The sequence below is a fragment of the Bacteroides sp. AM07-18 genome, from assembly GCF_003602695.1.
Lineage (GTDB): Bacteria > Bacteroidota > Bacteroidia > Bacteroidales > Bacteroidaceae > Bacteroides > Bacteroides uniformis.
Map to the genome: position 1 here is coordinate 228,625 of NZ_QTLM01000002.1, position 57,671 is coordinate 286,295.

Sequence of the window (57,671 nt, forward strand, 5' to 3'; positions counted from 1 at the left end):
CCGGAGGTACGGGGCTCTCCTGCGATGGTATATCCCGCTGTACGTAGCCGTTCTGTCTGTCGGAGGACAGCTTCCTGGCTGTCGAAGGCAAAGGCAAAGTGGGTCAGTCCCAGTCTGTTTTCCTCAATAGGGGTATTCTGTATGTCCGTACGGCTCATCAGTTCCAAATCCGTTCCTTCATCGAAGTGAAGGAAATAAGATTCGAATCCTTTTTTGGGGTTGATGTACTTTTCATTGCTGCTCCCGTTGAAGTAACGTGTGTAGAACTCTTTCATCTCTTCCAGTTGGAAGGTCCAGATGGCGATGTGATGTATCTTCATAAGTTTGCTAAATTATAATCTGTGTTCAATCTGAGTAATCTGTGGTGGGGTTGGTAATTGCAGGTGCAGAATAGGGAAAGGCTTTCCCGTCGGGTCGGTTTCGTCCCGGCCGGCCACTTGGAATCCCATATGTTGGTAAAATCGGCAAGCTTGTCCGTTCTGCTCGTTTACATCCACTTTGTGGATGTGTTTTTGGTGGACGGCGTACTCCATGAGCCGTTTTCCGTATCCCTTACCTTGTTGGTCGGGACGGACAAACAACATCTCGATGAGTTCATCGCTCAGTCCCATAAAGGCGGCAATTTCTTCTTTTTCGTTGCGGATGATGTAAAGCTCTACGGCAAGAAAGTACTGCTCTCTTATCAGCGGTTTGTAAAACTGTATATCCTTTTCTGCCAGGAAGTGGTGTGTGCTGCGGACAGAGGCTTCCCAGACGGTCAACAGTTCGTCATAATCTTGTGGGGTAGGTCGGAGTATCATCATTTATTGCATTACTTTGCTGGTTATTAATCAGTAGACAGTCAGAATTCGGCTTCTTTGGTAATCCTTACGGTTTCTCCCGTTATAGGGTGGGTAAATTCTAAGTATTCGGCATGCAGATAAAGCCGGTCTGCTTTCTCCCCGTAAAGTTCATCACCGATGATGGGGCAGTGCAAGCCAAGCGGGTGTGCTGCATGTATACGTAGCTGATGGGTTCTTCCCGTGCGCGGATAGAAAGCGATACGGGTCCGTTTCCCGTCCAGACGTTCCAGAACTTGATAATCGGTGATGGCGGGCTTCCCGTGTTCGGTGTGTACCATTTGCCGTGGGCGGTCAAGTGGATTCAGGCAAAGCGGGAGGTCGACCGTACCTTTGTCCTTTGGGACAACACCCTCGAGCAATGCGACATAACGTTTCCTGACCAGGCGGTTCTTGAACTGGGCCTGCAGGTTCTGGTGTACACGCTTGGTCTTGGCAATGAGCATTAAACCGGAAGTGGCCATGTCGAGACGATGCACCGTCAGGGGACCGTCAGCTTCGGGATATTGCTCACGCATCAGGCTATAGACGGAGACTGCATCTTCCTTGCCGGGAACAGACAGCATTCCTGCTGGTTTGTTGATGACCGAAAGCCATGGGTCCTCATAAACAATCTCCAGATTCTTGGAGGGTACCTGCATTCTTTTCAACATGGGGTTTTCCTCTACTTGTAGACCTTGCAGCATGTGTTGCAGTATAGGTTCGCACTTTCCTTTGCAAGCCGGATAATAGTGGCCGTGATGGCGTATCTCTGTCTTGGGGGAATCACCCCACCAGAACTCGGCCATGGCAATAGGTTTCCATCCGTGCAGATAAGCTTGTTGCAGCAGTTTGGGGGCCGCACATTCACCTGCGCCGGCAGGAGGTGTCTTGTGCACGGTCTGCCCGAATATCTCACAGAGATTCTTGACTTCTCCCCGGTAATTCAGCATCCCGAACTGTTCGAATAGCTTTTGCTGCAATGCTGCAGAGCGGGTTTTACGTTCAGACTTCAATGCTGAAATCCGTCTTTCCCAGTCTTCTGTCTGCGTTTGCAGTGTGGTAATCCTTGCTTTCCATGAACGTTCCAGACGTTTATATTCCGCCTTTTGGAACTGGCTTTCCCGTATCAGTTCGGCTTCTTCCTGCGCATTGAGTTCTTTTTCTTTTCTGCGCTGTTCTCTGGCTGTTTTGGCTTCTTTCAACTGTGCTTTGGCTGTTGCCAGTATGTCTTCTGCTGACTGAATGGTCCGGGCAAGCTCTGCTGATAAGGCGGCATATGCTTTGTCATTTTCCAGTTGCCGGATGTTGCGGTTGATGGAAGAGATGTTCTCTTCTTCTATCTTGAAAAAGCCTTGTGGCTGTAGCAAGTCATATACGGGAGGAACAAAAAAGGGATGTAGGTTCTTTCCGGCCAATATGCCTGAGAATGCAGCTAAATATCCGGTTTCTCCATGCTCGGTTTGTACAATCAGTACCCCGAACATTTTGCCTTGGCGCAGTTCGTCCTTCCATGCAGTTTGTCGGGTAAGATAGCTTTGTACTTCTTTGGCTGCCAATATACATAATGGGTGCGGAGTATAGCAGAAAGGATAGGTGAACCTTTCCGGAAGCGGAATGTCGGTTATGGAAGTAGTAAAACGGTGCAACATGATGTTGCAAAGATACTATATTTCTCTCATAACAGACCGTTTGTACTGCAAATCTTTATTTCGTTGTATATAGGTTGTAGCGCTTATGAAGAGAAAAACATCTTTGGGAAAGTTTTACTTATTCTCCGTTTATACAAATATGTATATATGTGTGAATTAACTTTGTTTTTGATAAATTGGCAACTCTGTTATCCTTAAAAAATGACTATTAATCTGTTTCGGATATTTTCTTCTTCCATAGACTGCTTTTTGTATACTTTAGATGTTATGCCGTCGTATGAATACGGATGAAGAGCTTTTGTCTTAGTGATACTTGTAAAATAAATTAAGTTATTGCCTTTTTTGTTTTATTGGAGAATGGTTGTTTTTTAAACTTCCTGGATATATAAAAGAAACTTATTTCTCTTTAAAAAGTTGTATATTAGCGCCTTAAAGCTTTTCAAAAGATTATATGGGCAAAAACAAAGAGAACTTAAACATATTCTTGCTTCATTTTTTAGAACGGTTGAATAGCAATGAACCCAATAAAAGGAAAGTTATTGAATCGTTGACCGATTTCTGCAACTACTATGACTTTACGAAAGGGTTTATCTATCAGACTGACGGATTCCGTTATTTCTTATTGAAAGAAACGATTGGAAATGAAGGTGGGACTATGAAATCCCGTTTCGATATGGGAGAGTTGAAAAAGGAGCATGTCGATGCCATGAAAGCTCGGGATAAACCTTTCTATGGAAACAGAAATGCGGATGCTTCATGGGACGATATTGACATTCTTGATTTCTACGGTGAGGATTCTTTGTTAATCAGGCATTTTGAAGATACTGAGGGTAAAATCATCGGATTCATAGGTTTTGCAGGCAGGGAGGAAGAGACCTATCTCACGGAAGAGGAGTTGCAAATCATTCATCTCTTGCTGGGCTCGTTCTCTAAGGAAATTGCGGTCAGGGAATATAAGGAAAGGGAAGTGAGGGCCAGCAATACATTAGGCAGTATCATGAATAATATGGGCGTTGATATTTACGTCAACTCTTTCGATTCCCACGATATGTTGTATGCCAATAGGTCTATGGTGGAACCATATGGCGGTATCGAGCATTTCTGGGGGAAAAAATGCTGGGAGGCCCTCTACTCGGACAAGACGGGGGAGTGTGAGTTCTGCCCAAAGAGGCATTTGATAGATGAAAACGGACACCCCACCAAAGTCTATTCGTGGGATTATCAACGGCCATTTGACAAGTGTTGGTTTCGCGTGTTCAGTGCAGCCTTTGCTTGGGTGGACGGGCAGATGGCGCATGTCATTACCAGTGTGGATATCGACCATCAGAAAAAGATAGAGGAGGAATTGCGGGTCGCCAAGGATAAGGCAGAACATCTGGACCGCTTGAAGTCTGCTTTCCTGGCCAATATGAGTCATGAAATCCGTACTCCGCTCAATTCCATTGTCGGTTTTGCAAGCATCATTGCCGAACTGGACGATAGGGAAGAACGCCAGGAATACCTTGCCATCATGCAGGAGAATACGGAACTGCTCTTGCAACTGATATCCGACATTCTGGATTTGGCAAAGATAGAAGCGGGAACACTTGATTATAATATGGGGTATGTGGATGTCAGTGACTTCTGTAAGGACGTGATGCGCAACTATGATATAAAGGAAGACAAGGCTGTACCGGTTCTGTTGGCTCCCGACTTGCCCGATTACCGTATCTATACCGACAAGAAACGTCTGATGCAGGTGGTCACCAATTTTATAAACAACGCTTTGAAGTTCACCAGTGAAGGGCAGATCCTTTTGGAATATCATCCGGTGGAAGGTACCGGTCAGATAGAGTTTTCTGTGACGGACACCGGTATGGGTATTGCTCCGGATGCCGTGGCTACTGTGTTCGACCGCTTTGTAAAGCTTAATACCTTTGCGAAGGGCACGGGTTTAGGCTTGTCCATCTGTAAAAGTATCATTGAGCATCTTGGCGGGACTATCGGTGCTGAGTCGGAATTGGGAGTCGGCAGCCGTTTTTGGTTCAGACATCCGTGTGCCGAATGATTTTATTTGCCTATATTTGTGCGAACTTCAATATTTATGGATAAAAACTCTGTACCGATGAAAAACAAGACATGGACGTGCCTGGTTGTTGTGTCAGCAGCATTGCTGATGGCGGGTTGCGGCAGCAGGACAAAGAAACAAACAAATGAAGATGTAAGTATGGATAGTGTCGGTGTAACATGCAGTGGCGTAAAGACCTTGCAACTGGAGGGAGTGCAGGCCACTTGGATTCAGGATAATGCTGGTGAGCATTTGATGCCGAGAACGATTTTCCCGGATGCAAGCGATGAATTGATGGAAAGTTTGTCGCTTCAAGGCGGTATTCCTTCTTCCATGAGCACCTTCCTGGTAGATACGAATGGTATCCGTATCCTTTTTGATACGGGAATGGGAGCTCCCGGCAGTCGTCTGTTGCCCGGATTACAATCTTTGGGTATCTCTCCGGCAGATATTGGATATCTGTATCTTACCCATTTCCATGGCGACCATATCGGTGGAATGATGAAGGGAGACAGTGTAGTCTTCCCGAATGCCGAAGTGTACGCATCAAAAGTGGAATATGATGCCTGGATGGCAATGCCTGCCGAAAGGAAGGCGCAGGTCGTAAAGACGATGGATGCCTATAAGGAACGGCTGCATCTGTTTGAGTTTGGCGATACCTTGCCGGGCAATGTGGTTGCCATGGAGGCAGTCGGTCATACTCCCGGTCATACGGTTTTCCAGAGTGGCAAGTTACTGGTGATTGGTGACCTCATCCATGGTGCGGCCCTTCAGTTGGAGCATCCGGAATACTGCGCTTCCTATGATATGGATAAGGAAGCTGCCGTGAAAGCACGCAAGTATTTCCTCCAATATGCCAAGGACAACCAATTGACGATGGCAGGTATGCATCTTCCTGCTCCGGCCTTCAAATAGAATAGGAGAGTGTCAAAAGTATATGAGTACTTTCATTATGCTATATTTAGGCGCGGATAGTTCTGAGCCCCTCGTTATTCCTTTTTACTTTTAGAAGCGGCAGTCTTGTTCGATGTATGTCATATATTCGTCGTAACTGATGTGCCTGCCTCCCATTGTTTTGAGGTGAGGGGTTTCGAACTGGCAATCTATCATGACGCCTCCATGTTCCCTGAAGAATTGGGCCAGATGGATGAGGGCCAGCTTCGAGGCGCTGGGAACGAGTGAGAACATGCTCTCTCCAAAGAAACAACGTCCCAGGGTCACTCCGTACAGCCCACCTACCAATTGCTCTTCTTCCCATACTTCCACGCTGGCGGCGAATCCTTGTTCGTGCAGGTGCGTATAGGCTTCCATCATCTTCGTTCCGAGCCAGGCGCCTTCTTGTTCTATCCGCAATTCTCCGCAGGTTTGTATGATGTCTTGGAAAGCTTCGTTGAAGGTGATTTCGTACTTTCCTTTGTTGATGAGCGTACGCATGGAGTGGGAGATATGGATTTCGTCCGGAAAGATGACGAAACGGTCCATCGGGCACCACCATTGTATCAGTTCTTCCCGAAATGCGTACCAGGGGAATATACCGTTGGAGTACGCCAGGATGAGGCGGTCAATGGATAGGTCACCGCCCACAGCGAGCAACCCGTCGGGGTCGCCGTAGTGAGGGTCGGGGAAAGCAAGTTTATCCGTCAGTTGAAAGACCATATCGTTATTCGGTTGCGGGTTGTAGTTTCAATGCTCCGTTTTCCACTTGCACGCGGACTTTTCCTCCTGCCTTCAATGTACCGAACAGAATTTCGCGCATCAGCAAGGGTTTCAAGTGGGCGGCTATCACGCGGTCCATCTCCCGGGCGCCGTATTCGGGGATAAAACCCCGTTGGAGCAGCCATTCGTGTGCTTCCTGGCTCAATACCATTTCCACCTGGCGGGAAGACAGCTTGCTGCCTAGTTCTCCGAGTTTCTTGTCGAGGATAAGTGATGCCATCGGGCGGTCCATGTCATGGAAGACCACCGTGGCAGAGAGGCGGTTGATGAATTCGGGCTTAAAGGTTTTCTTGACTTGTTTCAGCATGGCTTCTCCGGCGGTGACCTGACTGTTGAAGCCGATGGACGCTTGGCGGGCATATTGTGCTCCGGCATTGGAGGTCATGATGAGGACCACGTGTCGGCAGTCGGCTTTCCGTCCTTTGTTGTCAGTCAGTACGGCGTAATCCATTACTTGCAGCAGGATGTTGAATACGTCGGGATGGGCTTTCTCTATCTCGTCGAGCAGTAGCACGCAGTTTGGGGTCTTGCGTATGGCGTCGGTCAGCAGGCCGCCGTCCTCGTAACCCACGTAGCCGGCAGGCGAGCCAATCAGTTTGGCTACGGTATGCTTTTCGGTATATTCGCTCATGTCGAAACGTTGCAGGGCGATGCCCAGCTCGGCGGCGAGCACTTTGGCAACTTCGGTCTTTCCTACTCCGGTGGGGCCTACAAAGAGCAGGCTTGCCAGCGGTTTGTTTTCGTCCAGCAGTCCGGCTTTGGACATTTGCACAGCTTCCACCACCTGACGGACGGCTTCTTCCTGCCCGTAGATGCGGGAGCTGATGCGTTCGTGCAGGCTTTCCAAGGCGGTGGTGTCGTCCTCTTTCATGGCGAGGGCATTGACTTTGCAGGTACGTGCCAGTATGTCGGTTATCAGTGCCTTGTCCACGGTCTGTTCCTCGGAGTCTGTGGGGTATATTTCCCGGTAAGCTCCTGCTTCGTCCACCAGGTCGATGGCTTTGTCGGGCAGGAAACGGTCGCTGATGTAGCGGGCGCTTGCCTTTACGGCATAGGGGATGACGTCGGGCTCGTAGGTGACGCCGTGGTAGGTTTCGTATTTCTCTTTCAGGCCTTCTACGATATGTATGGCTTCTTCAATGTTCGGTTCCAGTATGTCTATCTGCTGGAAGCGGCGTACCAGTCCCTTGCTGCGTGCGAAGTAGCGGTTGTACTCGTCGTAGGTGGTAGAGCCGATGAAACGTATTGCCCCGGTTTCCAGATAGGGTTTCAGCATGTTGGAGGCATCCATAGAGCCTTCGCCCGTGCGTCCGGCGCCTATCAGGTTGTGTATCTCGTCGATGTAGACGATGGCGTTTCCCTCACGACCGATGCCTTCCATGATACTTTTCAGCCGCTTCTCGAAATCGCCGCGATATTGTGTGCCTGCCAGTAGACTGCCCAAGTCCAGCTCATAAATGCGGAAGCCGGCAAGCCGTTCGGGGACGTTGCCCGCTTCGATACGGGCGGCAAGCCCATAGGCAAGGGCTGTTTTGCCTACACCGGGTTCGCCCACATGCAACGGGTTGTTCTTTTCTTTGCGGCAGAGCACTTGTATGGTTCGCTCCAACTCCATCTCCCTGCCGATAAGCGGGTTGTGGCCTGCCAGATGGTCGTTGAGGCAGGTCACGTAGTTACGCCACGGTTCTGTTTTCTCTTGTTCATCGGGAGATGGCGTACCGCCTGCTTCTTCTGCCAGCTCCGCTTCTTCGTAGTGGGTGATGAGCAGGCTGAGGAATTCGGGCAGGTCGCCGCCGACTGCTTCCTTCAGGAAATGGCATGCCCAGGAATCTTCCAGTTGCAGCAAGCCTTGTATCAGATGAGGAACATCCAGCTCTTCGGCGCTGGAATACTCTGTCACCGTATAGGCATGTTGCAGGAGTGAGCTGAGCTGGACGGAAAGTCCCAACTCGTATTCCACATTGTCGGGGACAGTGTCCACTTCTTCCGTCAGATAGTTTTCCAGCGAGATGCTGAGCTCCACATAATTGTAGAAGGTATCTTGCAGGGTGTGGATAAAGGGTTCCTGCTCTATAATGGCGCTCAGCAGATGTTCGGGCATGATGAACTCGTGCCGGTAAGACTCGGCCTTTCTTTGTGCGGAAGCGAATGCTTGGTTTACGAATATCGTATTTTTTATATCCATATTGTTTCTTTCTTCTTATTCTTCTTCCTCCGGGGTGACGGTGAGCCGGAGGGGGAAACCTTCATTGCGTGCCATGCGGGTGGCTTTCTGTACTTTGGAGTGGGCGATGTCGTATGAGTAGATGCCCACTACCGCGGAGTTGCTCTTGTGCACCTGCAGCATCAGTGTTTCCGCTTCTACCGATGATTTGTAAAAGACGGTGGTGAGTACCTTTACCACAAACTCCATGGTGGTGAAGTCATCATTGTAGATGGTGACTTTAAAGCGTCGGGGTTCCCGTAATTCTATGCGTTCTTTTTCTTTGAAAGAAGATTGCTGTTGTTCCATTTCTTTTTAAAAACTACTGTTAAGACATTGTTCTACCGTTGTGTGGGCAACGAAAACTCCTGCCAGTCATATTCGTCTCCGTACTCGTCGGCTATGGCTATGCGTATGGTGACGTTACCCGTCTTTATCCGTTCTCCGGCACTGATGTTGGCGGTGTATTTCACACCGTTGCGCGGAGTTATTTGCTCTATCATGACCGACGGCGATATGTAAATACGCTTCATGCCCGTGGTTTCCACCACCACCGGCACTACGTTGTAGGCTGTTTTGTTTCCTTCGTTCATGATTTCAAAAATCACTTTACAGTTTTCGCCCGAATTGATGACGTGGTTGCGGCTGTCGTCAATGAAACGTATATTCCGTATCCTCAAGTGGTCGATGGCCGATGCTTGCGGCTGTCTTCCGGATTGTGGGGGATAGGGCTGTGTCCTTTCTATCCGGTAGCTGTACTCCTCCTGCTTCTTGGGGGCTGTGGCTGCATTGGCAATGGCAGCTCCCGCAATGGTTCCTATGATGGTGCCGATGGCGGAACCCCGGTATCCTCCTCGCCAGCCTCCGTTACTGTCACCTATCAGCCCGCCGATGGCACCGCCTACATTACTTCCGATGGCAGCTCCTGCGAGCACTGCGTTAGGGTCGCCTGCAGCCATCTGGCTTGTGCCGCATCCGCTGAGGATGATGGTTGCTGCCAGGATTCCTATAAAAGACTTTTTCATGTTCATATCCTATAATTATTATGTTGGGCAGATTGTTTTATAAAAGGGCTATTCCCAGTAAATCATCTTTTTGGTCATGCCTCCGTCAATGGTGATGTTTTCGCCATTGATGAAGTCGTTTTCGTCTTGGCATAGGAATACGCACATACGGGCAATATCTTCCGGTTTGCCAACCCGTCCGGAGGGGTGTTGCGAATGGTCTTCTGCCCGTAATTGTTCATAATCGTGTGTCTGAATCCAGCCCGGAGAGATGGAGTTGACCGTGATGTGCCACTCTGCAAGCGATAAAGCCAACGCATGCGTCAACGAATAGATGCCTCCTTTGGAAGCTGCATATCCTTCACTCCCCGGTTCACTCATCAGATAGCGCGTAGAACAGAGATTAATGATTCTTCCGTAGGTATTCGTGTTGTTTTGACTTTTGCGGTGTACTGCCAACGCATGTGAAGTAATGAACACCGGACGTAAATTCACAGACAATATTTTATCGAAAGTCTCCACACTCGTTTCTGTGATGGGAGAGAATTCACTGATGCCGGCATTGTTTATAATGATGTCAATATCCCCCCATTCCTTGAAAATATTTTGCAGGCAAAGTTCCAATGCTTCTTTGCTGTTTAGGTCGACGGGATAGAATTGTGCTCCGGTGGCTTGGGCGGTTTGCTGCCCTTTCAGTTCATTCTTGTCACAAAAGGCTACTTGGTAATTAAGCTTGCAGAAAGCTTCTACAATGGCTTTGCCAATACCCCCTGCACCTCCGGTAACGAACACTTTCTTTCCGCCTTTTTTGAGAGGAAGTGTCGGCTTATGTAGCGTTTGTGCCTTACCGGATTTTTTCGCTTTCTCCCAAGCTGCTTTGCGTGCCCGGTATTGCTCGTACTGATTTTCAAGATAATTATCGGCCATATATGTTTCCGGTTTTATTGTTTAACTGTCTTTCTCCGAATAAGTTCACTTCCTTGCATTGGGAGATGATATAGAGATGATGCCCCCAAGGGATGGAGAAAAATTTCTCTTCACCTAATTTGGAAACAACTTGTTGCCAAATTGTATATGGCTCATTATAAAATAGATACCACTGCTTTATACTGCGTATGTTTCTATATGAGAACCCTTTCATATCAGGAAATTCTGCCATCAGCTCACGACTCAACTCTTCGAGAAATCCGCTTCCCCAAGTCATTTCTTTCTGCCGTTCTATAATTTCTGCCCCCAGTTGCCAGTAAAGGTGAAGCAGTTCGCTGTTCACGCGTACAGCCGCTTTAATCTGTGCACTACGAATGTCTTGTTTTAGGTGGTTTACCCAATCCTTGAACGGTTGATTTATAGATAGTGTTGTTTTCATCTTTTTATTTTCTTCATCGTCATATTCGATGTTTCTATTTCACAAAGTTAAGAAAAAGAATTTATTTCAACTGTAATCCTTTCCGTCTTTTCTACCTCTCCACTTTTACCACACAATATACCATCTCCCCCTCTCTTTCCTTTACCTCATCCCGTGTTGCTGCAATATCCTCCCGAACACGTTCACCCGTTTTGCAGAGAATAGGTATCGCACTATGTCGCTGTATTTCCTCCTATATTTTCGCAGGCGATAATTATTCCCCTTGTAGGGCTTCAAAAGGGAATCCGTCTGTTTCCCTAAGGAGAACGGTTTGTTTCAATATGGAGAACAGTTTGTTTCATTAGTAGGAAACAGTTTGTTCCGTTAAAGAAAACAGTTTGTTTCATAGTATGTGAACACTTTGTTTCTTACTGTTGTAACAAAGTGTTCACCGTTGTGAACTAAAGTGTTATCTATATTTTCAGTGATAAAATGATATGAAAAGGGGGCTGAAGATTACCTTTCTACCATTTGTATTCCTCGCTGTAAGAGTCGAAAGCCGGTTCTCCCGGAATGTTGTATTGGTGGAAAGTTCTGCGGATATAGTTCTGGTCTTCGGGGGAAAGGTAAGATTCTTCCCGGTAGAAGCGGTAGTATTTTCCGCGGCCGAAATGGGCTATCAACTGGCTTTTCAGAGGTTGGAGATTCTTGTAGGGAACTTCATCGAGCAAGTGGCTGATTCCCCACGCGACATGTATCTTTTGTGTCGATTGAAAATAGGCGCATTGGCTGCTATCCTCTGGAATACACAGTGGATTGATGATGCGGATGGACGGGTACTCGGGGGTATCGCGAAGGGCGGCTAAGCGATGCAGGCAGTTGTCGGCTTTCGGGCATTGGTTGTTGAAACAGCGTGAGTAGTTGGCAGGTGCTAAAGGTTTCTCGGAAGAATGTTTCATGTTTATATATACTTTGATGAAGCGACAAAGATAGCACTAACTTTTTGATATAGCCTTCTGTTCTCTTGTTTGAAATGCCCCCTCATTGAAAAAACAGCAGCCGGAACCACTGAATTCAGTAATTCCGGCTGTACCGTTCTTTCTTATAAGTATGGATGGACTATTTCACCTGGATGATGTCATAATTCAAGTCACTCACTGCTTCCTGCAGGCTGTCGTTGACAAGGCGCAGGGTTGTGTCGTTCACTACTACGAAGTACACCGGAGTGTCCCCGTCGTTCGGGGTCAGCTTGATGGCTGTTTTCTTCTTGTTGTCGACGTCTTTCTGGATAACTTCTTTCTTTCCTTTGGAAGTAAAGCTCTTGTTCTTTCCGGGGCCTTCGGCATCCAGATAAGTTGTTACCAGCGTGTAGCCGCTTTCTCCGTCGGGACCTACACTGTCTACGCTCAATACATACTGGATGCCCGGACCGTCGGCGGCGGGAAGGATTCCTTCGTATACGGCTACGGCAGACGAGTCATTGCCGGTAACAGCCATTACACTTTCGTCCATGGCGACGGCGTCATTGTTCTGAGTTCCTTTTGATTGGCAGGATACCAATGCAGCGGCAAGGGCTGCAATCATCATTACTTTTTTCATTGCTTTAATGGTTTAAGTTAATTATAAAGACGCAATAGCGTTTGTTATTCATCTTCTTCTTTCTTGATGACGAGCAGCTTGTCCACCCGTCCGCGGTCCATATCCACCACTTCGAAGTCCAGGTTTTTGTAGCTGAACAAGTCTCCGGCTTTCGGCACCCGTCCTATCAAGAACATGGCAAGACCGCTCAAGGTGGTGAAGTCTTCTTCTTTCAGGTCATCATAGTTCATAATGCCCATCGCCTCCATAAAGTCATCCAGATTCATGGAAGCTTCCACCAGCATGGAACCGTCTTGACGAACAACGATTTCCTCTTCTTCCGTTTCATTCTCTTCGAGGATGTCTCCGAAGATACTTTCCGTCAAATCGTGCAGGGTGATGATACCTTCTGTATTTCCATACTCGTCTACAACAACTCCGAACTTGTTTTTGTTCTTCTTAAACAGCTCTAAAACTTTCTTTGCATACAAACTTTCCGGAATAAACAAAGCAGGGCGTGCAATACTACGTAAGTTGAAGGGTTGTTCGCCGCCCATCATCAAGATGATGTCCTTTACGGAAACCACACCGATAATCTCGTCCTTTCCCCGCTCCACCAGGAGATATTTGCTGAAGTGTTCTTCGTGGATGATACGCAGCACCTCTTCCGGTGTGTCTGTGGGATGGAGCACGACGATGTCGCGGCGATAGGTCATCAGGTCATTCGCTCTTTTGTCCGAGAAGCGGAACACGTCACGCAACATTTCCGTTTCGTCTTTGTCGATGACGCCTTGTTCCGAGCTTTGGTGCAGAATCATCTTCAGTTCGTCTTGTGTCATTTGGCGTTCTTCGCCGCTGTTCAGTCCGATGAGTTTGTTCATCAGTTTGGTGGAAGCGCTCAGCAGGCATACAAACGGATAGGAAATCTTGGTCAGCACAATCATGAAGGGGCTGAGCATGGTGGCCCATCGTTCCGGGTTGTTCAAGGCGATGGACTTGGGCACCAGTTCGCCTATGATGAGCGACAGATAGGTGATGATGGCTACTACGGTAATCATGGCGAGAGTCTTGGCATAGGCGGCTACTCCCGGAATGAGGGCGAACAGCGGTTCTACGTCATCAGCGATGGTGGCACCACCATAGGCACCGGATACGATACCGATAAGAGTAATACCGATTTGGATGGTGGAGAGGAATTTTTCGGGTTCTTCCAGTTGTTTCAATACTCCTTTGGCTCTTTTGTTCCCTTTTCCGACAAGAGTTTCAAGGCGTGCTTTACTTGAGGAGACTAAAGCGATTTCATACATGGCAAAAATGCCGTTCAGAATAAGTAAAAGTAGAATGATAATAAACTCCATAGTGGATTTTGAATAGTTTGTGAGGCAAAGATAATGATTTTTCAGTATTTATTGTTAATATTGCCATCCGTTAGAAAAAATAAACAATAAATAGATGAAAAAAAGAATTATTGCCTTGGGGCTTTTGTGGTGTCTGTCTGCCGTAATGTTGCAGGCGGCACGTGTAGACACGGTGTTGGTGAGAAGTGCAGCCATGAATAAGGATGTAAAAGTTGTGTATGTATTGCCTGATAAGGCTATCGGCAAGCAGGCTTGTCCGGTGGTTTATCTGTTGCACGGTTATGGCGGCAATGCGCGGAGCTGGGTGCAGCTGAAGCCGGAATTGCCGCAGATGGCGGATGAGAAAGGAATCATATTTGTATGTCCGGACGGCAAGAACAGTTGGTATTGGGACAGTCCGGAGAATCCTGCCTACCGTTATGAGACTTTTGTCACCTCGGAATTGGTGAAGTATACAGACGGGAACTATGCTACCATTCCCGATAGAAAGGCGCGTGCCATCAGTGGATTGAGTATGGGCGGCCACGGTGCTTTGTGGAGTGCTATCCGTCATAAGGATGTGTTCGGTGCGGCGGGCAGTATGAGTGGAGGAGTGGATATACGGCCGTTCCCCCAGAATTGGGAAATGAACAAGCAGTTGGGAGAGTTTGCTGCCAACAAGGCATCTTGGGATGCGCATACGGTGGTCAACCAGCTGGATAAGATTGTAAATGGAGACTTGGCGCTAATCATCGACTGCGGTGAGGCCGATTTCTTTCTTGAAGTGAACAAGGACTTGCACAACCGGCTGCTGGCAAGGAAGATAGACCATGACTTCATCACCCGTCCCGGTGGACATACCGGAACGTATTGGAACAACTCCATAGACTATCACGTCCTTTTCTTCGACAAGTTCTTTAAGAAGTAAGTAACTTATTATTCGATGGTATAGTTCACGGTGCGTGTGTAGTCCTGCTCGTAGCCGTTCCTTATATGCCTGACGACTGCATGGCAGGAAGTGACGATACCCCGGTTATCTAACGTATAAGTATAGGTGGTGGTCTCTTCACTTTCTCCGTTGCTGTCCGGGATGAGTTGGGTAATCAGATAGTTTGCAGGTTCTCCCAATATCTTCCCGTATATGGCAACCGCATGCATGGAAAGCGGATACATGTCCGTAATGAATAGGCTTGGTATTTCGGAGATATTTGCAATTTCATTGTCTGATGGTGTGGTAGCCGTACTGTTGTGCTCAAAAGTGTCAACCTTTTGCTGTATGCGCAATGCCCGGAAGTTGCTGTAGTCTATTGTAATGAATGAGTATTCTTTTCCGTCGTCCAGCTTTTCTGTGATGTTTTCCAGATAGTATTTGTCTTCGGTGTTGATGAGGTAGGAGAAGGTGTAAGTACGGGTATTTCCTGCCATATCCTGACTGGTACAAGTGGTGGCATAACCTTTGTCATTCAGCGTGTAGGTTGATACTGTACCTGCTTCGTCGGTTATCACGGCTTGATGGTCCTTGTATTCGACAGTAGTGGTATTCTCTATCTCGAAGAGTTCGTCTCCTGCTGTAAAGCTCTGTTTGCCGGTGTAGCTGGTCAGCCTGCCTGCACTGTTGTAAAGGTAGGTGTGGGTGGCAGTAACCGGTTGCGCATCGCTCTCTATCACTTCTTTGAGTTCGATTTTGGAGAAAGGAGTGGTGGGGTAGGTTGACGGCTCCGGTTCTGGCGTATCACTGCCATTGTTATCATCGCTGCAAGCTGCCAGTCCGCCGAGCAACAGCAGGCTGAACATGATTCCCGAAAATCGGGTGATGATTGTAACTCTTCTGTTTAGTTTCATCCTATTTGTCTTTTTATTTGATGCGTACGGCATGGCTTGCCCGACGTTCAATGGAGTTTGCGAGAGTGGTCACTCTTAAAGAACGGGTATCTTCTTGTGCGGGCGGTTGTATGCTTCCGTCGATGGCGCCGAGTGCAGTGCTCAATAAGGCTTCGTTGGTATCTCCAAAGGGCAGGAAACGTGACATGTCGCTCATCTCATTCACTACATATCCCGAGTAGGCCGGTTGGAATCCGGATTCATAATCAGATTTCCCTTCCGAATTGTATATCTTGCAGACGATGGGATTCATCGTTATCATCAGTTCGGGGCTGGAGAAATTCCTGGAACCTACATTCTTGCCTACGGTAGTACCGCCGATTATGACAACATCCATATACGGGTCGAGGCAGTTAATCACCATTTCGGAGGCGGAGGCAGTCTGGCTGCTGGTAAGTACGTAGAGAGTATTCAGGTTTAGGTTTGCTCCGTTTCCGATGAGTCCGGAATTCAGGGTGAACGGTACTATCTGCGGATTGAAGCGGTTGTTGAATTCCAGGTACCCCAACTCTTGTCCCAAGGCGGAGGAAGGTGCAAGCATGGTACACAGCAATTCTGCGCAACTCAGTAATCCACCGTTGTTGTAGCGCAAGTCAAGGATGAATTCGTTGACTTGCTGTGATGCGAAATATTGGAATGCGCTGCGCAGGTCGTTGTCATATTCATTACTGTTGTCCGTGGGGCCGGAACTGAAGTGGTTGTAGACCAGATAACCTATTTTCTTGCTGCCTGATGTATATACATTCTTATAGTGCACCGGGTTGTCGTTGACGGGACGCGCCGATGCTATCTGTCTGGGTTTGTCGTAAGCAACGATGGCATTTTTCTCCACGTCGTAATAACCTACTGTAAGTTCCATGGCACTACTTCCATACAGTTTCTTATAATTCTGTTCAGTAATAAAGTTCCCGTCCATCTTCATAATCCAGTCACCCCGTTTTAGCCCGATTTCCGAGGCCGGGCTTCCGTCGGCAACGTAAAGAATCTGTGCAACAATGGCATTCTCTTCTCCTTCTACTTCTATCTGGTTGGTAGTGAACTGGAATCCGTAGCTGTAATCCGTATAGGGGATGCTGCGGGTAGTGGTGATGCTGACCAGACTGTCGATGGTGGAGAATTTGTCTTCTTCGGATTTGAGCGAGGCAAAGAAAGTGAAAGGGGCTTGAAAATAGTTCAAGTCGTTGGTATGGGGGATAGCGTCTACCCAATAGTACCACACACGCATGGTATCGTCAATCCAGCGGTCTGTCTGGGTCTGTCCGGCATACTCTTTCCAGCGGTCCACCCCGCAGGAAGTCAGATAAATGGGAAGAATCAGGGTTCCCAATATGAGTATCAGTATATTTCTTGCTTTCATGGGGGCAAAGATAGTGCAAATTGAGTGCAGAACTTTCATGCTTGCATGAAAAAGTTTTGCCGAAATGCAGTCTATCTTATCTAAAGATAGAAAATAGCTTGCTTATCTACCACAATTGTGGTATAAAATTCCCTAATCTGTGTCATTGTCTGCCCCGGCTTATCGCTCTATCTTTGCAACATCCGAATGAGAAACGGTTTATTCACCTAAAATACAAACGACAATGGAAACAAAGAAATTGCACTTTGAGACTCTACAACTTCACGTTGGACAAGAACAACCCGACCCGGCAACTGATGCCCGCGCCGTACCTATCTATCAGACAACTTCGTATGTATTCCGTAATTCGGCCCATGCGGCAGCCCGCTTTGGCTTGCAGGACCCGGGGAATATTTACGGGCGGTTGACGAATTCCACCCAGGATGTGTTCGAGAAACGTGTGGCGGCTCTGGAAGGCGGTGTTGCCGGATTGGCCGTAGCCTCGGGTGCGGCAGCCATCACTTATGCCTTTGAGAATATCACCCGTGCAGGCGACCATATCGTGGCAGCTAAGACCATCTACGGTGGAACGTATAATCTGCTGGCCCACACATTGCCTGCCTACGGGGTTACCACTACTTTTGTGGACCCGGGCAATCTGGACAATTTCGAGAAAGCGATTCAGGAGAATACCAAGGCAGTATTCATTGAAACGCTGGGAAATCCGAATTGCAACATCATTGACATTGATGCCGTTGCTGAAATAGCACACCGTCACCGGATTCCTCTGATTATAGATAACACCTTCGGTACTCCTTACCTGATTCGTCCCATAGCGCATGGGGCAGATGTGGTAGTCCATTCGGCAACGAAGTTCATAGGAGGGCATGGTACGTCCTTGGGTGGTGTTATTGTAGATAGCGGCAAGTTCGACTGGGTGGCCTCGGGGAAGTTTCCCCAACTGACGGAACCGGACCCGAGTTATCATGGAGTACGTTTCGTCGACGCTGCCGGTCCTGCTGCCTATGCCATCCGTATCCGTGCCGTATTGTTGCGTGATACCGGTGCCACAATCAGTCCTTTCAATGCTTTCATTCTGTTGCAAGGATTGGAGACGTTGTCGCTTCGCGTGGAACGTCATGTGGAGAATGCCTTGAAAGTGGTTGAATTCTTGAAGAAGCATCCCAAAGTGGTTGCCGTGAACCACCCGTCCCTGCCCGAGCATCCTGACCACGCGCTTTACGGGAAATACTTTCCGAATGGAGGCGGTTCTATCTTTACGTTTGAGGTGCGGGGCGGTGTGAAGGAAGCGCAGACGTTTATTGACAGTTTACAGATATTCTCGTTGCTTGCCAATGTGGCTGATGTGAAATCCCTGGTTATCCATCCTGCCACCACTACCCATTCCCAATTGAGTGCACGGGAATTGGAAGAACAAGGCATCAAACCGGGCACGGTCCGCCTCTCCATCGGGACAGAACATATCGATGATTTGCTGGACGACTTGTCCCAGGCATTTGACAGAATTTAAAAGAATAACAGTATACGATAGAATGAATATTGCTGTATTATTGTCGGGAGGTGTAGACAGCTCCGTGGTGGTACATCTCCTTTGCGAACAAGGTTACCGTCCTTCTCTATTTTATATCAAAATAGGGAGGGACGATGCCGATTATATGGACTGCTCTGCGGAAGAGGATATGGAGATGGCTTCTGCCATTGCCCGGCGTTATGGATTATCGTTGGAAGTAGTGGACCTGCACCGGGAGTATTGGGACCAGGTGGCGGCTTATGCCATTGATAAAATAAGACGTGGCTTGACTCCCAATCCGGATGTGATGTGCAACAAGCTGATAAAGTTCGGGTGCTTTGAGCAACGTGTGGGGAAGGATTTCGATGTCACGGCAACCGGGCACTACGCCACTACGGTGTTGAGGGATGGAAAGACATGGCTCGGTACCGCTGCCGATTCCGTGAAAGACCAGACCGACTTTCTGGCACAGATAGATTATCTGCAAGTTTCCAAACTGATGTTTCCATTGGGCAGACTGATGAAGAATGAGGTTCGTGACATAGCCCTGCGTGCCGGATTGCCCAGCGCCAGACGTCGTGACAGTCAGGGCATCTGCTTTCTGGGAAAGATTGATTATAATGATTTTGTGCGCCGTTTCCTTGGCGAAAGGGAAGGGGATATTGTGGAGTTGGAAACGGGTAGAAAGTTGGGCAAGCATCGGGGCTATTGGTTTCATACCATCGGCCAGCGTAAAGGATTGGGGTTGGGTGGAGGACCGTGGTTTGTTGTCCGCAAGGATGTGGAGGAGAATGTGATTTACGTGTCCCGCGGATGTGATACGGCATTGCAATACGGCTATGAATTCCGTATGTACGATTTTCATTTCATTACGGATAATCCCTGGAAGGGAGCGCAGGAAGAGGTGGAGGTGACTTTCAAGATACGCCATACGCCGGAGTTTGTCAAAGGCAGGTTGCAAAAGGAGGCGGAGGGTTACCGCATTGTTTCGGAAGAAAAGCTGCAAGGCATTGCTCCGGGCCAGTTCGGAGTGGTGTATGATGCTGATGCCCGGCTGTGTGTCGGGAGCGGGGAGATTTATATATAATATTCCACCAAGTCTACGATGCCTGCCTTCATGGCATATTTGGTGGCTTCGTGCGCATTGTTTACACCCAGTTTCCGGAAGATATTCTTCCGGTGGCTGTTTACCGTATGGAAGCTGAGGTTTCGTTCGGCAGCTATTTCTTTGGTTGTTTTCCCCAGGGCTATCTCTTTTAGGATGCTCCGTTCGGCAGTAGTCAGTAAATCATCTTTGATGGTAGGATGAGTGGGGGAGGAGGAACCGTTGCCTGCGAGCAGCAGGTTACTGACGTGATTACAGATGAATCGCTCCTTGCGTGAGGCGCATTGTAGTGCGGTCAGTATCTCTTCTTTGGAATTATCCTTCAGCGCTACGCCGAATGCCATGCTGCTGAACAATACCTGGCGCAGGAACGGTAGGCTCAATTCGTCGGAAAAGAGTAGCCAATCGGCTTCCTTGAAGCGTTCGTGAAGTACCATTAGCTCTTCGGCTCCCGAAAAATCAAAAAGGGTATAGTCCAGAATGACAACGGCGGTGGGATGCAGGCGTAGTTGCTGTATCAGTTCTGCCTTGTTGTCGGCTTCCAGCAGCAGGGAGGTGTCTTTCTGTCTGCCCAATAGGAACATCATGCCTGCTTTGGTGATATCTTGATTGTCTGCAATGATAAATTCTCTCATGACATTGGTATATAAAAAACTCCGCTACAAATGTACACTTTTTAGTGTGATTTGTGGCGGAGTGGGAATATATATATTTATATAAGGGTTTTACCAGGAACGTCCCTTGAATATGTTGGATTGTTCCAGCGGAACCAGGTTCCCGCTCAAAGTCATGGTGTTGGAGTTGAAGTTCGGGCTGATGGTTACGGTTGCGTTGTTCCCGCCATCGGTCAGCGTAAGGAATATCTGGGCGGAAATGCCGATACCCTGGATGCTGAAGTTACAATTCACGTTGCCCCGTTTGTCGGTAGTCATTTGGATGTCCGATACGGTTCCGTCTACTGTTACACCGCCAATGCCGTTAGGACCTGGGTATACGGTGTTGAAGGCTACCTGCACGGTGCCACGTCCTTGGTTGACCAATACGAAGTTGGTGTTGGAGTTTACAAATGCGGTCTGTCCGTTGCGGAACATCACTTGGTCTGCCTCCATTACGAACTGGTGAGCTTTCAAGGCTGCCATTGCGTCATCGTACGAAATGGCATCCTGTGCTTGTTCTTCAGCTTTCAGGCGTGCACGTTCTGCGTCTCTTTGGGCTTTACGGTCTGCGCGCTTTTCAGCTCTACTCTCTTGTGCATACATGGTCGTTGTTGCCATGCTTACCAATACTACTGCTGCTAATGCAATAAACTTTTTCATAATCGAATCTTTTTTTGTTTAGGTTTAAATAAATTGTTCGTTATAAGTTTATTGCAAGAACAATGCCTATCCAGGATTGTTCACCGGTTTTTTAATTATTTTATATCCGATAGCAGCAATAAAGATACTCATTACCGGACTGATAAGGTTGAAGAAGCAATAGGGAAGGTAGGTCAGTGTGGGTACACTCAAAATGGTGGCTTGCGTCATGCCGCAGGTGTTCCATGGGATAAGCGGGGAGGTGACGGTAACGGCATCTTCCGTGGTACGGCTAAGTAGCCGGCTTTCGTAGCCTTTCTTTGCGTAAACGTTGCTGAACATGTTTCCGGTGAGGATAATGCTGATGTACTGGTCTGCCGTGGCAAGGTTCAGGAACAATCCGGAACATACGGTGGATGCTACCATGCTGGCTGTATTCTTCATGAAGCGGACGAATAGGGAAGTGATGCTTCCTAGCATGCCGCTTGCCGTCATGGCTCCACCGAAACACATGGCGCAGATGATGAGCCAGATGGTATTCATCATTCCTGCCATACCTCGTGTGGCAATCAGTTCTGTCAACATGTCACTGTCAGTTTGTAGACTGGTACTGCCATAGAATGTCATCATTATCCCTTTGAACATATTCCCACCTTCCGCTATCTCATTCAGTAGTCCCGGTTGGAAGATGAAGGCGAATATCCCTGCCAGCAGAGTGGAGAGAAAGAGTGTGATGACGGAAGGCACTCTCCGGGCAATCAGTATTCCCGTAATCACGGGAACAGCCAGTAACCAGGGAGTAATGTTGAATTTGGCGTCCAATGCTGCCGTAAATTCCGCGATCTGTTGTGTATTGTTCGTTTCGTGTGTGAGTCCCATTACTGTAAAGATGACAAGGGTGATGAGGAGAGAGGGGACGGTGGTGATCATCATATAGCGGATATGGCTGAATAACGGTGTTTCCGTTACGGATGAGGCAAGGACTGTGGTATCCGATAACGGTGAAATTTTGTCTCCGAAATAGGCTCCCGAAATGATGGCACCGGCTATCCATCCCTCTTCAAAACCTTGTGCCTTACCTATGCCCAAAAGGGCGATACCGATGGTGGCGATAGTGGTCCATGAACTTCCCGTCATTACTGATACCAATGCACAAATAATGCAGGTAGAAGCAAGGAAAAAATTCGGATGGATAATCTGCATACCATAATATATAAGGGTAGGTACCACCCCACTTATCATCCATGTGCCGCTCAAAGCACCGATAATCAATAGAATAATGATAGCTGTGGCAACACCTGAAATGTTGTTGGTGATGGCAAGTTCATAATCTTTCCAAGGGATGCGGTAGAAAGCCATGCCGATAAAGACACACATACCAGTGGTGGCAAGCAGGGAAATCTGGCTTCCTCCACTCAAGGCGTCACTTCCGAAAGTATGGATGGTGGCGAACAGCATTCCTACGAGAAAAGCGATGGGAAATAGAGAAACGAGTGGAGAGGGTATTTTCTTTGCTGAATTCATAGGGTTGTTTTTGACTATGCTTGGTTGACGAATCTATTATCAATCTGTCGTTTATAGTTTGATGCGACAAAGGTATAACAATTCTGTTCAATATCTTCCTTATCCTTTGCATGACAAATAAAAATTATCAAATCTTTGCGTTTGCTTGGAAAAATGATAGTATCCTTGTTATTTCTTGCTGTAAAGGGTGATGGACAACGATATTATTGTTAAAATAACGCCGGTGCCGACCACGCCACTCCATCCCCAAGTCTGCCAACTGCTTCCTGCAAGGAAGGTACCCAAAGAGCCGCCGATGAAGTAAGTGGTCATGAAAATCGTATTTACCCGATTGGAGGCAGACGGGTAGATGTCGAAAATACTGGTCTGGTTGCTGAGTTGGATACATTGCATGCCTATGTCTATAAGAATGACACCGGTAATGATACCTGCATAGTTGTTTCCGCAGAAAAAGAGCGAGGCCCATGCAAGCAGAATCATTCCGCAACCGATAAAGTTGAAATTGCGTATGCCTACTTTTTTTACATATTTTCCTACAAAAGATGCGGTTAAGGCTCCGGCAATGCCGCAGAGCCCTAGTATGCCGATGACATCGCTGGATGCATGGAACGGGGCTTCTCCCATTTTGAATGCAAGGCAGGACCACATGGCAAGGAATGAGCCAAAGGCCAGTCCCGCACGTATCGAGTAGATTCGTAGAGAGGGGTATTTTCTTACTAATGAGAAAAGAGACTTCATCAGCCCAGAATATTTGCCTTGGAAAGTCGGTTGTATGTCCGGTAGTACCTTTAATACAACGATAGCGCATAGTAACATCATTCCAGCGGCGATGAAGTACATTTCACGCCAGCCAAGCACTTCACCCACAAATCCGCTGACAACACGTGATGCAAGTATTCCAGTCAGTAATCCTGAGATGACGACACCTACATTCCGTCCCTTGTTTTCGGGGCGTGAGAATTGCGAGGCAATCGGTACAAATATTTGGGGTATCATGGAGCAGATGCCGGTAATGAGTGATGCTGCCCAGATGATGTAGATGTTCGGTGCCATGGCAATGGCTAGAAGGGAAAATATGAGTAGGAAGAAATTCGTCAGGATGATATTCTTGCGTCGATAGAGGTCTCCTAATGGGACGATGAACAATAATCCCAGCGCATATCCGATTTGTGTAATCATGGCAATGAGGTTCGTTTTGAATTCAGAAACTCCCAATTCATTCCGCATGATATTAAGCAGGGGTTGGTTGTAATACAAGTTGGCTACGGACACGCCAGCTACGATAGCAAGTGTCCAGAGTATATGTGCCGGTAATCCTCCGTTTTCTTTCAGTTCTTGTTTCATGCTGCAAAGATAATGTCTTTCTGTTTCATGCGCAAGATATGTGAGTATGATAAGAATATGTGTGAAGTGGTATCATCTTTTTAGCCTTTCCGTTTGTTATACTATTATTTTGTTTGAGAATAATTGATTGGAGCTATCTTGGATAAGCAGAATGTTGTATTGATATTTAAAGATATGTTGGGCATGGGAAATGAATGGTTTAGAGAGTTGCTGGGTATGAAATGCAGGTGGACGGAATGCAGGCTCTGCTAGCAAACGAGGGTTGGTAAGGTGAATTCGATGATTCAAGGAACCTGCCGTTCCCCCATTAGACCGCCTCCTGATGACATACTTGGGATTATCCTGTTATTGACTGAAAACTCGGGTATATATTAGTACGAATCATTATTACTTAAACTTATAATAGTATGAAACATTTATCGATAATAATAATAGTAGTGTCATTATTCATTTTCCTGCTGTCCATCGGCGTATATTATAAGGTTCCCTGGTCTGTTCTGCCAATAGTGGCTAGTGGAATCTGTATATTATGTTGGCTTTTGTTCCATTTGCTCTGTATCAGTGAAGAAAGAGATTTACTGAAAGAGGGAAATCAGTATTTCATTGATACCTTTCAAAACATACGTAATCCCATTTCTTTGATTAAGACACCGTTAGGGGCAGTTTACGAAGGAGACTGTCCGGAAGACATAAAGAAGGAACTGGCAGTTGCACTTCATCATATAGGCGGGCTGGAGCAGCACTTGATAGCGTTAATGGAGTTGAAACGACTATTTGGCAATTCTGGTAGCCTGGTAGTTGCAGAACATGAAATCGGCGCATTTATGAGGAAGAAAGTGTCTTTTTTACAGTCTCATGTGGATGGGTTGCAGATGAAGCTGGATTTGGTTCCGGATTTTGACTATGCAAGCGCTTGGTTTGATCCGGGAAAGATATCTCCGGTTATCGACCGGTTTGTATTGAGTGCCATCGAGTGTTCTCTGCCGGAAACGCACCTCTCGATGCAGGTTTCGTTGAAGGGAGATTACTGGGCAATCAGGATTAAGGATACAGGCAACAAGCGATTTCTGAAATGTTGCAGATGGTACTCGTCGCGGCTTCCTATTCTGCGACCTCTGCATGGCAAGCAGTATGGCATGGGCGGTGTGTTTTTTGACAAGTTGATGAATATGTGTGACGGGAAAATACTGACTTTGGAAAAGGAGGCTCTGCTTCGATTTCCCATAAGATGTTCGTGTGCGGTTTCGGGGGTGTATACATCCTTAAATATTCCGGACACTTTTCAGGTGAATGAATCGGAAATGGCTTTCCATGGTTTCTCGAAGAAAAAAAATATGGATAGACCTTTAGTGATACTTGCTGATAATGACAAGGGATTCAAGGATTATCTTGAGAAACGTTTATCGGAATGTTTTGTAGTGAGGAGCTTTGATGACGGTCAGGAAGCATTGGAGGTAATATGTGAAGAGTATCCGGATTTGGTGATTTGTGATATCATGTTGAAAGGTATGAGCGGTGAGGAACTTTCTTCTAAACTGAAGACGTCGAGGGACACCTCCTTTATTCCGGTGATATTGATGGGGGCGCACATTGATGTGAAACGGCGGGAAAAGCGTTGTTCTTCTCAGGCTGATCTCTTTGTATGTAAGCCCTTTAATCTGGAGGACCTTAAAGTGGAAATATCCATATTGATAAATAATAGCCGTTTTCTTCGGAAGACATTTCTTCAGAAAGTTTTTGGAGAAGATTTTTTAACGAAACCTATGGAGCGGGCTCAGCAGGATGCCAATCTGGCATTTTTGAATGAAGTGAAGCTTTACATTATGGAGAATATGGATAAAGAGGATTTGACAGTAGATGATATTGCCTCCAGGATGTGCATGAGCCGGACAACCTTTTATAATAAGTGGAAGTTGTTGACGGGAGAAGCACCCAAATATTTGATTTCGAGAATCAGGATGGAGAAGGCACGGGAACTTTTGGAAAGCGGAAAATTTTCTGTGACTATGGTTGCTGAAATGGTGGGTATGCGAAATATGAAAAACTTCAGAGGCAGGTATAAGGAGTATTTTGGAAAAACACCGAAGGAGTTTATGAAAAAAGTATGATATTTATCTGAAGAAAACTTTCATAGAAAGGCTGTCACATATTAGATAATGGACAGCCTTTGTTTTGAAATGGGAGATAGGAGAACTGAACATCCTAAGCTATCTATAAAGGAAAATCTCTCATCGTTTTGTTTTGGGGATAACTGGGTATATATGATTAGCTTTACTTGCCGATGCAGCATATTATGCTAATTGATTATCAGTAGTTTATGGCTTAAAAGATAGACTGCTCAAAAAATTACTTGTTTTTTCGTCAAAAATCGAAGATTTAACACTTTTCTTCGTTGCCAGTCTCAAAACAGAGGGAAAATGGGGAAAATCGCTCTCTTTCGCCTCGAAACCTCCGCTTCGCAAAGATAAGGTATATCGGGGATTATTTCGCCGGTTCAGGCTGCAAAATGGAAGACAGATTCACAGATTTCCGGGTTGTTTTCTTGTGACCTGGTAGGAGGTGAGTATTGCTTTGCTTGGAGTTGTATTTTGCTCAATCTTCATACTTAGATTGCTCATATTTTGCAGCCAAAAGAGAAAGTCTATAGGTCTGGTTCGGCTTGGTTTGGGCGAAGCTATCTCTTTTTCTCCCCTTTGTTAGCTTTACTTTAATGAACGTATATATGAATACGGAGATAAAGTAAAGTTGGTTTCGATAATTTATGCTGTGATTCGCTTGAAAAAATGTTGTGTAATAGGGATGATTCGTTGGAAAAAGTGTAACTAAATTCGATTTATTCGCTTGAAAAAATGTATTTAACCTTGGTTTATTCGCTCGAAAAAGTGTAATTTTGTAGCGGAAAGAATAAGATTGCGTTATGCTTAAAAGGAAAATAGAAACATATTTAGCTAATTGGAAAGAGGCCGAGGGCAGAAAGCCCCTTGTGATAAAAGGTATTCGCCAGTGCGGGAAGGCATATATTGTCCAGAAATTCGCAAGGGAGAATTATGAAAGTGTGGTCTATATGAACTTCATTCTTGAACCTGACAAGAAGTCTGCCTTTACTGGCAATATAGATGTCGATACCATCATTCTCAACCTCTCTGCTTTGATTCAAGGCAGTCGGTTCATTGAAGGGAAAACCTGCATTATCCTTGACGAGATTCAGGAATGTAAGGAAGCAAGGACAGCCTTGAAGTCATTTTATATAGACGGACGTTTTGATGTTATTGCCACAGGTTCTCTTTTAGGAGTGAAAGGCTATGGTCAAAGCAAGAAAAAGAAAGAGGATGTCGGGCAAGATTCTGTTCCTGTCGGATATGAAACCGTAATTGATATGTACCCATTGGATTTTGAGGAATTTCTATGGGCAAACGGAATCGGTGAGGCTGTTATCGATTCTGTCAAATCATGTTTTGAGAACGAAAAGGCTGTTCCCGATGGGATTCACAAGGCAATGATGGAGCTGCTATACAGATATGTTATTGTAGGAGGGCTGCCGGAAGTGGTGAATTGCTTCCTTGAAACCAAGAATATCGAACTCATATATAAGAAGCAGCGTAATCTTATTGCCGGATACGAAGAGGATATGGTTAAATATGCAGATGATGCGGACAAATCTAATATCCGTGAATGTTTTGAATCCATTCCGAAGCAATTAGCCAAGGAGAATAAGAAATTCCAATATTCCATAGTCAAAAAGGGAGGAAGGTCTTCTCAATACATCGGTAGCATTCAATGGTTGGAGGATGCCGGAATAGTCCGTAGGTGCTATAACACGCAGATTACGGAACTGCCGTTGGAGGGCAATTCCATCAAAGATTGTTTCAAAGTGTACACTACTGACATAGGTGTCCTTGTAGCAATGCTCGACTATGGCACTCAGGCTGATATATTGAAGGGGAATCTTCTTGGATATAAGGGAGCTATCTTTGAGAACCTCATGGCGGATTTCCTGTGTAAGTCCGGACAGAAGCTATACTATTTCCATAAGGACAGTGGGCTTGAACTGGACTTCTTGGTAAGGTTCAAAGGCGAATGCGTCATCCTTGAAGTCAAGGCTAAGACCGGTAAGGCAAAAAGTATGGCTACCATTCTTAAAAATAAGGATGTGTATCATGTCAAGAATGCAATCAAGTTGGGGCAATATAATGTAGGACGTGAGGGAGATATACTCACCATTCCGTTGTATATGGGATTCCTTGTCGAAGACAGGCTTGCGGACGTTATCATTCCTGATGTTGATGTGAGTCTGTTGACTACTATTTAAAAATTTTGATTATGGCAAAACAGATATTAGTTGGAATTGAAGAACAGAATTTGAATGAGGTGGCTCACTATCTGGTGATATACTTCCCATACAATGAGGAAATGTGTAGCTATACAGATGATTGGCTTGGTGAGCTATATGAAAACAAGTATCCTTTGGTTTCTAAAGGGATGTGGTCTGGCATAATTGACTTGAAAGTTCATAAACTTCTTGATTGGAAACCAGAATATGGAACTTTATATCTTCAAGCTAAGGTATGTGATAGCGGAACCTATTTCTTGCTTGATAAAGATAAAAAGGTAATATGTAAAATTACCGATTATGTACCTAATGGCTTAATTCCGGAGGCGGATGATTGTGGGGATTATATCCGTTTAAGAATCAAACATGACGGTATGATAGAAAATTGGATGGAGAAGCCAGACTTTTCCGACTTTATTAAAGATGCTGATGCTGTTAAGAAAATTGATACGAGCATAGAAGAAGAACCAATACTCGACACTAAAGTAGAGTTCACTTATAGCCATCTTATGGCAAAACTGCTTCGTCTTCCGAAATACCTACAATTGGAAATAGGGAAGGCACTGATAGCAAATGCATCAGAAGGTTTTGAGGAAGAGGATGATGAAGATTCTCTCTAATCAGATGGAAGATTAAGAATGATATACAGCTGCAATAATTTGATTATTAAAAGTATAATTCTATGGATATATTAAGTCTCACCAAAGTAACATCATCGTTCATCCTAACTTTAATAGAAAGAGACGATGGACAAAAGAAACAAATTTTGGAGACGCCAACAAATGGCTCGTGTGTTTAAGGCTCGCATGATTCTTTATGCCGCTTATGGTCATTGCATCATTCGTGAGGATGGAAGCTATTATGAGCATCCCCGTTGGTTTGAATTGGCAAAAGAGAAATGGGCACAAGTTTACAAAACAACAGGTACTCCGTGTAGCTGTTGGATGTGCAGGGGATTCGAATATGACCGCAAGGAGTATAAGAAAGAGACTCGGCGGATTATTCGGGAATCAATGGAGTGAGCTAAATGATAAGGAACTGAATCTGTGTATTAATTGCATAGGTTCAGTTTTTATTATGCGGCATATAGGCAAAAGGTTACGTGGATTTTCTCAGAAAGCGATGTGTGATATGGAATTTATTTGCTAATTTTGCGCTGAGTTTGAAACGATATAAAAACTAACAATGCAAAGAAATAGCATGAACATATTATCGAAGGTCACAATTTGGGGTAACAAACGCCCTGAATCTGTACTGTGTGTTCATGTCTTTGGCATTGAACCTTGTATTATAAATACTTTCCAACGAAGAACATAGCATGGTGTAGTTTATTCTACCCCTGATTGAAAATATAAACTGAATAGTTGGAGAGTCTTTACCGAACTTTCCAACTATTTTGTTTTTATACCCATTTGTGACAGTTATCTTACGATGCTTTTCTGTCATTTCCGTCTGATGGGTGATTGACAAACAGATTATTAACGTGCAGCGATGCACATAAATTGAGAAGAAATGAATTATAAATTTGATGGCAGTAAGGTATTTTTTACATCTGATACCCACTTTTATCACGGAAATATCATTCGTTTCTGCAACAGACCTTTTGAGGATGTGGAAATGATGAATGAAACGATTATCTCCAATTGGAATAATACAGTTGGCTTGGATGATACTGTTTTTCACTTGGGTGATTTCTGTCTGGGCGGTTCAGCTGAATGGACTAAAATTCTTGATAGATTGAATGGCAAGATATATCTGATTCTCGGCAACCATGATTTAAAGAACTTGAGGCAGGGGTATGTCGATAGGTTTGAGCATGTGACCATGCAGATGCATATAGAAGTGGATAAACAGAAGATATATTTGAATCACTATCCGTTTCTGTGCTTTGATGGCGGCTATAAAGATGTATGGCAACTGTTCGGCCATGTGCATACGAGGAAGAATAACACTGGAATTGATGCAGCCCGGCTTCAGTATCTCTATCCTACACAATATGACGTAGGTGTTGATAACAACAACTTTATGCCGGTTTCATTTGCACAGATGAAGATAATTATTGAAAAACAAGTTGAACAATTAAAAATGAAAGAGCAATGAAGATACAATACATGAGCGATTTACATCTGGAGTTCAGGGAGAACAGCAGATATTTAAAGCATAATGAATTACCTGTTACCGGTGACGTGCTGGTTTTGGCTGGAGATATATTCTATCTTAGGGATAGAATAGCTCCTATGATGAAATTCTGGAAATGGGCTTCGGATAATTACAGGCAGGTTCTGATTGTTCCCGGCAATCACGAATACTATAATTATTCGGACGTGATGGAACGAGGGCTACAATGGAAGTGGATGTTCCGTGAGAATGTAGGGTTCTATCAGAATCAGGTAATCCGTATCGATGATACCGATTTTGTCCTGAGTACGCTATGGTCACGGATTAACCCGAATGACGAGTATTTCGTGTGGAAAGGTATGAATGACTTTCGCCAAATCAAATTTGACGGAAAATTGCTACAGGTAGAGGAATTCAATCGGATGCATGAGACCTGTATTGATTTTATCCGGAAAAGTGTCGAAGAGAGCACGGCTGGTCATATTGTGGTGGTTACTCATCATTTGCCTACTTTGGAGGTGATTGATCCACAGCACAAGAACTCCGTACTGAATAGTGCATTTGCTAGCGAATATGGTGATTGGATTGCCAACAGTCGGATAGATATTTGGATTTATGGACATTCACATACCAATATAGACACAGAGATTGGTAGTACAAAAGTAATCTGTAATCAGATGGGATATATTTTTGCGAATGAGCACATTGTGAATGGGTTTGATCCGAAAAAGCATGTTGAAATTTAATGAGCATTAAGCAATGGATGAAAGAATAATAGATAGAAAACTCTTTATTGATTTGGCAAATGAGGTTGGCTTGAACGCTTCGCATATAGAAGCAATGGGTGAAATGCGTCATTGTGAAATCACAGTTAGCGGCAATATGCTGGAACGTCTAGTTGAAATTCAGCATCAGTTCGAGCAACTTACCGTAATGGGGGATGATGAATACCGTGGCTTCTACATTGTGGTACCGCGACCCACTCCAGAGGAATGGGGTGATGTCGAGGAACTGATTGCTTCGGGAGAGTATCAAAGCAAAGAAGCCTTCCTTGCGGACTGGCTTGCGTTCAATCCAACGGAAACGCAGTGGTTTCATGTTACCTCTTATAAATACGAAGAGTTCCGGTCGATTCGCATTACAGACCGAAAACATGCGCATTTCGTCATAACAAATCGCTCCTCTTGTGCCGACGGAGAATCAGATGACGGATGGTATCAGGATTCCCTTGCCCGACTTTTCTGCTATTTGCAGAGGCTGGTTGATGTTATTGTTGCAAATCCTGATGGGTTCAACGACTATGTGGCGCACAATCTGCCGTGCCAGCAACGGATTGGGCGGATTGCACGAAAGGAACTCAATAGGATAGCTCCGAGCTTTAAGATTAATGTGGAAGATCGGGAAACAGCGATAAAGGCTTTGGAGGATTCTGCGAAGGAACATTCCGCACTTCATCTGAAGACTATGACCATTCGGCAATATTGCACATATTATCGTATCGCTAACGAGGCTTATGAGGCATACTACCGGAAGCGAAGTATTGGAAACCGTCTCTACGAAGAACAACCGAATATCCCGGAAGAACTGCGAGATGTAGTCTATTACAAACGAGTGAAATTCGTAGATGTAGATAAACTCTATGACATTGACAGCCCGGAGGATTTTATACGGTTTGCAACAGACCACTATGGCGAGTTGGGGTTTTCGCGCTTGAACATCATTGCATCGAAGGTGCCACAGCAGGGTTGGATGATAGTTGTTTCTAATAGCTACTCGGCAAATGTCGAGCTGGCCATTGAGGTTGCCACTGCTCTATATAAGGTCGGAGTGCCATTATTGATTCGTGATGCCGAGAAACTTTTGAGGATTCTGCGCGAAGAAGATTATGTGCGGTTAATTCCTAATACGTACCATAACTATATGGGTTATCAGGAAGAAGGTACTGTTTACGAACTGCCGTGGGAATACGAATGCTCAGACGATAGTGAATCGGATTTGACTTTGGAGCAATACAATGCGATTGTTTCTCTTGCGGAATGGCAGGATGAAGAATTGGTGAAGCCCATCGAGTGATGCTTAAATTGAAGAAGCTGGCTTTTATCTTGGAAATAATCATAGATAAAGGTAGAAGTCTGCTTCTTTGAAATCTCTATTTTGGTAGCAAAATCAGTATTTAATAGTCGTATCTTTTGAATTTGTGATTTTTGCGTCCGCAATACATCATTAAATAGATATAAAGTAGTATCTTTGCATATTATATGATGAGTTAATATGACAAAGAATACAATGGGAACCAAGTTGCCCCGAAAGTTGGAGCAGAAAATGTCAGTTGTGGGAGAGCAGATTAAACTGGCTCGCTTGCGCAGGAATTTGAGCGTAGCTCAGGTGGCAGAACGTGCCACCTGTTCTCCGTTGACTGTGTCCCGAATAGAGAAAGGTGCGCCGACTGTGGCAATCGGAATTTATTTGCGAGTGCTCTATGCTCTGCAACTGGACGATGATATTCTGTGGCTAGCCAAAGAAGATAAATTGGGAAAAGCCTTGCAGGATTTGAGTTTGAAGACAAGGGAACGTGCCTCAAAAAAGGAGTAAACGATGAAGATGTTATATGTTTATGCCGATTTTGACTGGCTCAACGAGACAGAACTCGTTGGCGAGTTAGGCTATGAATCTCTTCGTGGCTCGGACAGCTATTGCTTTACCTTCAGCGATGAATGGCTGAAGAAACACGGAGATTTATTTCTGAGTGATGACCTCAATAATTATCCGGGACAGCAATATACGCAACCGGAGAAAGATATATTCGGATGTTTCTCGGATGCTTTGCCGGATCGTTGGGGACGAACGCTGTTGTTGCGACGTGAGCAGATTGCTGCGATGGAAGAGGGGCGACCGGTACGGAGACTATCTTCTTTCGATTTTTTGACTGGTATCGATGACTTTTCCCGAATGGGTGCTTTCCGTTTCAAGGAGTTAAAAGACGGAGGATTTATAAATGTAAGTGAGTTGTTGAAAATCCCACCTCTGGCGGATATAAGGGAGTTGATTGCGGCCAGTGCGGAAATTGAGAAAAGTGAAGAGGGGAATGTCCTGCCTGACAGGAAATGGGTTGCCCAACTCGTGCAGCCCGGTTCTTCATTGGGAGGTGCAAGACCTAAAGCCAGTGTGATAGACACGGATAAAACGCTTTATATAGCCAAGTTCCCTTCTCGCAAGGATGATTATGATGCCGGACTTTGGGAGCATTTCAGTCACCTTCTTGCTGCAAAAGCCGGTATAAATGCCGCAAAGACCAAAGTGCTGGCAACAGGAAAGAAATATCACACGTTGCTTTCTCAACGCTTCGACAGAACCCAAGAGGGGAAACGGATTCACTTTGCTTCTGCAATGACTTTATTGGGACTCAATGACGGTGACAATGCAACTACAGGGCATGGTTATCTGGATATAGTCGATTTCATAATCCAGAACTGCACGAATGTGGAAGAGAATCTGCAGGAACTCTATCGCCGTGTGGCTTTCAATATCTGCATTGGTAATAGCGATGATCATTTCCGTAATCATGGTTTTCTTTTGACTGCAAAAGGTTGGACGCTTTCTCCTGCATATGACATGAACCCTACTTTGAATGAGTATCAGAGTCTGCTTGTCTCATCAACCTCCAATAAGGCAGAACTGGGTATTTTGCTGGATGCTTGCGAAGACTATATGCTAAACCGTACAACAGCAGAAAAGATTGTTGTTGAGGTAACTGAAGCTATAAAAGGATGGCGAGAATTGGCAACACGATTGGGGATTTCCAAGAGAGAGATGGATATGTTTGCCGGAGTGTTGGATGAGCGATGTAAGATGGAGTAGTTTCAGTTAGATGAGTTTATAATTGTAATAATGATTTTGCATAACAATAATTTAACATTGTAAAAAGATTAAAAAAATGAAACATATATCTGTTCGAGTACCTTGGCACGACAATGGTTGGAATTCGCATGTATGTGCAAATCCTCGTTGTAATACATTCTGTAAACAACTACCTAATATTGTCAACTCAAAAGTAGATTGTGAGCAGTTGTCGTGTGGAATCGACTGGTCTAAATTAACTACAAAAGAACGTCCTGCTTGTGCTGGAGAGAATGGGGGATTCATGAATTACAAGGCTTATGAGCGTGAATTTATTCACATATATGCTTGGAATTCAGACAATCCACATTCTAAGTTATTACCTACAAAAGTAATGATACCAGCTTATTCAGCTCTTGGAATACCATTCCGTTACTTGAATATGGATGCACAGAAAGACCTTAGCAAGGAGCATCCTGAATTTCGCCCTGCCGAAAGTGCACCTTTCGGTTCGGCTTGGGTTTATAATCCTGAGCGATTGTATGATGTGCTTAAATGGTTCAGCTCAGAGATAACCGAGGAATCGATATGCGTCTTTTATTGTAAGAAAGGCAATCCGATTGACGATGAAGGTTTACGAATGATTGTGGGAATGGGGGATATAGTAAAAAATTGTGGTGTTCAAGACTACGAAACAACTGCCGATTATACATATCCCTTATGGGAGATAATGTTCTCTCATTCCATTCGCCCAGACCTGAAAGAATCTCGCGGCTTCATTCTCCCCTATAAAGAATATCTGGAGTTGGATGAGAATATATTCCAAGGGAAGGGTCTGTCAAAGATACAGGCTCTTGATGAGATCAAATTATCGCTGGATAAATTTGACAGTAGCGGAAAGATATTTGATGAACTATCATATGGTTGTGATTTTATAAGCAATCATTCAATGCTATTGATTCTTGAAGCTGCTCGGCGTTCGTTGGAGGCAGTAATTCGACATGGCTTGGCTGGCTCAATCGAGGGATGGCAATGTCAACTCAGGTGGATTGATGCCCGTATTGAGCATGTCAAGAAACAAATCACTCCCTTCCCTTCATTCGCTTCAGCACTTAAAGCGCTGGGAATAGATTATGGCAATCTGATTGAAAGCGACCTGCGAAAAAAAGGATGTGGACCGAAAGACAATCCCTGGGGGCATTTTGAAAAGTTGCTAAATAAGGAAATCAAAGTTGATAGTGCTGTTTACAACTCGTCTCTTCCTACGTATCGAATAAGTTGGGAGGGCCAAACAAGTAATGTACGTGAGCGTCTTATCACTTTATCCAGATTTGAACTTGAATCCGATGTTATTGAGCATTTTATAGATGATGTAGAGTCTGATATACTAAGCAATCCATACCTCATCAGCGAATGGTGCGCTCGGAATTTTATAGAGAAAGTTTCAACGCGTACAATTGATCTTGGAGCCTTCCCCGACCCAACAATTCAGGGTGATAATGTTCCAGTGCCTCCGTTCGCAGCGGAGTCCATTTTGGATACTCGACGCCTTAGATCATTAGTCGTTGAAAGGCTTTATTCCGTTCTAACAGATGGTGATACCCTTGTGTCAATAAAAGAGATGGAGGACTATCTGCGCGACATAATGACGGAAGAAGACAAAGCTCGCCTCCCGAAAAACATACTTCTCACACATCGCCAGTTTTTTGAAGTATCCTTCGATTATGTTCCTGATGAGAACCCTACTGCTATCCAACTCAAGGAATATTATCAAATGGAGGAGTTTCTTCGGAAAGTGCTACGAGAAAGAGCAAAGAGAGATGTTAAGAAGCCTACCGGTGAGGACTGGCTATCCCTCGCTATGTCAGACAAGAATTATGATCCTACAAACGAGCGCAGTCAACAGGCTACTGAGCAGCAGGCCAAAGCTCTTGAAATGATGGACAAAAAGCGCCTTTCAGTTCTCACGGGAGGCGCAGGTACCGGTAAGACTACCGTAGTGAGATCCTTTCTCTGTTCTGACAAGATAAAAGCAGAAGGCGTTCTGCTGCTGGCTCCCACTGGAAAGGCGAGAGTAAGGCTCAGTAATATGGCCGAAAATGTGAGTTCAAAAACCGTAGCTCAGTTTCTTGCCAGTCTCGGCGCCTTCGATTTTGAAAACATGAAACCGCGTCTAACTGAAGACTCGCGCAAATACTCACGTGCTAAGAATATAATCATTGATGAATGTTCGATGCTAACTACCGACACGTTTCATGCGCTTATTATGTCGCTTGACCTGAAGTTCATAAACCGAATAATACTTATCGGAGACCCCTATCAGCTACCTCCGATAGGTCCGGGCAGGGCTTTCTCGGATTTATGCCATTATCTTAATTGTGATGACGCGGACGCCAATCTGAAATCTGCCATTACCTATCTCCGCACCGTTGTGCGCACAATAGCCAGTGGAGATTCAGATGTCTTGACTTTGGCCTCTTGGTTCAGTGGAAACAAACCGGAGAAATTTGCCGATGAAATATTTTGGAAAATCGAAAGCAAGAATCTCAAAGGCGATCTTTCAGTTTATTACTGGAACGATGAAAAGGATCTGCCTCAAATCCTTAGGGATGCAATTTGCAAGGAACTCGCTTGTTCCGATGTCGAACTGCCAGAATCCTTGAAGCAAAAAATAGGTATTGACGACTTAAAATCGCTTGAGTCAGATCCGGCAGCGCTCGAAAATCTTCAGATTCTTGCTCCAGTAATAAATCCCGCATGGGGTACATATCAACTGAATTCCTATCTTCAGTCATGGGTTGGAAATAATATCAATCGCAAAGGGGATTATCAGGAAATCGGAACCCAGAAGATATATAAGAATGATAAAGTCATTCAACTTCAAAATATATTACGAGAATCCTATCCATCAAAAGAAAAATATCCTCTCTCCAATGGCCAGATAGGCTTTGTTAAGTCTATAAATAAAGGACATATCAATGTTATGTATGTTGGCATACCTCATGAAACCTTCGGCTTCAGGGGAGATAAAGGGGAAGACCAGGATGCTGCTATTGAGCTTGCATACGCTATTACAATCCATAAAAGTCAGGGCAGCGATTTTGATACGGTTTTTGTGGTATTGCCCAAAACCGGCCGCATTTTAAGTCGTGAGTTGATATATACAGCTCTTACCAGAGCAAAGAAGCGTGTAGTCCTGCTTGTTCAAGATTCTATTGGTTGGTTGAGAGAATTTACTAAACCACAAGCCTCAGTGCTCGCGCGACGAAATACCAATCTATTTGACTATTCCGTTCGAGCCGAACGTCTTAATATTCCTTATGTTGAGGGCCTGATTCATGGAACAGCCAAGAAAGGTCTGTTTGTGCGTAGCAAGTCAGAAGTTGTAATTGTAAACCAATTGGTAAATGCTGGGGTGGAATTTGAGTACGAGCAACTACTGGAAGAAAATGGCCACCGATGCATTCCCGACTTTTCCTTTGAAACCCCATGGGGTGATAGAATCATCTGGGAACATCTGGGAATGCTTGTCGTTCCGGAATACAAGGCTTCATGGGAGCGTAAACTAAAATTCTACGAGGAAATAGGTTATACCCTCGGAGAAAATCTTTTCACGACTTGCGATCATGAAAATGGTGCAATAATGACCGAAGAGGTGGAAGACGTCATCAGAAAAATCAAGGAGCAGTTATGAATCAGGAGGAGGAATTATATTTCAAGGTACTCAGTAAACAAGGTCGGGAGGCTTGGACAATCTTCAAGAATCCTATGTATCGTGGAGCATTGGAAATCGCCCAGAATCTTTATAAAGACAAAGCACATTTTGTGTATGAGTTACTTCATAATGCCGATAACCAAGGCGCTACCCATTTCTCAATGAGGACAAAAAGCCGGAACAAGTTGAATTTGATGTGATGGCAGAATCGCTCGATAAAAAGTATCTGCTGGTTGACGAATGCAAATGGACAACCCAAGAGAATGGCAAACAACTGACAGGCGAACTTCTCCGTAAAGCTAATTTGTTACTATTTATCAAGAACTACACCATCGTTCCGGTGCTGTTTCTTAAGAGTGCTCCGAAAGATGATGCTGGGAATGCAATGTTGCCAGAAGATGTTATTGAGTTAATGAAATAAAAGGATATAACAATTCACGACTTAAAGATGCTAGATTTTAGAAAACAATTTCAGGAAATTATAGAGCAATCCTATATTCCGTTCAATATAGATAAAGCTGCAACTTCAGATGTATGGAGTAATATTTACAAATTGATACTTCCTAATATTCCAGAAAAACTTTTTAGATATCGTAAAATAGACGATAAAGGTTATACTATTGAATCATTAAAATCCGGAACTATTTCATTATGCCATGCAGGAATGTTTCCGGATAAGTATGATTCATATTTATATATAGATCAAGACAAAATTCGCGAAGATTTAAAAAAGGCATTAAAGGATGCATTGCGCATAACATTGTCGCATATAACCCAGAAATCCTCTGATATAAGGGCAGAAAAGGCAACGCAAATATGTTACTACAGAGAGTGTGGATATACGGATGAACAAATTATAGATAAAATATTGACAGATGAATATATGGATTTTTGTAACAACATTGGGTCTGCGATAAAAAAGCAAGAGTCGCGTTTTAGAAATCCGAGAAATAGTGCAAAAATAGCATGTTTTACAGAAAGTGTACAGTCAAAATATATGTGGGATAGATATGCTGATGGGTATAAGGGATTTGCATTAGAATACGATCTTAGAAAATGTATTTTTAAATATAACTCATTGGGAATGGATGTAAATCTCTTTCCTGTGATTTATACTGAATTAAGACCTGACGTTACATTGGATGAGGGAAATATTCATACTTACGAGTATTTTAAGCAAGTTGGAGATAAAAATTGGTTGAACTTTTTGTCTTCCATGATATCAGTCAATCAATTATATTGGTATCGATCTTATCTTTATAAGGACCAAAAAGAATACGAACATGAACATGAATGGAGAATGCTGTATTATAACTTAGAGGATGAGAATAATTATGCATCAATTCCAGATGTCGGATGTTTGAATGCAATTTATTATGGTCCAGATATAATCCCAAAGGATAAGGATGAATTACATCTGATTGCAGTTGAAAAAGGACTGAAAGAGTATGATGTTGCTCTTGATGCTGGTAGCCGTAGATATGATTTAAGGATAACAGCAATTAAATAGGAATATTCTTTGCTCAAAAAAAATCAATCAACAACCTGAAAGTTGTGTCATCTCGATTATTTATACTACCTTTGCCTACAGAGTAAGGCAAAGGTATTTTTTGATGTATACAATGGCTGAAAAACAGATAGACACGGTTTTAGGATTGGTTGAAGGAACGGAGGAGAATAAAGACGAAAAGTGGATGTGTCATTCGCAAGCTATCGCTGCAACTATGTCAAACCGAATGGAGGAACTTGGTATGACACAACGAGCGTTGGCCGAGAAGATGAATTGCACTCAGCAATATGTCTCCAAGGTGTTGAAAGGTCGCGAGAATCTGTCATTAGAAACCTTGTGCAAGATAGAAAATGCATTAGGTATCAGAATACTGCAAGCCGGAATAGATAAGTAATAACACCATAACAGGGCGCAAGAATATGTCAATACAGAGCGAAGCGGCGTTGGAAGCCGGACTGATAGCCACACTTCGGCAAATGGACTACGAGTATGTTCAGATTACCGAAGAAGATAATCTTTATGCCAATTTCAAGCGGCAGTTGGAAATTCACAACAAGAAACAACTGGCGGAAGTTGGCCGTAACTCATTTACGGATGAAGAGTTCGAGAAGATATTAATCTATCTGGAAGGTGGTACTCGCTTTGAAAAAGCAAAGAAGCTTCGCGACCTATATCCTCTTGATACGGCTAACGGACAGCGCATTTGGGTAGAGTTTCTTAATCGTACCCAATGGTGTCAGAACGAATTTCAGGTTTCGAGCCAAATTACGGTGGAGGGACGAAAGAAGTGTCGCTATGATGTGACGATTCTTATCAATGGTCTCCCTTTAGTTCAGATTGAATTGAAACGTCGGGGAGTAGAACTCAAACAGGCATACAATCAGATTCAACGCTATCATAAGACATCCTTTCATGGGTTGTTCGATTATATTCAGTTGTTTGTCATCTCCAATGGTGTGAACACTCGTTATTTCGCCAATAATCCCAATGGCGGATATAAATTTACATTCAACTGGACGGATGCGGCAAACCTGCCATTCAATGAACTGGATAAGTTTGCTGTGTTTTTCTTGGAAAAGTGTACGCTCGGTAAGATTATCGGAAAGTACATCGTATTACATGAAGGTGATAAATGCTTGATGGTGTTGCGCCCATACCAGTTCTATGCAGTAGAAAAGATATTGGATCGAGTGCAGAACTCCAATGATAACGGTTATATTTGGCATACAACAGGGGCAGGAAAGACTTTGACTTCATTCAAAACTGCGCAACTCGTTTCGGAGTTAGATGATGTAGATAAGGTAATGTTCGTTGTCGACCGCCATGACCTTGATACACAAACACAGTCGGAATATGAAGCCTTTGAACCGGGAGCCGTTGACGGTACGGACAATACGGACGAGTTGGTAAAACGTCTGCATAGCAACTCCAAGATTATCATTACCACTATTCAGAAACTCAATGCAGCCGTAAGCAAGACATGGTATAGCAGCAAAATAGATTCGATACGCCATTCTCGTATCGTGATGATATTCGATGAGTGCCATCGTAGCCATTTCGGGGAGAGTCATAAGAAGATTATGCAATTCTTCGATAATGCCCAGATATTCGGATTTACCGGAACTCCAATATTTACAGAGAATGCAGTTGATGGTCATACGACCAAAGAGGTGTTCGGCAACTGCCTGCATCGCTATCTGATTAAGGATGCCATTGCTGATGAGAATGTTCTCGGTTTTCTTGTGGAATACTATCATGGCAGTGAGGAGGTGCAGAACGGCAGTACCAATCGCATGACGGAAATAGCCCAATTCATCCTTAATAATTTCAATAAGTCAACATTTGACGGAGAGTTCGATGCGCTGTTTGCCGTGCAGTCAGTGCCGATGCTTATCCGTTATTACAAGATATTCAAGGAACTGAATCCTAAGATTCGTATAGGTGCAGTATTTACCTATGCAGCCAATGGAAGTCAGGATGATGAACTGACAGGAATGGGTACAGGTTCTTATCTGAATGACAGTGCAGGCGAAGTCGATGAGCTGCAAGCCATCATGGATGACTATAACGAAATGTTCGGCACATCGTTTACGACTGAGAACTTCCGTGCATATTACGATGACATCAACCTGCGCATGAAAAAGAAGCGAGCCGATATGAAGCCGCTTGATCTTTGCCTTGTTGTCGGAATGTTCCTTACCGGTTTTGACAGCAAGAAACTTAATACGCTCTATGTAGATAAGAACATGGAATACCACGGCTTGTTGCAGGCATTTAGCCGGACGAACCGTGTGCTGAACGAAAAGAAACGCTTCGGAAAGATTGTATGTTTCCGTGATTTGAAGAGCAATGTGGATGCTGCTATCAAATTATTCAGTAACAGCAACAATCCGGAAGAAATAGTGCGACCTCCGTTTGAAGAAATCAAACAGGAATACAAGGAACTTGCATCCGATTTTCTGAAGAAATACCCGGACACAAACTGCATAGACCTTTTGCAGAGCGAAACGGCTAAGAAAGAGTTTGTTTTGGCATTTCGTGATATTATCCGTAAACACGCAGAGATTCAAATATATGAGGATTATAGCGAAGAAGCTGATGATCTCGGCATGACGGAACAGCAGTTTATGGATTTCAGGAGTAAGTATCTTGATATCCATGATACTTTTGCACTCGTTGATCCAGCACCGTCACCCAAACCGGATGATGATACAGATGTTCCGGATGACGGAGACTTCGGTGATGTGGATTTCTGCCTTGAACTCCTACATAGCGACATTATCAATGTGGCATATATCCTTGAACTCATTGCAGAACTTGACCCATATAGTGCCGATTACGCAGAACGCCGTCAGAATATCATTGATACGATGATTAAAGACGCAGAAATGCGCAGCAAAGCCAAACTTATCGATGGTTTCATTCAAAAGAATGTGGATGACGATAAGGAAAACTTCATGATTCAGCGAGACAAAGCTGACGGTACAAGCGATTTGGAAGAACGGTTGAACCACTATATTGCCGTTGAGCGAGAAAATGCCGTCAACTCATTGGCTGAGGAAGAGGAAATATCGTCATCGGTATTGAATCACTTCCTCAAAGAATATGACTACCTGCAAAAAGAGCAGCCGGAAATCATACAAAAAGCATTGAAAGAGAAGCATCTCGGATTGATAAAGACGAGAAAGGCGTTGACGAGGATTTTAGACAGATTGCGTAATATCATACGCACTTTCAGTTGGGATTAAAAGAAATACTGATATGGTAAAGACAAATGAACCCGGATATGTGTATATCTTGACTAATCCAAGTTTTCGTGAGGATTGGGTCAAGATCGGTAAAAGTGCGCGGCCTGTAGATATACGTTCCAAGGAACTTGACAACACGGCTGTTCCGTTGCCTTTTGAGATTTATGCAACCATTCAGACGGTCAAATATAACGATGTTGAAAAGCATGTACACAAGACTATTGATCGGTTGACGGATTTGCGTATTCGTCAGAATCGGGAGTTTTTCAATGTGCCGCCACAAATAGCTTTGGATATATTCAATGACATAGCCAAGATGATTGATGATGCGGTTGTTACGGTCTATGTAGATAATAAACCGGTTTGCCATAACGAAAAAGATTCATTGCCTGTCGTGCAGAAGCGAACCGTAAAGCGAGGTCGTTTCAAATTCAGCATGGTCGGTATTAAAATAGGGGAATGCGTTACCTTTATTCCTACGGATACGGAAGTCAAGGTGGCAAGCGATGATTCCGTTGAATACGAAGGTCGTATTTATAAATTGTCCCCTTTTGTCGGTACGTTTATGCCGGAAGAGAAACGGAATACATCGGGTGCATATCAAGGGGCAAAATATTTCTCATATAAAGGGAAAGTGCTAGATGACCTGAGAAGTATAATAGAGAGCAATATACCATTGCCGGAAAGTGATGTAAACAAGATAATATAGAGCAATAAAGATATGAGCGAAGAACTGCAACAGAAACTCCGTGACCAGCTTTGGGAGGTCGCAAACCGTTTGCGTGGCAATATGTCGGCAAGCGATTTTATGTATTTTACCTTGGGATTCATTTTCTACAAATACCTGTCGGAGAAGATAGAAACATACGCTAACAGTGCGTTGGATGATGATGAAGTTACATTCAAGGAATTATGGGAAATGACCGATTCGGATGCACCGGAATTGCAGGAAGAGGTTAAGAACCAGTGCTTGGAAAATATAGGCTACTTCATTGAACCGAAGTTCTTGTTTTCGTCCGTAATTGAGGCTATCAAGCGGAAAGAAAATGTTCTTCCTATGTTGGAACGCTCGTTGAAGCGTATAGAAGACAGCACTTTGGGACAGGATAGTGAAGAGGATTTTGGCGGATTGTTCTCGGACATTGATTTGGCTTCGCCTAAATTGGGAAAAACAGCAGATGATAAAAACACGCTCGTCAGCAATGTGCTTCTTGCATTGGACGATATTGACTTTGGTGTAGAGGCCTCGCAAGAAATTGATATTTTGGGCGATGCTTACGAATATATGATTAGCCAGTTTGCAGCCGGCGCAGGCAAGAAAGCCGGTGAGTTCTATACTCCGCAAGAGGTCAGCCGCATATTGGCGGAGATTGTTACTCTTGGGCATAACCGTTTGCGTAATGTTTACGACCCTACTTGCGGTAGTGGTTCACTATTGCTCCGTGCAGCAAGTATCGGTAAGGCGGCATATATCTATGGACAGGAGAAAAATCCGACTACTTACAACCTTGCCCGAATGAATATGTTGCTGCACGGTATCCGATTCAGCAGCTTCAAAATAGAGAATGGCGATACGCTTGAATGGGACGCATTCGATGATATGCAGTTCGATGCAGTGGTTGCAAATCCTCCGTTCTCTGCCGAATGGAGTGCTGCCGACAAATTCAACAACGACGACCGTTTCAGTAAAGCAGGACGACTTGCACCTAAGAAAACAGCCGACTATGCTTTTATTCTGCATATGGTTCATCACCTCAATGAAGGTGGTACGATGGCTTGCGTTGCTCCGCACGGAGTTCTGTTTCGAGGGAATGCAGAGGGTGTTATACGCCGCTTCCTGATAGAGAAGAAAAACTATATCGATGCTATTATCGGTTTGCCAGCCAATATATTCTATGGTACAAGTATTCCGACCTGTATTCTCGTATTGAAGAAATGCCGTAAGGAAGACGATAATATCTTGTTCATTGATGCCAGCAAAGAGTTTGAAAAGGTCAAGACCCAGAACAAACTCCGCCCTCAGCATATACAGAAGATTGTAGAAACCTATCGTGACCGCAAGGAAATTGAAAAGTACAGTCATCTTGCTACGTTGCAGGAGGTTGCCGAAAATGACTATAATTTGAATATTCCTCGCTATGTCGATACTTTTGAGGAAGAAGAGCCTATTGACATCAAAGCAGTCATGGCTGAAATAAAGGAATTGGAAGCCAAGCGAGCCGAACTGGATAAGGAAATAGAAGGCTATTTGAAAGAATTGGGACTGGTTGAATAATTACACTATGGCAGAGATAGACAACATCCCCGAAATGCGTCCATCATTCGACAATATACGCTGTCAGGATGAGGGCGGAAACGAATACTGGAGTTCTCGCGACCTGTGCGCTGCTATGGGCTATTCGGCTTATTGGAAATTCCAAAGAGTCATAGACAAGGCTATCAAGGTGGCAGGTGAAAAAGGAATGAATGTAGACGACCATTTCAACCAAGCGGTTGATATGGTAAGGATTGGAAGCGGCTCATTCCGTAAGGTCAATATCTTCCGTCTTTCGCGTATGGCGTGTATGATTGTTGCCGAAAATGCCGATGCCCAAAAAGTGTTGGTACAACAAGCTCGCGATTATTTTACTCGAACAATTTCGACAAACGAATTGATGCAAAATTCGTTGAGTTCTAACATTTTGCTGTATAAAACGGCGCAAGGCGAGGCACGAATAGAAGTGATATTCAACAGTGAAACATTTTGGATGTCACAAAAGCGTATGGCCGATTTGTTCGGGGTGGATGTACGGACTGTCAACTATCATCTTGGTCAGATTTACGAAACAGGCGAGCTTACAAAAGAGGCAACTATCCGAAAAATTGGGATAGTTCAATCAGAGGGAGAACGGGATGTAGAACGTACACCTCTGTTCTATAATTTGGATGCCATTATTGCGGTAGGTTATCGTGTCAATAGCTATCAGGCCACTCAATTCCGTATCTGGGCTACATCTGTATTGAAGGAGTTTATTATTAAAGGATATGCCCTTGATGACGAACGCTTGAAGCAGGGAAAACACTTTGGCAAAGATTATTTTGATGATTTGCTGGAGCGTATTCGTGAGATACGCACATCAGAGCGCAGATACTACCAAAAGATAACAGACATCTATGCCGAATGCAGTGCCGATTACGATTCGAAATCGGATTGTACCAAATTGTTCTTCAAGATGGTGCAAAATATGATGCACTTGGCTGTAACTCATCGTACCGCTGCCGAAATAGTATATGAACGTGCCGACTCGGAAATGCCGCACATGGGATTGACCACTTGGAAGAAAGCTCCCGATGGCAGAGTCCAGAAGTCTGATACGATTGTGGCAAAGAACTACTTGTCAGACAAAGAGGTTTCAGAACTCAACGGCATAACTAACGTATTTCTTGAATTTGCAGAGCAGCGTGCCCAACGCCATATCATTACAACGATGGCCGAATGGAAGCAGCGTCTTGAACAGTTTCTTGCTACAATGGACTATCAAGTACAAGATTCAGCTGGTAAAGTTTCTCAAGAAGAAGCACGAGAGAAGGCGTATGGTGAGTATGAAAAATATAAAGTGATTCAAGACCGTTCGTTTATCTCTGATTTCGACCGGTTTAATAATGGCGACAAATTGTTGCCGTTTGATATCAATCCCGATAAAGAATAATGATTATGACAGATAATAACGAAAATAAAGTCCTTAATGTTCCCCATTTGAGATTTCCGGAATTTAGTGGGGAGTGGGAAATCTATCCTCTTACAGATTTTATGAGTTTCAAAAATGGAATGAATCCTGATGCCAAAAGATTTGGGCGTGGAACAAAATTCATTTCGGTGATGGATATTCTTAATAACCAATTCATTTGTTATGATAATATCCGTGCCTCTGTTGAAGTTGTGGATGGCGATATTGAAACTTATGGTGTAAACTACGGCGATATCTTATTTCAGCGCAGCTCTGAAACGTTAGAAGATGTAGGTCAAGCCAATGTCTATTTGGATAGCAAACCCGCAGTGTTTGGTGGTTTTGTTATTCGTGGAAAAAGTAAAAGTAACTATTATCCTATGTTTTTTCGTTATCTTTTGGCTTCACCAACTGCACGAAAAAAGATAATCGTAAAAGGAGCCGGAGCACAGCACTTTAATATAGGTCAAGATGGATTAAGTAAAGTTTGTCTTAATATTCCTTCAATTCAAGAACAAGAGAAAATAGCAAAACTATTTGAATGTATAGATACTCGAATCGCTACCCAAAACAAAATCATTGAGGATTTGAAAAAATTAAAGTCCGCAATTAGAAAAAAGATGTTCTCCTTATTGAAAGATGAATATACAGAGAGCTTTGAAATCAATCAGCTACTTGATTACGAACAACCTACTGCATATATTGTAGCTAATGATGAATACTCTACCGACACAAGTTTAACCCCTGTTCTAACTGCGAATAAAGGTTTTATCTTGGGGTATACAGACGAAAAATTTGGCATATATCAAAAAGGAGAGTGTATAATCTTTGACGATTTCACAATGGATGCAAAATATGTATCATTCCCTTTTAAGGTAAAGTCTTCGGCAATAAAAATACTCACAGCAAAACCGAATGTAAATCTTCGATTTATGTTTGAATATCTATCATATTGGGAACTTAAATCGGAAGGACATAAAAGACATTATATTTCAGAAATAGCTTCGCTTGTAATTGAACTACCTTCAAAAGAAAGACAAAGTATAATAGCCTCACTAATGACTTCGTTAAACAGCAAATTGGATATTGAAGCAAAAACAAAGATAAGATACGAAGAACAAAAGAGATACTTACTCTCGCAAATGTTTATATGAACATCTGCGAGAGCAAATATTGTTTCTGCTTTGAATACTTGATGATCAAACTATTATGTGTCTCTAATAGTCCATGTAACTTTCTGAAAACAACGGAGATTCTTTTTTGTTCTTCTAATTTTGGCAGACGGATTTGTATGTTTCCCATTGTGTTATTCATAAGTTTCGGGTTTGCTAAATTAGTTGAGACATACATCCTTGTTGCTTCTGCTAAGACTAATGAAACGAAATGGGCATCAAATCCTTTTTTGAGCTTTAACAAGCCACAGACATTAGTGCAATTAAACTTTCCATTACGATAAAATACCGTTCCTGCATTTGCACCGTCAGTCGTCCAACTGATATATTCACCTTCAAACATAAAATCATCAAGATAACCCATAATTCCGTCATTTGATGTTTGAGAAGAATACACAGGGTATAACGGATTTTCTTGTTGGCTAATTTCTACCGAACTAATAACTCTACCACGTCCTATTGATGCAATATCTTGAATCTTGAATTGTTCCCAAGAATCAGAGTGAAGCATTTTCAAACTAATTGCGGACATTACAAATAAACAATCCTTAATTTCATTATGATAACCAGACGGTTATACCTCAAAACATCGCATTATTTGTAACATTATGCTCTACATCCATCACATTAGAAACGGAATATTCCTCATTATATTATTATCAAAGTGTGTAGAAGAGTCAATCTTGAAGCAGTGTATTCTGCTATTTTGCATAGTTAGCTTGTGTGATATTTAATTAAAGATAAATTTTTTCGAATTATACAAATAGGTTTTGATCTAAAAGACTACCTTTGCATAAATTTAGCATTATGAGTACAACAGAATATATACAAATCATTATCGGCATCGGTCAGATTATTGCTGTTGCTATTATCCCAATTATTGTTTGGGTATTAGGAATAAAGTACCAAAATAGAAAAGCAAAAAAAGATGCTCAATTAAGAGTCTTCCTTACACTAATGGCAGATCGAAAATCAACCCCAATAACAAAAGAATGGGTTGATGCCTTAAATACAATAGATGTAGTATTTCAGGAAAACAAAAAAGTTAGACATGCATGGAGAGAATATTTAGATAGTTTAAACGAAAAATCACCTCATTTTGATAGTAGTAATTCTTTTAGACTTGACTTACTTTCAGAAATGGCCGTTTCTCTTGGGTATAAAAATTTAAAGCAAACAGAGATTGATAGATTTTATTCTCCTAAATATTTTGGTTCTCAAATGAGCCGACAGGAAATATTATTTCAAGAGAATCTACGAATTTTAACTCGATCCAAAAGTTGTGCTGAAAGTTTTACTGATGAAGAATATGAACAGCACTATAAGGAGTTGATGGAACAGCAAGGAGAGTAAAGAATATGGGGAATATCCCTTTCCTGTGAAATTGCTGATTTTTTATCCTTAATTAAAGGGCTAAACGATAATATCCACAAAGGTATTAAGGGAGAAACCGTCTGCTTTTCAGATTTGGGTGAAGCTTATTCTGGATTAAGCGGAAAAGGCGGTGATGATTTCGGATATGGTGAGCCATTCATTACTTATATGAACGTGTATCAGAATACTTACATCTCGGAAAAGGATTATGAATTGGTACAAATCGCTCCCAACGAAAAACAAAACAGTGTGCAGTACGGTGATGCCTTATTCACACTCTCATCTGAAACTCCGGAAGAAGTTGGTATAGGTGCAGTATATTTGGGCAATACGCAGAAACTTTATTTGAATAGCTTCTGCTTTGGCATTCATTTCTATGATGAACGTGTATTACCTCAATACCTTGCCCACTTCATTTCAAGTTCTTCATTTCGTAGGGCTATATATCCGTTAGCACAAGGGAGTACACGGTTTAATCTTCAAAAAAATGACTTTATGAAGATGAAGTTTTTACTACCAAGCTTAGAGAAACAAGGACATATAGCTAACACTCTTGACGCTTTGCATTGCCGTTTGGCAAATGAAAAGTCATTAACGGAACAATACATTTTATTGAAGAAGTATCTATTAAGCCTAATGTTTATATAAACATTTTCTGAAGCAAATACCGTTTCTGCTGTTGAAGACAACTTATGTATTCTTGCTCATTATCCAATTTTCTCTCAGTGAGTTCAAACATACTACAGATTTGTTGTTGAACAGACATTGGTGGGATCGGGAATCGACTCTTACCTAACGCAGTTTGGTTGATACTTGCTTGTGAAACTGCTTTATTGCAAATAGTTTGAAAATGGTTTATTGCCCAATCAGTACAAAGAAGTAAATGCAAAAAACGAGGTCTAACTATGGTTGTATTGGGTATAATTCGCAATAAATTCATGCCATGATAAAGTCCATAATCTTTGTCAAGATAGGCTGTATTTCCTATATACTGAATACTATTGATATTGCTAAACAGAATATTACCTACGTTTAACCTATAGCTTTCAGGAATACACTCTACATAGCCAATTCGTTGTATATCAATACAATGTTTGCTAATAGTTTCTATGCGAGAAACCTTATAAGGGGTTTGATAACTCACTTGTGTTCCTGAATAGCCACTTTTTATTTGCGCCAAGTCATCCAGTCTATATAAAATCCAATCATTCTCTGATGAAAGCAATTGCTGACTAAGCCCTTTAATTAAGGATTGCAGTTTCTCAATGATTTTGTTTTGGGTGGCAATACGCTCATCTATTAGTCGTAACAGTGTAGCTATTTTAGTTTGCTCCGCTTTGGATGGAATACCAACATAACACTCGGAAAAATTCTTTGTGCTGATGGAATAGATTTTTGTTCCCTGTGCTATTCGTCTAATCTGATTATGAAATGCGGATGACGAAAAAGCATATCCTTTGAAGCCGACAATAGTTTTATTTTTATTGTCTCGCCCATGAATTGTGTGTAAACCACAAACAATATCCTTATTATCAAGATTAAACAACTCAATGACTTTAGCAACCTCATTCGTATCTTCCGAAGCATCAGCAAAGGCTACATCTCCCTCTTTACACAATTCAAAGTTTTTAGGCATATTACCTTCTTTGACATTGGGTAGTTTATCTCTTCTCAAATCCACCATAGTAGGAAGCCCAACATGAATGAGTCCATAATGTAAGTTCATCATGGCTTTCTCCCCATATTCAAGTTGTTCCCAACTCAGAGAATTGGTTGAATAGAAATCCAATAGCTCAGACACTTTACATATTTCCCACTCTCCACTAAATTTAGGGAATCTCAAATGGGGAACATTACCTATTATATTTCTCTAATTATTAGAACCAATTAAATTCAAAATTATGATTCAGAAGACAATTAGAGAAATTTCGGACGCATGGCGAGAGGACAAGCGACCGTATGTGAAACTATCGACATTGGCAGCCTACATGTTGATTCTTGAAAATCACATTTTGCCAAAGTTTGGTGAGAGTAACGAACTTCATGAAAATGATGTACAAGGCTTTGTGCTTGAAAAGTTGGAAGGCGGATTGAGCGTGAAATCTGTTAAGGACATTCTTATTGTCCTGAAGATGGTTATGAAATTCGGAGTGAAAAACGAATGGATGAACTATTACGAATGGGATATTAAGTACCCAACAGACGTTGCTGGTAAAAAGTTGGAGGTCTTGTCCGTGGCAAATCATAAAAAGATTCTGAACTATATTCAGAGCCACTTTTCCTTTCCGGGACTTGGTATCTATATCAGCCTTAGTACCGGTCTGCGTATAGGGGAGATCTGTGCTTTGAAATGGAGCGACATCAATGTATATGATGGAATTCTAACCGTTAACCGGACGATAGAACGCATCTATATCATAGAAGGAGAGAGAAAACATACAGAGCTGGTCATCAACACGCCAAAGACAAAAAACTCTTGCCGTGAAATCCCGATAAACAAAGAATTGCTTACTATGTTAAAGCCTTTGAAAAAAGTAGTTAATGATGACTATTACATTCTTACCAATGACGAGTGTCCGACAGAACCACGTACGTACCGTAACTACTATAAAAGGCTTATGGAGAAACTTGATATTCCCAAGCTGAAGTATCATGGACTCCGTCATAGTTTTGCGACTCGTTGTATAGAGGTCGGTTGTGACTATAAAACAGTCAGCGTATTATTAGGGCATTCCAATATTTCAACTACGTTGGACTTATATGTTCATCCCAATATGGAGCAGAAAAAGCGTTGCATTGCTAAGGTGTTCAAGTCACTGGGTAAATAAAGTTATGTATAGAGCGAGGGAATTAATGCTGTAATTTCTTCGCTCTCAATTGTTCTGTGATTCAGAATTATGTTGTATATTTGAATATCATTTTAGAAAGTAATTATGTTATTTGAGATTATTGTTGATTGTATTATGGCTTTGGGAGCCTTGGCGACAGCTGCAACTTTTATTCTTGTCTTAAGAAATCAGAAAGGAACTCAGCAGCAGATTAATAGCTTGTCGCAAATGGCTGAGATGTACTCACGTCATTATCAATTAGAGCGAATTTAAGCTGGAAGTAACATATATCCCAAAATTCAGATAAGTTTGAAGAATGATACGATGTGGGGATTGAAGATCCAGATTAAAAACAATTCATATCCGGTAGAAGTGTATCGCATTATGATAAATGAGGCTCGTCATCATTTAGATGTAAGGTTAAAACCGAAAAGCGATTATATTCAAATACGGCAAGGAGAAACAAAGACTATTTTGCCCGGAGAATTATGCCGTCAACAGATATACACATTTGATGCATCAATAAGGATATATCTCATAACTCCTTTTGAAGAGGCGTATGAAATAAGATATATAAATACAGACAGGTTAAACTACTATCAGTCAGAACCAGTTCCTATTCTGTATTCCAAAGAAGATCATGAGTCTTCAAAAGTTCAAACTACTCAAGTCAGGCAGTATTCTATACATGGTGGTATCAAAGGAACTATTAAAGATAATTTCCCTGAAGTCGCAAGAGATTTAGAAGACTAATTTAAGCATGAAAATAAAGTCTCAACTGGTAGTAATCTCTATCCGATTGAGACTTTTCGTTTATTTACCTCTATCCAAAAACTTCTGTATTGCTACCGTTATACCAATCCCCGAGACAGCCATAAGAATACAACCAGTAGTAGCCTTCCAAATCAATCCGGAATGCAAAATCTCTGCATTAGCCACTATCATGCACACGAAAAAAGAAGATAGAGCGACTACAATGATAATCAAAATGTAGAATGCCGTATATGGGAGGGGGATGGCATTGTCGGCTTTCTTCATTCTCCGCTCGGCTTCCTTGCATTTGCTCTCAATCTGATCAAGAAAATTGCAGAGAAGCCTTGCTCCAAATTCAACTGCCAACTTATGCATTTCTTCAGAAATGATAGGTTTGCACTCACGTATAGAACCGGACAGATTTTCAACTTCTGTTCTCAGCTTATATACATTGTTATTCAGCCTAGCAAGTTCTTGCACATTGATATCGAGTAAGTGGTTTTCTTCCTCCAGATATTCATTCTTGGGAGTGGATCTTATGGATTCCGCTTCACTCATTTCTGCGGAAAAATCAAATTTCTTCTTCATGCGCTTATCGTTTTAATCCTGTTTTCGGTTTCTTTCCTAAGAACCGGCTGGCGGCACGAGCACATCTGCGCGCCCAGAGCAAGTCGTCTTCGTCCTTATCTCTCCACGGAAGGTCGCTTTGTGAGCCACCGCCACCTCCTCCGGTTGTTACATTGGGGGTATCTATCAGTCCGACAAATATAGCTACAGCCATATCGGTAAGTTCTTGACAGTTGGCAATAAACCTGTAATCAAATTCGTCATTGAAACAATCAAGTACTTTTTCCGGGATATAAAATTTGTAATCCTTACCTTCATGGCTGAGGGTATAGGAAATCATCTCCTGACTATATGTGAGATATTGGGTATAGTCGATAGGAGCAATCTTATGTATCGCTGCCTGTTGAACGGCTTGGGGTGTATTGTTTCTAATGGCAGTAGCTGGCTGATGATGCAGTTTCTCCCATGTCGCAGGAAGTTTCGAGACCATCAGGTTTCTGCCGATTCCCAATTCTGAAGCCTTGTATTTGGTGTTTCCATTCATGAGGGCATATCCACGAAGAATACCTTTCTTGTCCTCTCTTTCATGGACGGTATAACCTTTCCGTATAAGAGCATTCTTGTACTCATCCCATGACCACGATGGCATTGCTTTCAACACCTCCATACAGTCCCGGTTCACTTGTGGAATGTTTCGATTTCTGATTTGTGCCGCTGTTGTCCAGCCACGTTTCTTTGCCACTCGCTCGGCTGCACGTTGCGCCCGAAGATAAATGTTGTGGTCGTTGTTGATATTACCGTTTTCATCCAAACGGCAAACCGCTGCATGAAGGTGGGGAACTTCGCCTTTAGATTCCGTATGAAGCCAAACCGAGTATTTGCTACCCACCAAATTGGTCGGACAGGAACGGACTTGTCCATCCTTGCCGGTAATCACTTGTTTGTCGAACTCCTCGGCGAATTCCTGCCAAAGATTTTGCCAATCTTCGATGTCATAAAATTGGGTATGTTCGGGCGATGGACTCAGCTCGATTCTGATAACGGAATTCTTTATCGGTCGATGTTGGGATAGGGTCAACTGCATGGAGCTCCATATTCCCATAGCGTCCGGTTCTGAGGGCAACAGATTGTCCAATACCCGATAAATCTTTTCCGGATGTTTTTTGTGCTGTGATTCGCCGGTAATGTAACGGATGTCGTTTATACCGTGCGATATGGCTTTGGCTTTCGCAATCATTCTTCTTCGGATTTTGGGTTAGACGGAATTTTATTCTTCTCTTTTACTGCATTCAGGAACTGGCAGACACTTTCGGCTACATTGCCTAATTCTTTCAGCCAACCCACCATAAACGGAATCTGATTGAACATTACCATACGTTGCTTTGTGGACATTCCGTGTAGGGCGGAGGTGTATTTTACGAGGTCTGACCGACAATCGTCCAGATTCTGTAACAATACCGCTTCTTCTTTCGTGAGCCTTGCTTTGGGCTTGAAGTTATACGCACGTGATAATATGTAGTCACTTACAGTCATGCCGCATTGTCCGGCCAGTGATTTTATCTGCTCCTTCTGAGTAGGAGTGACTTTTGCTCCGATGAAGACGTTTCTGGTTTCTTTCGAGGAGTCCGATGTATTTTTAATATCTTCTTTCATTTGAATTATTTTATAATGGTTGAATAGGTGCGAGCTTGCGAGTACCGCACCGGCGAGGGAACTGAGCAGGCGAGAGCGCCAATGTACAACCGTAACGCAGTGAGGTTATACCTTGGCATATCTCGCAACAGTTACCTGTTGATGCTTCACGACAAGCCATATCGGATGCGTATAGTGAACTGGCACTCGGATAGGAAACATAGGATGATACGAGTCTCTAAAAGAGGGGAGAATATGAATATCTCACATGATGTCTTCCTCCGACTTTGCTTTATTCTTATATATATGCCCCAACAATAAAGTAAAGTTGAACTCAATAATGGTATTCTGGATTGAATGCATAATCTTTCCCTTCTTTTATAACCATTTGTTTGTCGCTGAGCAATGTTGCGACCTTTACCGCCTTGTTATAACCGAGTTTTATACCCTGCAATCCGTAACCCTCTTTCAAGCGTTCTATATAATCATCGTAATTGCTGATGTTGCCATTGGCAAAAACGGCATCCAATGCTGGACGATGTACATTTTTTGGAATCTCCTTGTCCGGATCGAACGGTCCTTTGATTGGTCGTCCGGTCTTCTTCTCTTTGGGCAGATAGGACCCTACCGGTTCGGGCATGGCTTCCTCGTTTATGCGGAAAGCGAAAGGTTCAAACTCGCGGTCACGGATATGGACGGCTTCGACCACGCTTACAGTCTTGTCCTCTTTGTCCACTTCGACCTGCATGATGGTTTCCGCTTTGTTGTTGAGTTCCGTGCCGATGTGACCACGGGCATGCTCATCATTCTTGTTCTGATGCAAGACGGTATGGATATGGATTTGCCTGTCATCCGTCCACTGCATGAATTTGGAGATGATGTCGGTGGATTCACTGGAGGAATTGATGTCGTAAAGGAAATCACGAATGCCATCTATGATGACCAATCCCAAATCCGGTATTGTGCCAATGGCCTGTTCGACTATCGCCAGACGTAGTTTAGGGGAAAACTTGCGCAGAGCCAGCATAATCAGATTATCCGGATTCTTGTATTCCGGTAAGTCGGCCAAACGTAAGATGCGTTTCAATACCAGCTGGCAATGATACCGCCCCTGCTCTGTGTCTATGTATAGAATCTTCCGCTTATTTTCGGGAAATGTAGACCGATAATGAAGAACGCTGCTGCCACTCAATGCCGATGCGACAATGGCTGAAACGTTGAAAGTTTTCTTGCTTTTGGCTTTCCCGATGGAAGCACTGAAGTTTCCCAATGTTCCGATAACAGTATCGTCCACCATCAGAACCACCGGGGAGTGTTCGTATGTACTTGTTACGCTTATTGTAGACTCTGCCATGTAAGCGGCCAATTCTTCCGGAGAAAGAATAATAGTGTCTGTCTTTTCCATCGCTACCAGTTTTTAGGGTTCGGTTTACGGCGATGGGAGGCGAGCAAGGATTCATTCTCTTCCTCGAAACTTTGCGGAGCCGGATTCTTCCGGGAAGATTCCAGCCATCTATCCAGTTCGTCACGATAGATGTAGAGATGCTTTCCTTGTTTTATAACCGGAATATCGTCCTTCTTGACCTTGTAATAAAAGGTCGACAACGGCATTTTAAGATAGTTGCAAGCCTCCTGTACGGTCATGGGGACGTGCGTATTCTCTTTGGTTTCGTACTGCTTGGAAAGTTTCTCCGTAAGCAGGTTTTCCATACTTGCGATTCTGTCGCATAGTTCGCCTACCACAGTCGGCAGGTCGTTGAATGTCAGTTGGTCTTTTTCCATATTATGATTGTTTTAATCGTTTAACATGCTGCGAACCAACTCAATGAAACCTTGCAGAACAATACAGACCGGATTAATTATTTCGTCTGCATACTTTTTTTATTGCGAGTCATCATTATCTACATCTAAATGGAAGCGATAGTCGCCTTTATCTGGTACATCAATGGGAATCTGGCTTGAGACATTATCCCGTAAATTAAGTTTAAGATATTCAAGGGTCGCGTTTACGAGTTCGTATGGAAATGATTTCTTGATAAAAATGGCTCTTTTCGCTAAGGGCACTCTCAAGCGTTCACCGACATTCCATGCCAAATGGCGAAGCCCCGGCGACCTCAGCGGATTGTCTATATTGGAACGAATCGGTTTATATGACTCAGGTTGATCGTAAGCCATATACTCTATATTGGCAATGAGGGTGGCAATATCCTCTTTGGAGAGATAGGGGGCAGTTTTGACGGTTACATATTCCCGAATCGCATCCATGATTTCCACTTGCCTTTCAATCTCTTTCTTTTTGAGTTCCACCAATATGGAATCATATTTATTCAAATGAGAATCTTGCGGACAATCAGAGTTTACAGTATCTTGATTCGACTGTTGGGATGGAGAAGACTCTTGTTCAGGCAAATCCATCGGTTGCTTGATGGGCTGCGTTTCAGTAGCATCCATAGATTCTATGATGTTCTCTGATTTTACAATAGGGGTAGATGGCTCGCCAAAAGAGAAGTTGATAGGATTTTTTGTCAGCCATTTATAGAAAAATTTGTGCAGGAGTCCGCATAATATGATAGCTATTACCAGTCCAAGGATGACAGGAGTCGTTATGCGCATGATATTGATGTCATGGCAAAGGAAAAGATAAGTGTCTATAGCCGCATAAATGATAACGGACAGTGCGAGGATAAAACTTATCTTTTTAGTCTGAATTTGTTTTTTATTCGTCATGGTCTGCAAGTGTTTGGAATCGTTTTGCGCTAAAGATATAATCGATATTCCAGATAGTTGCAATAAAAAGAATGATAGTTACCACGTATCATGCTAAATATCACGGTCAGAGTATGATTTTAGGTGAAAAATCATACTCTGACCGCAGAAATCGAGGACAAAGCAGCTGTCAGTCTTGCCGTGTCAGGGTAATTTTCTTGCTGGCTTCACGTTTGTTGGCATCCACGACTTTGATATACCTTTGCGTGGTGGTGATACTCTTGTGCGCCATGATGCTCTGTATGGTGCGGATGTCCGTTCCGGCAGCTGCTTGTAGCGTTGCAAATGTTCTACGATACGAGTGAAATGTTATGTTCTTGGTAATTCCGGCAGAACGAATCCACTCTTTCATCGGTATTTGCGTCCAGCTACGCATAAGCCCCTTGAATACCAAACCT

General features: G+C 43.5%; 55 protein-coding genes and 1 pseudogene (2 of these 56 only partly in view). 29 read left to right on the forward strand and 27 right to left on the reverse strand.

The genetic code is table 11. From position 1 onward, the window contains the following. The 3 genes in view from DW096_RS04490 to DW096_RS04500 are tightly spaced (at most 38 nt apart) and all read right to left on the reverse strand, a layout consistent with a single transcriptional unit that may run on beyond the window. A protein-coding gene (locus DW096_RS04490) for a VOC family protein (protein WP_005826473.1) crosses the window boundary here: on the reverse strand, positions 1-320 show its 5' portion. Its footprint begins 70 nt before the window's first position; only the first 320 of its 390 coding nucleotides appear in the window; it begins with the start codon at positions 318-320; its stop codon lies beyond the left edge, outside the window. A gap of 12 nt (positions 321-332) precedes the next feature. Beyond that, the gene (locus DW096_RS04495; protein WP_008663809.1) at positions 333-803 is read right to left on the reverse strand and encodes a GNAT family N-acetyltransferase; all 471 of its coding nucleotides are present in this window, start codon (positions 801-803) and stop codon (positions 333-335) included. A gap of 38 nt (positions 804-841) precedes the next feature. Further along, positions 842-2,470: an RluA family pseudouridine synthase gene (locus DW096_RS04500; RefSeq protein ID WP_165853717.1), complete on the reverse strand. Its 1,629-nt coding sequence runs from the start codon at positions 2,468-2,470 to the stop codon at positions 842-844. Positions 2,471-2,921: 451 nt separating this feature from the next. On the opposite strand from DW096_RS04500, the gene DW096_RS04510 reads away from it, so the two are divergent. Together DW096_RS04510 and DW096_RS04515 are read left to right on the forward strand one after the other, a co-directional pair. After that, the gene (locus DW096_RS04510) at positions 2,922-4,517 is read left to right on the forward strand and encodes a sensor histidine kinase KdpD (RefSeq protein ID WP_035449478.1); all 1,596 of its coding nucleotides are present in this window, start codon (positions 2,922-2,924) and stop codon (positions 4,515-4,517) included. Between the two features lie 57 nt (positions 4,518-4,574). Continuing rightward, a complete protein-coding gene (locus DW096_RS04515) occupies positions 4,575-5,432 on the forward strand; it encodes an MBL fold metallo-hydrolase (protein WP_005826480.1) in 858 nt (285 codons plus the stop codon). Between the two features lie 90 nt (positions 5,433-5,522). Here DW096_RS04515 and aat read toward each other — a convergent pair whose 3' ends face one another. From aat to DW096_RS04565, 9 genes are all read right to left on the reverse strand, one after another. Beyond that, the gene (gene aat, locus DW096_RS04520) at positions 5,523-6,173 is read right to left on the reverse strand and encodes a leucyl/phenylalanyl-tRNA--protein transferase (protein WP_005826481.1); all 651 of its coding nucleotides are present in this window, start codon (positions 6,171-6,173) and stop codon (positions 5,523-5,525) included. A gap of 4 nt (positions 6,174-6,177) precedes the next feature. Beyond that, positions 6,178-8,418, reverse strand: a complete 2,241-nt coding sequence (locus tag DW096_RS04525; RefSeq protein ID WP_008663804.1) for an AAA family ATPase — start codon at positions 8,416-8,418, stop codon at positions 6,178-6,180. 15 nt (positions 8,419-8,433) lie between these two features. Next, positions 8,434-8,745, reverse strand: a complete 312-nt coding sequence (locus tag DW096_RS04530; protein ID WP_008663802.1) for an ATP-dependent Clp protease adaptor ClpS — start codon at positions 8,743-8,745, stop codon at positions 8,434-8,436. A 32-nt stretch (positions 8,746-8,777) separates the two neighbouring features. Next, entirely contained in the window at positions 8,778-9,467 is a 690-nt protein-coding gene (locus tag DW096_RS04535; protein WP_034528603.1) for a hypothetical protein, read from the reverse strand. 42 nt (positions 9,468-9,509) lie between these two features. Next, entirely contained in the window at positions 9,510-10,367 is an 858-nt protein-coding gene (locus DW096_RS04540; protein WP_057252729.1) for an SDR family NAD(P)-dependent oxidoreductase, read from the reverse strand. Beyond that, a complete protein-coding gene (locus DW096_RS04545) occupies positions 10,357-10,806 on the reverse strand; it encodes a DUF1016 N-terminal domain-containing protein (RefSeq protein ID WP_009036640.1) in 450 nt (149 codons plus the stop codon). Before DW096_RS04545 ends, DW096_RS04540 begins: the two co-directional genes overlap by 11 nt. Before the next feature lie 503 nt (positions 10,807-11,309). Further along, entirely contained in the window at positions 11,310-11,744 is a 435-nt protein-coding gene (locus DW096_RS04555) for a DUF6078 family protein (protein WP_008663796.1), read from the reverse strand. A 160-nt stretch (positions 11,745-11,904) separates the two neighbouring features. Then, positions 11,905-12,384 carry a copper resistance protein NlpE N-terminal domain-containing protein gene (locus tag DW096_RS04560; RefSeq protein WP_005826499.1) on the reverse strand — a complete coding sequence of 160 codons (480 nt, stop codon included), beginning with the start codon at positions 12,382-12,384 and terminating at the stop codon, positions 11,905-11,907. A gap of 44 nt (positions 12,385-12,428) precedes the next feature. After that, positions 12,429-13,721, reverse strand: coding sequence for a hemolysin family protein (locus tag DW096_RS04565; protein WP_005826501.1), 1,293 nt, complete (start codon positions 13,719-13,721; stop codon positions 12,429-12,431). A gap of 94 nt (positions 13,722-13,815) precedes the next feature. Between DW096_RS04565 and DW096_RS04570 the strand changes: the two genes are divergently transcribed. Then, entirely contained in the window at positions 13,816-14,628 is an 813-nt protein-coding gene (locus DW096_RS04570; RefSeq protein ID WP_005826503.1) for an alpha/beta hydrolase family protein, read from the forward strand. 8 nt (positions 14,629-14,636) lie between these two features. Here DW096_RS04570 and DW096_RS04575 read toward each other — a convergent pair whose 3' ends face one another. Both DW096_RS04575 and DW096_RS04580 read right to left on the reverse strand, forming a co-directional pair. Beyond that, entirely contained in the window at positions 14,637-15,542 is a 906-nt protein-coding gene (locus tag DW096_RS04575) for a DUF4595 domain-containing protein (RefSeq protein ID WP_009036641.1), read from the reverse strand. Between the two features lie 13 nt (positions 15,543-15,555). Beyond that, positions 15,556-16,977 (reverse strand): S41 family peptidase, encoded by a 1,422-nt coding sequence (locus tag DW096_RS04580; RefSeq protein ID WP_050756838.1) that lies wholly within the window; start codon positions 16,975-16,977, stop codon positions 15,556-15,558. A gap of 184 nt (positions 16,978-17,161) precedes the next feature. Here DW096_RS04580 and DW096_RS04585 point away from each other — a divergent pair, with 184 nt between their 5' ends. Together DW096_RS04585 and mnmA are read left to right on the forward strand one after the other, a co-directional pair. Further along, positions 17,162-18,448, forward strand: coding sequence for an O-acetylhomoserine aminocarboxypropyltransferase/cysteine synthase family protein (locus tag DW096_RS04585; RefSeq protein WP_057259153.1), 1,287 nt, complete (start codon positions 17,162-17,164; stop codon positions 18,446-18,448). Between the two features lie 22 nt (positions 18,449-18,470). Beyond that, positions 18,471-19,535 carry a tRNA 2-thiouridine(34) synthase MnmA gene (gene mnmA, locus DW096_RS04590; RefSeq protein WP_005826509.1) on the forward strand — a complete coding sequence of 355 codons (1,065 nt, stop codon included), beginning with the start codon at positions 18,471-18,473 and terminating at the stop codon, positions 19,533-19,535. Here the strand turns inward: mnmA and DW096_RS04595 are convergent. The 4 genes from DW096_RS04595 to DW096_RS04610 all read right to left on the reverse strand — a co-directional run bounded on the left by DW096_RS04595 (position 19,526) and on the right by DW096_RS04610 (position 23,716). Further along, positions 19,526-20,188 carry a response regulator transcription factor gene (locus DW096_RS04595; protein WP_005826511.1) on the reverse strand — a complete coding sequence of 221 codons (663 nt, stop codon included), beginning with the start codon at positions 20,186-20,188 and terminating at the stop codon, positions 19,526-19,528. The two genes, mnmA and DW096_RS04595, sit on opposite strands and share 10 nt — an antisense overlap. 90 nt (positions 20,189-20,278) lie before the next feature. After that, positions 20,279-20,869 (reverse strand): DUF4251 domain-containing protein, encoded by a 591-nt coding sequence (locus tag DW096_RS04600; RefSeq protein ID WP_005826513.1) that lies wholly within the window; start codon positions 20,867-20,869, stop codon positions 20,279-20,281. A gap of 66 nt (positions 20,870-20,935) precedes the next feature. Then, a complete protein-coding gene (gene nhaC, locus DW096_RS04605) occupies positions 20,936-22,372 on the reverse strand; it encodes a Na+/H+ antiporter NhaC (protein ID WP_016273307.1) in 1,437 nt (478 codons plus the stop codon). Between the two features lie 168 nt (positions 22,373-22,540). Continuing rightward, the gene (locus DW096_RS04610; RefSeq protein WP_016273308.1) at positions 22,541-23,716 is read right to left on the reverse strand and encodes an MFS transporter; all 1,176 of its coding nucleotides are present in this window, start codon (positions 23,714-23,716) and stop codon (positions 22,541-22,543) included. A gap of 407 nt (positions 23,717-24,123) precedes the next feature. On the opposite strand from DW096_RS04610, the gene DW096_RS04615 reads away from it, so the two are divergent. The 19 genes and pseudogenes from DW096_RS04615 to DW096_RS04705 all read left to right on the forward strand — a co-directional run bounded on the left by DW096_RS04615 (position 24,124) and on the right by DW096_RS04705 (position 47,335). Next, the gene (locus tag DW096_RS04615; RefSeq protein WP_057281773.1) at positions 24,124-25,824 is read left to right on the forward strand and encodes a response regulator; all 1,701 of its coding nucleotides are present in this window, start codon (positions 24,124-24,126) and stop codon (positions 25,822-25,824) included. A gap of 809 nt (positions 25,825-26,633) precedes the next feature. Next, on the forward strand, positions 26,634-28,025 hold the full coding sequence (locus DW096_RS04620) for an ATP-binding protein (protein WP_032575773.1): 1,392 nt from the start codon (positions 26,634-26,636) through the stop codon (positions 28,023-28,025). Between the two features lie 11 nt (positions 28,026-28,036). Further along, a complete protein-coding gene (locus DW096_RS04625) occupies positions 28,037-28,666 on the forward strand; it encodes a hypothetical protein (RefSeq protein ID WP_021862419.1) in 630 nt (209 codons plus the stop codon). Between the two features lie 126 nt (positions 28,667-28,792). Continuing rightward, a complete protein-coding gene (locus DW096_RS04630) occupies positions 28,793-29,068 on the forward strand; it encodes a hypothetical protein (RefSeq protein ID WP_021862420.1) in 276 nt (91 codons plus the stop codon). A gap of 490 nt (positions 29,069-29,558) precedes the next feature. After that, positions 29,559-30,146, forward strand: coding sequence for a metallophosphoesterase (locus tag DW096_RS04635; protein WP_021862421.1), 588 nt, complete (start codon positions 29,559-29,561; stop codon positions 30,144-30,146). Further along, positions 30,143-30,910, forward strand: coding sequence for a metallophosphoesterase (locus DW096_RS04640; protein ID WP_024987109.1), 768 nt, complete (start codon positions 30,143-30,145; stop codon positions 30,908-30,910). Before DW096_RS04635 ends, DW096_RS04640 begins: the two co-directional genes overlap by 4 nt. A 13-nt stretch (positions 30,911-30,923) precedes the next feature. Then, positions 30,924-32,237, forward strand: coding sequence for a hypothetical protein (locus DW096_RS04645; protein WP_021862423.1), 1,314 nt, complete (start codon positions 30,924-30,926; stop codon positions 32,235-32,237). A gap of 198 nt (positions 32,238-32,435) precedes the next feature. Beyond that, positions 32,436-32,756, forward strand: coding sequence for a helix-turn-helix domain-containing protein (locus tag DW096_RS04650; protein WP_021862424.1), 321 nt, complete (start codon positions 32,436-32,438; stop codon positions 32,754-32,756). Between the two features lie 3 nt (positions 32,757-32,759). Continuing rightward, positions 32,760-34,022, forward strand: coding sequence for a type II toxin-antitoxin system HipA family toxin (locus DW096_RS04655; protein ID WP_021862425.1), 1,263 nt, complete (start codon positions 32,760-32,762; stop codon positions 34,020-34,022). A gap of 76 nt (positions 34,023-34,098) precedes the next feature. Further along, positions 34,099-37,695: an ATP-dependent RecD-like DNA helicase gene (locus DW096_RS04660; protein WP_080767452.1), complete on the forward strand. Its 3,597-nt coding sequence runs from the start codon at positions 34,099-34,101 to the stop codon at positions 37,693-37,695. Beyond that, positions 37,692-37,916 (forward strand): hypothetical protein, encoded by a 225-nt coding sequence (locus DW096_RS04665; protein WP_032575778.1) that lies wholly within the window; start codon positions 37,692-37,694, stop codon positions 37,914-37,916. Before DW096_RS04660 ends, DW096_RS04665 begins: the two co-directional genes overlap by 4 nt. Then, positions 37,874-38,137, forward strand: a pseudogene (locus tag DW096_RS04670) (ATP-binding protein); the annotation flags it as partial. The gene DW096_RS04665 and the pseudogene DW096_RS04670, both read left to right, overlap by 43 nt. Before the next feature lie 27 nt (positions 38,138-38,164). Continuing rightward, entirely contained in the window at positions 38,165-39,226 is a 1,062-nt protein-coding gene (locus DW096_RS04675) for a DUF2971 domain-containing protein (RefSeq protein WP_032591964.1), read from the forward strand. A 112-nt stretch (positions 39,227-39,338) separates the two neighbouring features. After that, positions 39,339-39,620: a helix-turn-helix domain-containing protein gene (locus DW096_RS04680; RefSeq protein WP_032577722.1), complete on the forward strand. Its 282-nt coding sequence runs from the start codon at positions 39,339-39,341 to the stop codon at positions 39,618-39,620. Between the two features lie 25 nt (positions 39,621-39,645). Further along, positions 39,646-42,474, forward strand: a complete 2,829-nt coding sequence (locus tag DW096_RS04685; RefSeq protein WP_032577714.1) for a type I restriction endonuclease subunit R — start codon at positions 39,646-39,648, stop codon at positions 42,472-42,474. A 13-nt stretch (positions 42,475-42,487) separates the two neighbouring features. Then, positions 42,488-43,183 (forward strand): GIY-YIG nuclease family protein, encoded by a 696-nt coding sequence (locus DW096_RS04690; RefSeq protein ID WP_032577712.1) that lies wholly within the window; start codon positions 42,488-42,490, stop codon positions 43,181-43,183. A 12-nt stretch (positions 43,184-43,195) separates the two neighbouring features. Then, positions 43,196-44,749 (forward strand): type I restriction-modification system subunit M, encoded by a 1,554-nt coding sequence (locus tag DW096_RS04695; protein ID WP_032577711.1) that lies wholly within the window; start codon positions 43,196-43,198, stop codon positions 44,747-44,749. A gap of 7 nt (positions 44,750-44,756) precedes the next feature. Next, positions 44,757-46,163: a RhuM family protein gene (gene rhuM, locus DW096_RS04700; protein WP_165859491.1), complete on the forward strand. Its 1,407-nt coding sequence runs from the start codon at positions 44,757-44,759 to the stop codon at positions 46,161-46,163. Positions 46,164-46,168: 5 nt separating this feature from the next. Then, positions 46,169-47,335 carry a restriction endonuclease subunit S gene (locus tag DW096_RS04705; RefSeq protein ID WP_233555710.1) on the forward strand — a complete coding sequence of 389 codons (1,167 nt, stop codon included), beginning with the start codon at positions 46,169-46,171 and terminating at the stop codon, positions 47,333-47,335. Here DW096_RS04705 and DW096_RS04710 read toward each other — a convergent pair. After that, positions 47,328-47,885, reverse strand: coding sequence for a restriction endonuclease subunit S (locus DW096_RS04710; protein WP_229055239.1), 558 nt, complete (start codon positions 47,883-47,885; stop codon positions 47,328-47,330). The genes DW096_RS04705 and DW096_RS04710 overlap by 8 nt on opposite strands. Before the next feature lie 275 nt (positions 47,886-48,160). On the opposite strand from DW096_RS04710, the gene DW096_RS04715 reads away from it, so the two are divergent. Together DW096_RS04715 and DW096_RS04720 are read left to right on the forward strand one after the other, a co-directional pair. Next, the gene (locus DW096_RS04715) at positions 48,161-48,706 is read left to right on the forward strand and encodes a DUF6680 family protein (RefSeq protein WP_032591968.1); all 546 of its coding nucleotides are present in this window, start codon (positions 48,161-48,163) and stop codon (positions 48,704-48,706) included. Positions 48,707-48,820: 114 nt separating this feature from the next. Next, positions 48,821-49,375, forward strand: a complete 555-nt coding sequence (locus tag DW096_RS04720; protein WP_207200970.1) for a restriction endonuclease subunit S — start codon at positions 48,821-48,823, stop codon at positions 49,373-49,375. On the opposite strand, the gene DW096_RS04725 is transcribed toward DW096_RS04720, so the two are convergent. Next, positions 49,368-50,456 carry a restriction endonuclease subunit S gene (locus DW096_RS04725; protein WP_233555711.1) on the reverse strand — a complete coding sequence of 363 codons (1,089 nt, stop codon included), beginning with the start codon at positions 50,454-50,456 and terminating at the stop codon, positions 49,368-49,370. The two genes, DW096_RS04720 and DW096_RS04725, sit on opposite strands and share 8 nt — an antisense overlap. A gap of 172 nt (positions 50,457-50,628) precedes the next feature. On the opposite strand from DW096_RS04725, the gene DW096_RS04730 reads away from it, so the two are divergent. From DW096_RS04730 to DW096_RS04735, 3 genes are all read left to right on the forward strand, one after another. Further along, positions 50,629-51,555 (forward strand): site-specific integrase, encoded by a 927-nt coding sequence (locus tag DW096_RS04730; RefSeq protein ID WP_032575794.1) that lies wholly within the window; start codon positions 50,629-50,631, stop codon positions 51,553-51,555. 105 nt (positions 51,556-51,660) lie between these two features. Further along, a complete protein-coding gene (locus DW096_RS19535; RefSeq protein WP_153882930.1) occupies positions 51,661-51,828 on the forward strand; it encodes a hypothetical protein in 168 nt (55 codons plus the stop codon). A gap of 36 nt (positions 51,829-51,864) precedes the next feature. Then, positions 51,865-52,308 (forward strand): hypothetical protein, encoded by a 444-nt coding sequence (locus DW096_RS04735; protein WP_133303588.1) that lies wholly within the window; start codon positions 51,865-51,867, stop codon positions 52,306-52,308. 60 nt (positions 52,309-52,368) lie between these two features. Here DW096_RS04735 and DW096_RS04740 read toward each other — a convergent pair whose 3' ends face one another. The 7 genes from DW096_RS04740 to DW096_RS04770 all read right to left on the reverse strand — a co-directional run. Further along, positions 52,369-52,896: a hypothetical protein gene (locus tag DW096_RS04740; protein ID WP_032575797.1), complete on the reverse strand. Its 528-nt coding sequence runs from the start codon at positions 52,894-52,896 to the stop codon at positions 52,369-52,371. Positions 52,897-52,900: 4 nt separating this feature from the next. After that, positions 52,901-54,112, reverse strand: a complete 1,212-nt coding sequence (locus DW096_RS04745; RefSeq protein WP_118930930.1) for a relaxase — start codon at positions 54,110-54,112, stop codon at positions 52,901-52,903. Further along, a complete protein-coding gene (locus DW096_RS04750; protein ID WP_032575801.1) occupies positions 54,109-54,528 on the reverse strand; it encodes a hypothetical protein in 420 nt (139 codons plus the stop codon). Before DW096_RS04750 ends, DW096_RS04745 begins: the two co-directional genes overlap by 4 nt. A gap of 313 nt (positions 54,529-54,841) precedes the next feature. Beyond that, complete coding sequence (locus DW096_RS04755; RefSeq protein ID WP_032575803.1) at positions 54,842-55,912, reverse strand: AAA family ATPase; 1,071 nt, start codon at positions 55,910-55,912, stop codon at positions 54,842-54,844. Positions 55,913-55,914: 2 nt separating this feature from the next. Beyond that, positions 55,915-56,289 (reverse strand): helix-turn-helix domain-containing protein, encoded by a 375-nt coding sequence (locus tag DW096_RS04760; protein WP_032575805.1) that lies wholly within the window; start codon positions 56,287-56,289, stop codon positions 55,915-55,917. Positions 56,290-56,388: 99 nt separating this feature from the next. Beyond that, the gene (locus DW096_RS04765; RefSeq protein WP_032575807.1) at positions 56,389-57,234 is read right to left on the reverse strand and encodes a hypothetical protein; all 846 of its coding nucleotides are present in this window, start codon (positions 57,232-57,234) and stop codon (positions 56,389-56,391) included. 169 nt (positions 57,235-57,403) lie between these two features. Beyond that, a protein-coding gene (locus DW096_RS04770; protein ID WP_032575809.1) for a site-specific integrase crosses the window boundary here: on the reverse strand, positions 57,404-57,671 show its 3' portion. The gene runs 848 nt beyond the window's last position; only the last 268 of its 1,116 coding nucleotides appear in the window; its start codon lies beyond the right edge, outside the window — the gene reads right to left on this strand; it ends in the stop codon at positions 57,404-57,406.

What these genes read in the sequence shown, in the direction of transcription:
- DW096_RS04495 (WP_008663809.1), bottom strand. Translation starts at nt 803, where the DNA reads ATGATGATACTCCGACCTACCCCACAAGATTATGACGAACTGTTGACC.
- DW096_RS04500 (WP_165853717.1), bottom strand. Translation starts at nt 2,470, where the DNA reads ATGTTGCACCGTTTTACTACTTCCATAACCGACATTCCGCTTCCGGAA.
- DW096_RS04510 (WP_035449478.1), top strand. Translation starts at nt 2,922, where the DNA reads ATGGGCAAAAACAAAGAGAACTTAAACATATTCTTGCTTCATTTTTTA.
- DW096_RS04515 (WP_005826480.1), top strand. Translation starts at nt 4,575, where the DNA reads ATGAAAAACAAGACATGGACGTGCCTGGTTGTTGTGTCAGCAGCATTG.
- aat (WP_005826481.1), bottom strand. Translation starts at nt 6,173, where the DNA reads ATGGTCTTTCAACTGACGGATAAACTTGCTTTCCCCGACCCTCACTAC.
- DW096_RS04525 (WP_008663804.1), bottom strand. Translation starts at nt 8,418, where the DNA reads ATGGATATAAAAAATACGATATTCGTAAACCAAGCATTCGCTTCCGCA.
- DW096_RS04530 (WP_008663802.1), bottom strand. Translation starts at nt 8,745, where the DNA reads ATGGAACAACAGCAATCTTCTTTCAAAGAAAAAGAACGCATAGAATTA.
- DW096_RS04535 (WP_034528603.1), bottom strand. Translation starts at nt 9,467, where the DNA reads ATGAACATGAAAAAGTCTTTTATAGGAATCCTGGCAGCAACCATCATC.
- DW096_RS04540 (WP_057252729.1), bottom strand. Translation starts at nt 10,367, where the DNA reads ATGGCCGATAATTATCTTGAAAATCAGTACGAGCAATACCGGGCACGC.
- DW096_RS04545 (WP_009036640.1), bottom strand. Translation starts at nt 10,806, where the DNA reads ATGAAAACAACACTATCTATAAATCAACCGTTCAAGGATTGGGTAAAC.
- DW096_RS04555 (WP_008663796.1), bottom strand. Translation starts at nt 11,744, where the DNA reads ATGAAACATTCTTCCGAGAAACCTTTAGCACCTGCCAACTACTCACGC.
- DW096_RS04560 (WP_005826499.1), bottom strand. Translation starts at nt 12,384, where the DNA reads ATGAAAAAAGTAATGATGATTGCAGCCCTTGCCGCTGCATTGGTATCC.
- DW096_RS04565 (WP_005826501.1), bottom strand. Translation starts at nt 13,721, where the DNA reads ATGGAGTTTATTATCATTCTACTTTTACTTATTCTGAACGGCATTTTT.
- DW096_RS04570 (WP_005826503.1), top strand. Translation starts at nt 13,816, where the DNA reads ATGAAAAAAAGAATTATTGCCTTGGGGCTTTTGTGGTGTCTGTCTGCC.
- DW096_RS04575 (WP_009036641.1), bottom strand. Translation starts at nt 15,542, where the DNA reads ATGAAACTAAACAGAAGAGTTACAATCATCACCCGATTTTCGGGAATC.
- DW096_RS04580 (WP_050756838.1), bottom strand. Translation starts at nt 16,977, where the DNA reads ATGAAAGTTCTGCACTCAATTTGCACTATCTTTGCCCCCATGAAAGCA.
- DW096_RS04585 (WP_057259153.1), top strand. Translation starts at nt 17,162, where the DNA reads ATGGAAACAAAGAAATTGCACTTTGAGACTCTACAACTTCACGTTGGA.
- mnmA (WP_005826509.1), top strand. Translation starts at nt 18,471, where the DNA reads ATGAATATTGCTGTATTATTGTCGGGAGGTGTAGACAGCTCCGTGGTG.
- DW096_RS04595 (WP_005826511.1), bottom strand. Translation starts at nt 20,188, where the DNA reads ATGAGAGAATTTATCATTGCAGACAATCAAGATATCACCAAAGCAGGC.
- DW096_RS04600 (WP_005826513.1), bottom strand. Translation starts at nt 20,869, where the DNA reads ATGAAAAAGTTTATTGCATTAGCAGCAGTAGTATTGGTAAGCATGGCA.
- nhaC (WP_016273307.1), bottom strand. Translation starts at nt 22,372, where the DNA reads ATGAATTCAGCAAAGAAAATACCCTCTCCACTCGTTTCTCTATTTCCC.
- DW096_RS04610 (WP_016273308.1), bottom strand. Translation starts at nt 23,716, where the DNA reads ATGAAACAAGAACTGAAAGAAAACGGAGGATTACCGGCACATATACTC.
- DW096_RS04615 (WP_057281773.1), top strand. Translation starts at nt 24,124, where the DNA reads ATGAAACATTTATCGATAATAATAATAGTAGTGTCATTATTCATTTTC.
- DW096_RS04620 (WP_032575773.1), top strand. Translation starts at nt 26,634, where the DNA reads ATGCTTAAAAGGAAAATAGAAACATATTTAGCTAATTGGAAAGAGGCC.
- DW096_RS04625 (WP_021862419.1), top strand. Translation starts at nt 28,037, where the DNA reads ATGGCAAAACAGATATTAGTTGGAATTGAAGAACAGAATTTGAATGAG.
- DW096_RS04630 (WP_021862420.1), top strand. Translation starts at nt 28,793, where the DNA reads ATGGACAAAAGAAACAAATTTTGGAGACGCCAACAAATGGCTCGTGTG.
- DW096_RS04635 (WP_021862421.1), top strand. Translation starts at nt 29,559, where the DNA reads ATGAATTATAAATTTGATGGCAGTAAGGTATTTTTTACATCTGATACC.
- DW096_RS04640 (WP_024987109.1), top strand. Translation starts at nt 30,143, where the DNA reads ATGAAGATACAATACATGAGCGATTTACATCTGGAGTTCAGGGAGAAC.
- DW096_RS04645 (WP_021862423.1), top strand. Translation starts at nt 30,924, where the DNA reads ATGGATGAAAGAATAATAGATAGAAAACTCTTTATTGATTTGGCAAAT.
- DW096_RS04650 (WP_021862424.1), top strand. Translation starts at nt 32,436, where the DNA reads ATGACAAAGAATACAATGGGAACCAAGTTGCCCCGAAAGTTGGAGCAG.
- DW096_RS04655 (WP_021862425.1), top strand. Translation starts at nt 32,760, where the DNA reads ATGAAGATGTTATATGTTTATGCCGATTTTGACTGGCTCAACGAGACA.
- DW096_RS04660 (WP_080767452.1), top strand. Translation starts at nt 34,099, where the DNA reads ATGAAACATATATCTGTTCGAGTACCTTGGCACGACAATGGTTGGAAT.
- DW096_RS04665 (WP_032575778.1), top strand. Translation starts at nt 37,692, where the DNA reads ATGAATCAGGAGGAGGAATTATATTTCAAGGTACTCAGTAAACAAGGT.
- DW096_RS04675 (WP_032591964.1), top strand. Translation starts at nt 38,165, where the DNA reads ATGCTAGATTTTAGAAAACAATTTCAGGAAATTATAGAGCAATCCTAT.
- DW096_RS04680 (WP_032577722.1), top strand. Translation starts at nt 39,339, where the DNA reads ATGGCTGAAAAACAGATAGACACGGTTTTAGGATTGGTTGAAGGAACG.
- DW096_RS04685 (WP_032577714.1), top strand. Translation starts at nt 39,646, where the DNA reads ATGTCAATACAGAGCGAAGCGGCGTTGGAAGCCGGACTGATAGCCACA.
- DW096_RS04690 (WP_032577712.1), top strand. Translation starts at nt 42,488, where the DNA reads ATGGTAAAGACAAATGAACCCGGATATGTGTATATCTTGACTAATCCA.
- DW096_RS04695 (WP_032577711.1), top strand. Translation starts at nt 43,196, where the DNA reads ATGAGCGAAGAACTGCAACAGAAACTCCGTGACCAGCTTTGGGAGGTC.
- rhuM (WP_165859491.1), top strand. Translation starts at nt 44,757, where the DNA reads ATGGCAGAGATAGACAACATCCCCGAAATGCGTCCATCATTCGACAAT.
- DW096_RS04705 (WP_233555710.1), top strand. Translation starts at nt 46,169, where the DNA reads ATGACAGATAATAACGAAAATAAAGTCCTTAATGTTCCCCATTTGAGA.
- DW096_RS04710 (WP_229055239.1), bottom strand. Translation starts at nt 47,885, where the DNA reads ATGTCCGCAATTAGTTTGAAAATGCTTCACTCTGATTCTTGGGAACAA.
- DW096_RS04715 (WP_032591968.1), top strand. Translation starts at nt 48,161, where the DNA reads ATGAGTACAACAGAATATATACAAATCATTATCGGCATCGGTCAGATT.
- DW096_RS04725 (WP_233555711.1), bottom strand. Translation starts at nt 50,456, where the DNA reads ATGATGAACTTACATTATGGACTCATTCATGTTGGGCTTCCTACTATG.
- DW096_RS04730 (WP_032575794.1), top strand. Translation starts at nt 50,629, where the DNA reads ATGATTCAGAAGACAATTAGAGAAATTTCGGACGCATGGCGAGAGGAC.
- DW096_RS19535 (WP_153882930.1), top strand. Translation starts at nt 51,661, where the DNA reads ATGTTATTTGAGATTATTGTTGATTGTATTATGGCTTTGGGAGCCTTG.
- DW096_RS04740 (WP_032575797.1), bottom strand. Translation starts at nt 52,896, where the DNA reads ATGAAGAAGAAATTTGATTTTTCCGCAGAAATGAGTGAAGCGGAATCC.
- DW096_RS04745 (WP_118930930.1), bottom strand. Translation starts at nt 54,112, where the DNA reads ATGATTGCGAAAGCCAAAGCCATATCGCACGGTATAAACGACATCCGT.
- DW096_RS04750 (WP_032575801.1), bottom strand. Translation starts at nt 54,528, where the DNA reads ATGAAAGAAGATATTAAAAATACATCGGACTCCTCGAAAGAAACCAGA.
- DW096_RS04755 (WP_032575803.1), bottom strand. Translation starts at nt 55,912, where the DNA reads ATGGAAAAGACAGACACTATTATTCTTTCTCCGGAAGAATTGGCCGCT.
- DW096_RS04760 (WP_032575805.1), bottom strand. Translation starts at nt 56,289, where the DNA reads ATGGAAAAAGACCAACTGACATTCAACGACCTGCCGACTGTGGTAGGC.
- DW096_RS04765 (WP_032575807.1), bottom strand. Translation starts at nt 57,234, where the DNA reads ATGACGAATAAAAAACAAATTCAGACTAAAAAGATAAGTTTTATCCTC.